This window comes from Streptomyces sp. NPDC058773 (genome assembly GCF_042746015.1).
Classification (GTDB): domain Bacteria; phylum Actinomycetota; class Actinomycetes; order Streptomycetales; family Streptomycetaceae; genus Streptomyces.
Genome location: NZ_JBHYPE010000021.1, coordinates 49,141 through 105,836 on the forward strand (window position 1 = coordinate 49,141; position 56,696 = coordinate 105,836).

The 56,696-nt window shown below is 71.8% G+C and carries 46 protein-coding genes and 1 tRNA gene; 21 read left to right on the plus strand and 26 right to left on the minus strand.

Features of this window, described 5'->3' with window-relative positions:
* Positions 1-283: 283 nt before the first annotated feature.
* The 4 genes from ACFW5B_RS19685 to ACFW5B_RS19700 all read right to left on the minus strand — a co-directional run bounded on the left by ACFW5B_RS19685 (position 284) and on the right by ACFW5B_RS19700 (position 3,080).
* Positions 284-359 (minus strand) — tRNA-His (locus ACFW5B_RS19685).
* Positions 360-521: 162 nt separating this feature from the next.
* Positions 522-1,139 carry an oligoribonuclease gene (gene orn / locus ACFW5B_RS19690; RefSeq protein WP_386440742.1) on the minus strand — a complete coding sequence of 206 codons (618 nt, stop codon included), beginning with the start codon at positions 1,137-1,139 and terminating at the stop codon, positions 522-524.
* Between the two features lie 5 nt (positions 1,140-1,144).
* Positions 1,145-2,425 carry a GlxA family transcriptional regulator gene (locus tag ACFW5B_RS19695; protein ID WP_386440746.1) on the minus strand — a complete coding sequence of 427 codons (1,281 nt, stop codon included), beginning with the start codon at positions 2,423-2,425 and terminating at the stop codon, positions 1,145-1,147.
* Between the two features lie 349 nt (positions 2,426-2,774).
* A complete protein-coding gene (locus ACFW5B_RS19700; RefSeq protein WP_386440749.1) occupies positions 2,775-3,080 on the minus strand; it encodes a hypothetical protein in 306 nt (101 codons plus the stop codon).
* 367 nt (positions 3,081-3,447) lie between these two features.
* On the opposite strand from ACFW5B_RS19700, the gene ACFW5B_RS19705 reads away from it, so the two are divergent.
* The gene (locus tag ACFW5B_RS19705) at positions 3,448-3,969 is read left to right on the plus strand and encodes a universal stress protein (RefSeq protein ID WP_386440752.1); all 522 of its coding nucleotides are present in this window, start codon (positions 3,448-3,450) and stop codon (positions 3,967-3,969) included.
* Between the two features lie 521 nt (positions 3,970-4,490).
* On the opposite strand, the gene glmS is transcribed toward ACFW5B_RS19705, so the two are convergent.
* A complete protein-coding gene (gene glmS / locus ACFW5B_RS19710) occupies positions 4,491-6,320 on the minus strand; it encodes a glutamine--fructose-6-phosphate transaminase (isomerizing) (protein WP_386440755.1) in 1,830 nt (609 codons plus the stop codon).
* Positions 6,321-6,388: 68 nt separating this feature from the next.
* On the minus strand, positions 6,389-6,679 hold the full coding sequence (locus ACFW5B_RS19715; protein ID WP_386440758.1) for a hypothetical protein: 291 nt from the start codon (positions 6,677-6,679) through the stop codon (positions 6,389-6,391).
* 191 nt (positions 6,680-6,870) lie between these two features.
* Between ACFW5B_RS19715 and ACFW5B_RS19720 the strand changes: the two genes are divergently transcribed.
* Positions 6,871-8,472, plus strand: coding sequence for a beta-N-acetylhexosaminidase (locus tag ACFW5B_RS19720; protein ID WP_386440761.1), 1,602 nt, complete (start codon positions 6,871-6,873; stop codon positions 8,470-8,472).
* Positions 8,473-8,594: 122 nt separating this feature from the next.
* On the opposite strand, the gene ACFW5B_RS19725 is transcribed toward ACFW5B_RS19720, so the two are convergent.
* Genes ACFW5B_RS19725 through ACFW5B_RS19740 form a run of 4 tightly spaced genes read right to left on the minus strand, consistent with a single transcriptional unit; the run spans position 8,595 to position 14,354 of the window.
* Positions 8,595-9,749, minus strand: coding sequence for an acyl-CoA dehydrogenase family protein (locus tag ACFW5B_RS19725; protein ID WP_386440764.1), 1,155 nt, complete (start codon positions 9,747-9,749; stop codon positions 8,595-8,597).
* A 5-nt stretch (positions 9,750-9,754) separates the two neighbouring features.
* A complete protein-coding gene (locus ACFW5B_RS19730; protein ID WP_386440767.1) occupies positions 9,755-10,696 on the minus strand; it encodes a hydroxymethylglutaryl-CoA lyase in 942 nt (313 codons plus the stop codon).
* On the minus strand, positions 10,693-12,705 hold the full coding sequence (locus ACFW5B_RS19735; protein ID WP_386440770.1) for an acetyl-CoA carboxylase biotin carboxylase subunit: 2,013 nt from the start codon (positions 12,703-12,705) through the stop codon (positions 10,693-10,695). Before ACFW5B_RS19735 ends, ACFW5B_RS19730 begins: the two co-directional genes overlap by 4 nt.
* A gap of 17 nt (positions 12,706-12,722) precedes the next feature.
* Positions 12,723-14,354, minus strand: a complete 1,632-nt coding sequence (locus tag ACFW5B_RS19740) for a carboxyl transferase domain-containing protein (RefSeq protein WP_386440773.1) — start codon at positions 14,352-14,354, stop codon at positions 12,723-12,725.
* 134 nt (positions 14,355-14,488) lie between these two features.
* On the opposite strand from ACFW5B_RS19740, the gene ACFW5B_RS19745 reads away from it, so the two are divergent.
* The 4 genes from ACFW5B_RS19745 to ACFW5B_RS19760 all read left to right on the plus strand — a co-directional run bounded on the left by ACFW5B_RS19745 (position 14,489) and on the right by ACFW5B_RS19760 (position 18,149).
* Positions 14,489-15,124, plus strand: coding sequence for a TetR/AcrR family transcriptional regulator (locus ACFW5B_RS19745; protein ID WP_386440776.1), 636 nt, complete (start codon positions 14,489-14,491; stop codon positions 15,122-15,124).
* Between the two features lie 109 nt (positions 15,125-15,233).
* Positions 15,234-15,890 carry a class I SAM-dependent DNA methyltransferase gene (locus ACFW5B_RS19750; protein ID WP_386440778.1) on the plus strand — a complete coding sequence of 219 codons (657 nt, stop codon included), beginning with the start codon at positions 15,234-15,236 and terminating at the stop codon, positions 15,888-15,890.
* 187 nt (positions 15,891-16,077) lie between these two features.
* On the plus strand, positions 16,078-17,235 hold the full coding sequence (locus ACFW5B_RS19755; protein ID WP_386440781.1) for an acyl-CoA dehydrogenase family protein: 1,158 nt from the start codon (positions 16,078-16,080) through the stop codon (positions 17,233-17,235).
* Positions 17,236-17,255: 20 nt separating this feature from the next.
* Positions 17,256-18,149, plus strand: a complete 894-nt coding sequence (locus tag ACFW5B_RS19760) for an acyl-CoA thioesterase (RefSeq protein ID WP_386440783.1) — start codon at positions 17,256-17,258, stop codon at positions 18,147-18,149.
* 150 nt (positions 18,150-18,299) lie between these two features.
* On the opposite strand, the gene ACFW5B_RS19765 is transcribed toward ACFW5B_RS19760, so the two are convergent.
* Both ACFW5B_RS19765 and ACFW5B_RS19770 read right to left on the minus strand, forming a co-directional pair.
* Positions 18,300-19,079 (minus strand): GntR family transcriptional regulator, encoded by a 780-nt coding sequence (locus tag ACFW5B_RS19765; protein WP_386440786.1) that lies wholly within the window; start codon positions 19,077-19,079, stop codon positions 18,300-18,302.
* A complete protein-coding gene (locus ACFW5B_RS19770) occupies positions 19,076-19,618 on the minus strand; it encodes a UTRA domain-containing protein (RefSeq protein ID WP_386440789.1) in 543 nt (180 codons plus the stop codon). Before ACFW5B_RS19770 ends, ACFW5B_RS19765 begins: the two co-directional genes overlap by 4 nt.
* Before the next feature lie 400 nt (positions 19,619-20,018).
* On the opposite strand from ACFW5B_RS19770, the gene ACFW5B_RS19775 reads away from it, so the two are divergent.
* The 3 genes from ACFW5B_RS19775 to ACFW5B_RS19785 are packed head-to-tail and all read left to right on the plus strand — an operon-like array spanning position 20,019 to position 21,687.
* A complete protein-coding gene (locus tag ACFW5B_RS19775; RefSeq protein WP_386440792.1) occupies positions 20,019-20,312 on the plus strand; it encodes a hypothetical protein in 294 nt (97 codons plus the stop codon).
* A gap of 44 nt (positions 20,313-20,356) precedes the next feature.
* Positions 20,357-20,506, plus strand: coding sequence for a hypothetical protein (locus tag ACFW5B_RS19780; protein WP_386440795.1), 150 nt, complete (start codon positions 20,357-20,359; stop codon positions 20,504-20,506).
* Complete coding sequence (locus ACFW5B_RS19785; protein WP_386440798.1) at positions 20,503-21,687, plus strand: methyltransferase domain-containing protein; 1,185 nt, start codon at positions 20,503-20,505, stop codon at positions 21,685-21,687. Before ACFW5B_RS19780 ends, ACFW5B_RS19785 begins: the two co-directional genes overlap by 4 nt.
* 97 nt (positions 21,688-21,784) lie before the next feature.
* Here ACFW5B_RS19785 and ACFW5B_RS19790 read toward each other — a convergent pair whose 3' ends face one another.
* Entirely contained in the window at positions 21,785-22,639 is an 855-nt protein-coding gene (locus ACFW5B_RS19790) for a hypothetical protein (RefSeq protein WP_386440801.1), read from the minus strand.
* 248 nt (positions 22,640-22,887) lie between these two features.
* Between ACFW5B_RS19790 and ACFW5B_RS19795 the strand changes: the two genes are divergently transcribed.
* Positions 22,888-23,208 carry a hypothetical protein gene (locus ACFW5B_RS19795; protein WP_386440906.1) on the plus strand — a complete coding sequence of 107 codons (321 nt, stop codon included), beginning with the start codon at positions 22,888-22,890 and terminating at the stop codon, positions 23,206-23,208.
* 28 nt (positions 23,209-23,236) lie between these two features.
* Here the strand turns inward: ACFW5B_RS19795 and ACFW5B_RS19800 are convergent, their stop codons facing one another.
* Entirely contained in the window at positions 23,237-24,034 is a 798-nt protein-coding gene (locus ACFW5B_RS19800; protein WP_386440804.1) for a phosphatase, read from the minus strand.
* A gap of 291 nt (positions 24,035-24,325) precedes the next feature.
* Between ACFW5B_RS19800 and speB the strand changes: the two genes are divergently transcribed.
* Entirely contained in the window at positions 24,326-25,333 is a 1,008-nt protein-coding gene (gene speB / locus ACFW5B_RS19805; RefSeq protein ID WP_386440807.1) for an agmatinase, read from the plus strand.
* A gap of 18 nt (positions 25,334-25,351) precedes the next feature.
* Here the strand turns inward: speB and ACFW5B_RS19810 are convergent, their stop codons facing one another.
* From ACFW5B_RS19810 to ACFW5B_RS19820, 3 genes are read right to left on the minus strand one after another with little or no spacing between them, the layout of a single operon-like run.
* A complete protein-coding gene (locus tag ACFW5B_RS19810) occupies positions 25,352-26,053 on the minus strand; it encodes a TetR/AcrR family transcriptional regulator (RefSeq protein WP_386440810.1) in 702 nt (233 codons plus the stop codon).
* The gene (locus tag ACFW5B_RS19815) at positions 26,050-28,128 is read right to left on the minus strand and encodes a YhgE/Pip family protein (protein ID WP_386440813.1); all 2,079 of its coding nucleotides are present in this window, start codon (positions 28,126-28,128) and stop codon (positions 26,050-26,052) included. The genes ACFW5B_RS19810 and ACFW5B_RS19815 overlap by 4 nt, the downstream gene beginning before the upstream one ends.
* Positions 28,100-28,894: an ATP-binding cassette domain-containing protein gene (locus tag ACFW5B_RS19820; RefSeq protein WP_386440816.1), complete on the minus strand. Its 795-nt coding sequence runs from the start codon at positions 28,892-28,894 to the stop codon at positions 28,100-28,102. The genes ACFW5B_RS19815 and ACFW5B_RS19820 overlap by 29 nt, the downstream gene beginning before the upstream one ends.
* Before the next feature lie 255 nt (positions 28,895-29,149).
* Between ACFW5B_RS19820 and ACFW5B_RS19825 the strand changes: the two genes are divergently transcribed.
* The 3 genes from ACFW5B_RS19825 (at position 29,150) to ACFW5B_RS19835 (ending at position 37,649) form a co-directional block, all read left to right on the plus strand.
* Complete coding sequence (locus ACFW5B_RS19825; protein ID WP_386440819.1) at positions 29,150-32,056, plus strand: discoidin domain-containing protein; 2,907 nt, start codon at positions 29,150-29,152, stop codon at positions 32,054-32,056.
* A 172-nt stretch (positions 32,057-32,228) separates the two neighbouring features.
* Positions 32,229-36,104: an ABC transporter ATP-binding protein gene (locus ACFW5B_RS19830; RefSeq protein ID WP_386440822.1), complete on the plus strand. Its 3,876-nt coding sequence runs from the start codon at positions 32,229-32,231 to the stop codon at positions 36,102-36,104.
* Between the two features lie 126 nt (positions 36,105-36,230).
* Positions 36,231-37,649, plus strand: a complete 1,419-nt coding sequence (locus ACFW5B_RS19835; protein ID WP_386440825.1) for a S28 family serine protease — start codon at positions 36,231-36,233, stop codon at positions 37,647-37,649.
* 113 nt (positions 37,650-37,762) lie between these two features.
* Here the strand turns inward: ACFW5B_RS19835 and ACFW5B_RS19840 are convergent, their stop codons facing one another.
* The 3 genes from ACFW5B_RS19840 to ACFW5B_RS19850 all read right to left on the minus strand — a co-directional run bounded on the left by ACFW5B_RS19840 (position 37,763) and on the right by ACFW5B_RS19850 (position 41,955).
* The gene (locus ACFW5B_RS19840) at positions 37,763-39,619 is read right to left on the minus strand and encodes a glycoside hydrolase family 3 protein (RefSeq protein ID WP_386440828.1); all 1,857 of its coding nucleotides are present in this window, start codon (positions 39,617-39,619) and stop codon (positions 37,763-37,765) included.
* A gap of 362 nt (positions 39,620-39,981) precedes the next feature.
* Complete coding sequence (locus ACFW5B_RS19845) at positions 39,982-40,884, minus strand: sugar phosphate isomerase/epimerase family protein (RefSeq protein ID WP_386440831.1); 903 nt, start codon at positions 40,882-40,884, stop codon at positions 39,982-39,984.
* Positions 40,885-40,959: 75 nt separating this feature from the next.
* Positions 40,960-41,955 carry a GNAT family N-acetyltransferase gene (locus ACFW5B_RS19850; RefSeq protein ID WP_386440909.1) on the minus strand — a complete coding sequence of 332 codons (996 nt, stop codon included), beginning with the start codon at positions 41,953-41,955 and terminating at the stop codon, positions 40,960-40,962.
* A 236-nt stretch (positions 41,956-42,191) separates the two neighbouring features.
* On the opposite strand from ACFW5B_RS19850, the gene ACFW5B_RS19855 reads away from it, so the two are divergent.
* The 5 genes from ACFW5B_RS19855 to ACFW5B_RS19875 all read left to right on the plus strand — a co-directional run bounded on the left by ACFW5B_RS19855 (position 42,192) and on the right by ACFW5B_RS19875 (position 49,341).
* Positions 42,192-43,343, plus strand: coding sequence for a Gfo/Idh/MocA family protein (locus tag ACFW5B_RS19855; protein WP_386440834.1), 1,152 nt, complete (start codon positions 42,192-42,194; stop codon positions 43,341-43,343).
* Complete coding sequence (locus ACFW5B_RS19860) at positions 43,340-44,461, plus strand: dihydrodipicolinate synthase family protein (RefSeq protein ID WP_386440836.1); 1,122 nt, start codon at positions 43,340-43,342, stop codon at positions 44,459-44,461. Before ACFW5B_RS19855 ends, ACFW5B_RS19860 begins: the two co-directional genes overlap by 4 nt.
* Positions 44,458-45,345: a sugar phosphate isomerase/epimerase family protein gene (locus ACFW5B_RS19865; RefSeq protein ID WP_386440839.1), complete on the plus strand. Its 888-nt coding sequence runs from the start codon at positions 44,458-44,460 to the stop codon at positions 45,343-45,345. The genes ACFW5B_RS19860 and ACFW5B_RS19865 overlap by 4 nt, the downstream gene beginning before the upstream one ends.
* Positions 45,346-45,612: 267 nt before the next feature.
* Positions 45,613-47,874 (plus strand): ATP-dependent RecD-like DNA helicase, encoded by a 2,262-nt coding sequence (locus ACFW5B_RS19870; protein WP_386440841.1) that lies wholly within the window; start codon positions 45,613-45,615, stop codon positions 47,872-47,874.
* Between the two features lie 177 nt (positions 47,875-48,051).
* Positions 48,052-49,341, plus strand: coding sequence for a citrate synthase (locus ACFW5B_RS19875; protein WP_042154955.1), 1,290 nt, complete (start codon positions 48,052-48,054; stop codon positions 49,339-49,341).
* A gap of 552 nt (positions 49,342-49,893) precedes the next feature.
* On the opposite strand, the gene ACFW5B_RS19880 is transcribed toward ACFW5B_RS19875, so the two are convergent.
* Positions 49,894-50,181, minus strand: coding sequence for a heavy-metal-associated domain-containing protein (locus tag ACFW5B_RS19880; RefSeq protein WP_386440846.1), 288 nt, complete (start codon positions 50,179-50,181; stop codon positions 49,894-49,896).
* 243 nt (positions 50,182-50,424) lie between these two features.
* On the opposite strand from ACFW5B_RS19880, the gene ACFW5B_RS19885 reads away from it, so the two are divergent.
* Positions 50,425-51,075, plus strand: a complete 651-nt coding sequence (locus tag ACFW5B_RS19885) for a DedA family protein (RefSeq protein WP_386440849.1) — start codon at positions 50,425-50,427, stop codon at positions 51,073-51,075.
* A 140-nt stretch (positions 51,076-51,215) separates the two neighbouring features.
* On the opposite strand, the gene ACFW5B_RS19890 is transcribed toward ACFW5B_RS19885, so the two are convergent.
* Complete coding sequence (locus ACFW5B_RS19890) at positions 51,216-52,247, minus strand: Gfo/Idh/MocA family oxidoreductase (protein ID WP_386440852.1); 1,032 nt, start codon at positions 52,245-52,247, stop codon at positions 51,216-51,218.
* A 203-nt stretch (positions 52,248-52,450) separates the two neighbouring features.
* Here ACFW5B_RS19890 and ACFW5B_RS19895 point away from each other — a divergent pair, with 203 nt between their 5' ends.
* Positions 52,451-53,602: a LacI family DNA-binding transcriptional regulator gene (locus tag ACFW5B_RS19895; RefSeq protein WP_386440855.1), complete on the plus strand. Its 1,152-nt coding sequence runs from the start codon at positions 52,451-52,453 to the stop codon at positions 53,600-53,602.
* 155 nt (positions 53,603-53,757) lie between these two features.
* Here the strand turns inward: ACFW5B_RS19895 and ACFW5B_RS19900 are convergent, their stop codons facing one another.
* The 4 genes from ACFW5B_RS19900 to ACFW5B_RS19915 form a co-directional block, all read right to left on the minus strand.
* Entirely contained in the window at positions 53,758-53,952 is a 195-nt protein-coding gene (locus ACFW5B_RS19900; protein ID WP_362613879.1) for a MerR family transcriptional regulator, read from the minus strand.
* Between the two features lie 647 nt (positions 53,953-54,599).
* A complete protein-coding gene (locus ACFW5B_RS19905; protein ID WP_386440860.1) occupies positions 54,600-54,968 on the minus strand; it encodes a peptidoglycan-binding protein in 369 nt (122 codons plus the stop codon).
* Between the two features lie 100 nt (positions 54,969-55,068).
* The gene (locus tag ACFW5B_RS19910; protein WP_386440863.1) at positions 55,069-56,490 is read right to left on the minus strand and encodes a sugar porter family MFS transporter; all 1,422 of its coding nucleotides are present in this window, start codon (positions 56,488-56,490) and stop codon (positions 55,069-55,071) included.
* 28 nt (positions 56,491-56,518) lie between these two features.
* Positions 56,519-56,677: a hypothetical protein gene (locus ACFW5B_RS19915; RefSeq protein WP_386440866.1), complete on the minus strand. Its 159-nt coding sequence runs from the start codon at positions 56,675-56,677 to the stop codon at positions 56,519-56,521.
* Positions 56,678-56,696 lie beyond the last annotated feature (19 nt).

Below are 56,696 nucleotides of genomic sequence, written 5' to 3' on the forward strand. Positions count from 1 at the left end.
GTTGTACTTCACCACGGCCTTGGGCGCGTACAAGGGCTGACCCCCCGCGGGGGGTCCGGTTCCCCGGCCCCGCACCTTCGGCCCCCTTGGGGGGGCGCTGGGGGCTCCCCCTACCCGCTGCGCCCCGCCCCCTTTCCTTCTCTCTTTGTCCCCACTCGTCCCGACATCGGCGGAGACATTCCTTTCATCACTCCAGCTCGCTCGTCCCTCTGCCTCGTCACTCCGGCAGGAGGCACGTGAGACAAACGCCAAGGCCCCCGACCTGAGGTCGGGGGCCTTGAAGTGGGGTGAGTAACGGGACTTGAACCCGCGACATCCTGGACCACAACCAGGTGCTCTACCAGCTGAGCTATACCCACCATGACCGGTGCTGTGTGGTTCTTTTTCCCCACCGGCTGAGAAAAAGTGTACAGGGTCCGGAGGGGTGCTCGCGCCCAGGTTTTGTGTCCCGGGCCCGAGGGCGTGTCGTACGGGTCACGGTGGCCCCGTGGGCACCCGCACGACACGCGCCCTGCGTCGCACTACGGCGTGGACTGCGGCTCAGCAGGAACGACGTGCTTGGCGGCGATGGCCTTCGCGGTCTCCGAGTCGGGGCCGGGGTGCGACACGAAGACCGCCTCCCGGTAGTAGCGCAGCTCCGCGATGGATTCACGGATGTCCGCCAGCGCCCGGTGGTTGCCGTTCTTGTCCGGACTGTTGAAGTAGGCCCGCGGGTACCAGCGCCGGGCCAGTTCCTTCACGGACGAGACATCGACGATCCGGTAGTGGAGGTAGCTCTCCAGCGCCGGCATGTCACGCAGCAGGAAGCCGCGGTCGGTGCCGACGGAATTGCCGCACAGCGGCGCCTTCCCCGGCTCCGGCACATGCTGCTTGATGTAGGCAAGCACCTGTGCCTCCGCGTCCTCCAGCGTCGTGCCGCTGTCCAGCTCCGCCAGCAGCCCGGAGGCGGTGTGCATCTGCCGCACGACCTCCGGCATGGTGCCGAGCGACTCGGCCGGGGGGCGGATCACCACATCCACCCCGTCGCCCAGCACATTCAGCTCCGAGTCGGTGACCAGGGCGGCCACCTCGATGAGCGCGTCATTCGCCAGCGAGAGTCCGGTCATCTCGCAGTCGATCCACACCATGCGATCGTTCATACATCTCACCCTACGGGGCGCTCCCGCTGTCCGGGCAGCACGGGGCGGCCCGGACCCCGGCCGACCGGGGATTCCGGAAGCCGGGAGGCAAAGGCGTCCGACTGCGGTTTGCCCGCTTCGGCCGCCTCGGCGGTCGCCAGCCCGTGGCCGGCCAGCGCGGCGGCGGAATACCGGTCCCCGGTGCCCGCCCCCAGCATGGCCCGCTCGCGCTCCGGCCGCTCGGCACGCTCCGGCCGGAGTACCGGCCCGTCCCCGCCGTTCTGCGGCCGGCGCGCGCGGTAGGCCGCGCGGTAGGCGGCGGGTGAGGCGCCCAGCTGCCGCCGGAAGTGCCCGCGCAGGGCGACCGGCGAGCGGAAGCCGCAGCGCCCGGCGACCTCGTCCACCGAATAGTCGGAGGTCTCCAGCAGCCGCTGGGCCTGCAGCACCCGCTGGGTGATCAGCCACTGCAGCGGAGCGCTGCCCGTCAGCGAACGGAAGCGCCGGTCGAAGGTGCGCCGGCTCATGTACGCGCGGGCGGCCAGGGTCTCCACGTCGAACTGCTCGTGGAGGTGCTCCAGCGCCCAGGCGACGACCTCGGCGAGCGGGTCGGCGCCGATCTCTTCAGGTAATGACCTGTCCAGGTAGCGCTGGTGTCCCATGTCGGACGCGGTGCGCCGGGGCGGCACGACGAGCCGGCGGGCCAGCGCGTTCGCGGCGTCCGCCCCGTGGTCGGTGCGCACGATGTGCAGACACAGGTCGATACCGGCCGCCGTCCCCGCGGACGTGAGCACATCGCCGTCGTCGACGAAGAGCTCACGGGGGTCCACATGGACGGACGGATAACGCTTGGCCAGCGTCGGTGCGTACATCCAATGGGTCGTGGCCGGGCGGCCGTCGAGCAGTCCGGCCGCGGCGAGGACGAACGCCCCCGTGCACAACCCGACGATTCTGGCGCCCTCTTCATGCGCCCGCCGCAGCGCGTCGAGCGCGGCGGGCGGCGGGGCCTGGGTGATGGATCGCCAGGCCGGCACGACGACCGTCCCGGCACGGGAGATCGCCTCCAGCCCGTAGGGGGCGGACAGTTCCAGCCCCCCGGTCGTGCGCAAAGGTGCATCTTCGCCCGCGCACACAAGCAGCCGGTACCGCGGAACGCCGGCGTCCTGTCGGTCGATGCCGAAGACCGAGAGCGGAATGGAGCTCTCGAAAATGGGGCCGCCGCTGAAGAGGAGCACCGCGACTATTTCGCGGCGTCGTCGGGCGGCGAGCTTGCGTGCGGCATCTGGTACGGCAGCGGAGTCCTGGCTCATGGCACTTAAGCCCCCCTCGGTCGTCTCGCCCTCTCGGTCCTGCACAGTTCCCCCGCCATTGCTACCAAGATCGAATCTACTGTGTTCCGTGAGGATGGAGTGCCAAGTTCACCACCCGCTGGTATGTCGATATGGCAACTTGGCGCGAAGCATTCGATCACGAAGCGTTCCACTCGTCGGGCCTACATGGGAAGTACGCGTCTCGGCTCTGCCCGTTCGCAGTAGGGCACAACCATGCCCAGCGGTCCTTTCCTCCCTGCTCACACCAGGGTTGAGAGGTGCCACGGGCAAGGTGGGGACCTCGGCCGGAAGTTGGCTGAAAACGGTCGCGCGCAGAGTCGCCGGCGCCTCAACCGACCGGCGTACGCCCTCCGGAATGCCGGCCTCCCCCGTGCGCCGTCACCCCTGAACGTCCGCTTCTGTCCCGGTGCCTCCCGACCTCACGCACCCGGACCCGTGCGGCGGTCCGTTCGGAGTGCCGCAACAGGGCGCGGCAGACGCAGGTCACCGCGGTCAGACCGAACGCGGCCCCGGCCGCGCCGGTCCAGGAGGCACCGCTGAAGATCAGGACGAACGGCACCAGGGCACAGCTGAACGCGCCCCAGCGCACCACATCGCTCACTGGGTCGGGTGATCTGTCGGACGGCAACGGCACCGTGGCACTCTCCTCGGACGGGCTGCTACTACAACGCCGCCGACGATCATGGGTCACCGGGAAGGGTACGTACGGGGGCAGGCCGGGGCATTGCCATCCGCGCCACGCTCCGGCATGCTCCTCGGGACGTTCGAGGCCCCGCCTCACCTCGCGCGGGCGCCCCGCGTCCGTGGCGGGCTCTGGGCAGCGGGGGAGTGGCGCCGTACTCTTGGGGTATCGGGTTGGGAAGATGATTCCCAGACGTATCGTTCCTCTTTGAACTATGGCTCCCGCACTTCGGACGAGTCAGCCCAGTCAACTGCCGGATCAAGTCAATCGCCGTCCCCCGTTCGCCCCTCCGCAAGAGGACGCCCTCGCCGAGACACCAATGGCCGGTCACGAAATCCCCGAACCCGCGGACCGCAAGCAGGTCGCCGATCCCATGGCGGACCTCGAAGCGGCGGAAAAGACGCGCCATTCCTGCGACCCCGCGTTCCGGCACGGCGTCGTGGTCGGCTTCGACGGCTCCATGTCGAGCGAGCGCGCGTTGGCGTATGCAATCGGTATGGCCCGGCGCCTCGACTCCGGTTTGATCATCGTCCATGTGGCCAACCGGCTGCCGACGACCGTCTGGGCCGGCTGCGAGCCCCCGGTCTTCGTGGACGTGCCGGATCACCGCACCGAAGTGCTCGGCCTGGAGCTGGCCTGCGCGGACCACCTCACCGAAGTGCCCTGGATCCTCGTCGAGCGCGGTGGCGACATCTGCCACGAGCTGGAGGAGGTCGGTCGGGAGTACGAGGCCGACGCGATCGTGGTCGGCTCCACGCACGGCATCGTCGGCCGGATCTTCGGCTCGGTCGCGGGACGGCTGGCCCGCCGGGCGCAGCGCCCGGTGATCGTGATTCCCTGACGCGCACCCAGGTGCGGTCCCTGACGCCCGGGGTGTGGGGCAACTCCCGTGCCGTGGCGCCGTCTTCCCGTGATCTTTCTCCCCGTCATGCACACAGGTGCGGGGGCGTCATGAGGATTGTGCGCAGCTGCGGTTCCGGGCGCCCCGGCAAGGTGAAAGGCGCCCCTGCGGCGGGTAGAAAACGCCTCACGTGGGCGCGCCGCGACACGGGCCCGGCGGCCGCGCACACGGTAACTGCGTGCTGCCGGCCGGGGCGTGACGGTTCCCGGGACGGCGGCACCCCGCCGGCGGACGGGCGACGCCGGCACAGGGGAGGCGGCGGCTCCGCGCGCACGGTGGCACGCGCGGAGCCCTGCCTTTGCGCCTGAACCGGCGCCGCTTTCGCGGAGGGGGCTGGGCGCCGTGGGGGTTGCTCAAACGTCGCTTCGGTGGGTGAGGCGGGAGGCCTCACCGGGCATTTGAGGGGCGACGCCACGGCGAGCCGGGGTTGCGGCTCGCCGTGTGGATGAGCTCCCCGTGTGCTACTCGACCGTGACGGACTTGGCCAGGTTCCTGGGCTTGTCGATGTCGCGGCCGAGGGCCAGGGCCGTGTGGTAGGCGAGGAGTTGGAGCGGGATGCCCATGAGGATCGGGTCCAGCTCGGGCTCGTTCTTCGGGACGACGATGGTGTGGTCGGCCTTCTCCTGCTCCTGGTGGGCGACGGCCAGGATGCGGCCGCTGCGGGCCTTGATCTCCTCCAGGGCGGCGCGGTTCTTCTCCAGCAGGTCGTCGTCGGGGACGATCGCGACGGTCGGCATGGCGGGCTCGATGAGGGCCAGCGGGCCGTGCTTGAGCTCCGAGGCCGGGTAGGCCTCGGCGTGGATGTAGGAGACCTCCTTGAGCTTCAGGGAGGCCTCGCGCGCCACCGGGTAGCCGCGCACCCGGCCGATGAACATCATCGACTTGGCGTCCGCGTAGGCGGCCGACAGCTTCTTGATGTCCTCCTCGCCCTTGAGGATCTCGTCGATCTGGCCGGGCAGCTTGCGCAGGCCCTCGATGATCCGCTTGCCGTCCGCGACCGACAGGTCACGGATGCGGCCCAGGTGCAGGGCGAGCAGCGCGAAGGAGACCACCATGTTGGTGAAGCACTTGGTGGAGACGACGCAGACCTCGGGGCCGGCGTGGACGTAGATGCCGCCGTCGGTCTCCCGGGCGATCGCCGAGCCGACCACGTTGACCAGGCCCAGCACCCGCGCGCCCTTGCGCTTGAGCTCCTGGACGGCGGCCAGCACGTCGTAGGTCTCACCGGACTGGGAGACCGCGACGTAGAGGGTGTCGGGGTCCACGACCGGGTTGCGGTAGCGGAACTCGGAGGCCGGCTCGGCGTCCGAGGGGATGCGGGCCAGCTCCTCGATCATCTGGGCGCCGATCTGGCCCGCGTGGTACGAGGTGCCGCAGCCCAGGATCTTGACCCGGCGCACCCCGCGCGCCTCACGGGCGTCGAGGTTCAGGCCGCCGAGGTGCACGGTGGAGAAGCGGTCGTCGATCCGGCCGCGCAGCGCGCGGTCCACCGCGTCCGCCTGCTCGGAGATCTCCTTGTGCATGTACGTGTCGTGGCCGCCCATGTCGTACGACTCGGCCGCGTACTCGACGGTCTCCGGCGTCGCGGTCGTACGCGAGCCCTCGGTGGTGTACGTGCGGTAGTCGTCGGCCTTGAGGGTGGCCATCTCGCCGTCGTCGAGGGTGACGACCTGGCGGGTGTGCGAGACCAGCGCGGCGACGTCGGAGGAGACGAACATCTCGTGCTCGCCGATGCCCAGGACGACCGGGGAGCCGTTGCGGGCCACGACGATGCGGTCGGGGAAGTCGGCGTGCAGCACGGCGATGCCGTAGGTGCCCTCGATGTGCCGCAGCGCCTCGCGGACCTTCTCCTCCAGCTTCTCGGCCGGCGAGCGGCCGATGAGATGGGCGAGGACCTCGGTGTCGGTCTCCGAGGCGAAGGTGACGCCGTCGGCGACGAGCTTGGCGCGCAGTTCGGCGGCGTTGTCGATGATGCCGTTGTGGACGACCGCGACCTTGCCCTCGGTGTCGAGGTGCGGGTGGGCGTTCTCGTCGGTGGGCGCGCCGTGGGTGGCCCAGCGGGTGTGCGCGATGCCGGTGGAGCCCGCGAAGCGCTTGGGGAGCCGGGACTCCAGCTCGCGGACCCGGCCCTTGGCCTTGGCGGTCTTCAGGCCGCCGGCGGCCTTGCCGGTGCCCTTGGCGTGGATGGCGATGCCCGCGGAGTCGTAGCCGCGGTACTCCAGCCGCTGCAGGCCCTCGATGAGCAGCGGGGCGACATCACGTTTGCCGATATACCCAACGATTCCGCACATACAGTGACCCTCCCAGAAAACGTGGTAACGATGGTTCGTGCTCCGGCCCGGCGTGGCGGGCGCGGACGTCAGCCGTAGACGAGGCGGCGCAGCTGGCGGGCCGAGAGACCGGGCGGGGCCACGGCGCGGTGCGGCAGCTCGTGGCGGATCCGTTCGAAGATCTCCTCGTTGCGCAGTCCCTGGGACTGCAGCTCCCGGTGGCGCCGGCGGACGAATTCCTCCGTGGTCTCGTCGAAGTACGCCAGCACGTCCAGCACCACCCGGGCGGCCTCACCGCGCTGCAGCGGCGTACTGCGCACCAGGTGGTCCACCAGGTCTTCGTGCGGCGCTTCAGCGCTGCGGTGACGGCGTTCGAGCACCCGTCGATATTGCGGGGCGGCGCGAGGAATGGCAAGAAATCTGCCCGCTATCGGGCACGGTCCCCGGTTTGGGGGCCGGAAAGTGGTCTGAACCTTGACCGGAATCGAGGCTCACGGTACGCATGGTCACCGTTCGGTCGCTCCATGCCATGCACCACGCCATGCACGAGGTTCGCCGAAAGGGACCGTCGATGAGACGACGCAGACTGCTCTTCTCGCTGCTGCTGGTCGCGGCCGGGCTGGGAACCGCCGCCGTGACGCCCCAGGGCGCCGCCGGCGCCGCTCCCCGGGCCGCCACTCCCCTGGACCGGGTGATCCCCGCCCCGGCGTCCGTACGCGGCGGCCAGGACGCCTACACGCTCGGTACGGGCACCCGCATCCGGGTGCCCGGCGGTTCCGGGGAGGCCAAGCGGATCGCCGGCTATCTGGCGGGGCTGCTGCGGCCCGCCACCGGCCTGTCCCTCCCGGTGACGACCAAGGACGGCCGGGACGGCATCGTGCTGCGGCTCGGCGGCAGCGGCACCGGCGGGCTGGGTGCCGAGGGCTACCGGCTCACCTCCGACCGCCGGGCGGTCACCCTCAGCGCCGCCCGCCCCGCCGGGCTCTTCCACGGCGTGCAGACCCTGCGCCAGCTGCTGCCCGCCGACGTGGAGCAGCGGCACGTCCGGCGCGGGCCCTGGCGGATCGCCGGGGGGACCATCGCCGACTCCCCGCGCTACGCCTACCGCGGCGCGATGCTCGACGTCTCCCGGCACTTCTTCACCGTCACGCAGGTCAAGCGCTACATCGACCAGCTCGCGCGCTACAAGATCAACCGGCTGCATCTGCATCTCTCGGACGACCAGGGCTGGCGGATCGCCCTCAAGTCCTGGCCGCGGCTGGCCACTTACGGCGGCTCCACCCAGGTCGGCGGCGGGCCCGGCGGTTACTACACCAAGGACGACTACCGCGAGATCGTCCGCTACGCCGCCGCCCGCTATCTGACCGTCGTCCCCGAGATCGACATGCCGGGCCACACCAACGCCGCGCTGGCCTCCTACGCCGAGCTCAACTGCAACGGCCAGGCGCCGCCCCTCTACACCGGCACCAACGTCGGCTTCAGCTCGCTGTGCGTGCCGAAGAAGGTGACGTACGACTTCATCGACGACGTCATCCGCGAGATCGCGGCGCTCACCCCCGGCCGCTACCTCCACATCGGCGGCGACGAGGCGCACTCCACCAGCCACGCGGACTACGTCGCCTTCATGGACAAGGTGCAGCCGGTGGTCGCCAAATACGGCAAGACCGTGATCGGCTGGCACCAGCTGACCGGGGCGCACCCGGCCGAGGGCGCCGTCGCGCAGTACTGGGGCTACGACAAGACGGGCGCGGCGGAGCGCCGGCAGGTCGCCGACGCGGCCCGCAACGGCACCCGGCTGATCCTCTCGCCCGCGGACCGCGCCTACCTCGACATGAAGTACGACAAGGACACCCCGCTGGGCCTGAACTGGGCCGGCTACGTCGGCGTCAGGCGCTCGTACGACTGGGACCCGGGCAGCTACCTGGAGGGCGCCCCTGAGGGCTCCGTCCTGGGCGTGGAGGCGCCGCTGTGGTCGGAGACGCTGTCCACCTCCGCGCACATCGAGTACATGGCCTTCCCGCGGCTGCCCGGCATCGCGGAGCTGGGCTGGTCCCCGTCCCGCACCCACGACTGGGACGACTACAAGGTGCGGCTGGCCGCCCAGGGGCCCCGGTGGGACGCGCTGGGCCTCAACTACTACCGCTCGCCGGAGGTGCCCTGGCCGGCGCGGTGACGCGCCGGCGCGGCGCGGCGGGCCCGGGGAATACCCTCCCGGCCCCGCCGCGTTGTGGCCCCGCAGGGGGCGCAGCGGACCCCTACGGGATCTGTTCGCCCGCCCCCGACGGGCCCCCGCCCCTAGAAGCCCAGCTCCCGGGCGATCAGCATCCGCTGGACCTCGCTGGTGCCCTCGCCGATCTCCAGGATCTTGGCGTCCCGCCACATCCGGGCGACCGGGTACTCGTTCATGAAGCCGTAGCCGCCGTGGATCTGGGTGGCCTCGCGGGCGTTGTCCACCGCGATCTCGGACGAGTAGAGCTTGGCGAGCGCGGCCTCCTTCTTGAACGGCTCGCCGTGCACCAGCCGGGACGCGGCGTCGCGCCAGGCCAGCCGGGAGGTGTGGGCGCGCATCTCCATGTCGGCGAGCTTGAACTGGACGGCCTGGTTGCTGCCGATCGCCCGGCCGAACGCCTGCCGCTCCCTGGCGTAGCGCACCGACTCGTCCACACAGCCCTGCGCCAGGCCGGTGGCCAGCGCCGCGATGGCGATCCGGCCCTCGTCGAGGATGCGCAGGAACTGGGCGTAGCCGCGGCCCTCCTCGCCCAGGAGGTTGGCGGCCGGAACCCGGACGTCGGAGAAGGACAGCTCGCGGGTGTCCGAGGCGCTCCAGCCGACCTTGGAGTACGGGGCGCCGACCGTGAAGCCCGGAGTGCCGGACGGCACGATGATCGAGGAGATCAGCGGGCTGCCGTCGTCCTTGCGGCCGGTGACGGCGGTGACCGTGACCAGACCGGTGATGTCCGTACCGGAGTTGGTGATGAAGCACTTGCTGCCGTTGATCACCCAGTCCCCGCCGTCCCGTACGGCGGTGGTACGGGTCGCCCCCGCGTCCGAGCCGCCGTCCGGCTCGGTGAGGCCGAAGGCGCCGAGCATCTCACCGCTGCACAGCTTGGGCAGCCACTCCCGCTTCTGCTCCTCCGTGCCGAAGTGGTAGACGGGCATGGCGCCCAGCGAGACGCCCGCCTCCAGGGTGATGGCCACCGAGGAGTCGACCCGGGCCAGCTCCTCCAGGGCGATGCCGAGCGCCAGGTAGTCGCCGCCCATCCCGCCGTACTCCTCGGGGAAGGGCAGCCCGAACAGGCCCATCCGGCCCATTTCCTGCACGATCTCGTACGGGAACGCATGCTGCTCGTAGTACTCGCCGATCTTCGGGGCGACGACGTCGTGTGCGAACGCCTCGACCGTGCGCCGGAGTTCTTCCAGCTCGTCGGGCAGGCGGTGGTCCAGGGACATGGGGGTCACTCCTTGTGGGAGAGGGCACGGAGGGTACGGGAGGGGCTCGGCCGGCCCAGGGCCTCTGCCATCCACACGCTGGTGGCGGTCAGGCGGTCCAGGACGACCCCGGTCTCGATGCCGAGGCCGTGCAGCATCCACACGAGGTCTTCGGTGGCGAGGTTTCCGGTGGCGCTCTTGGCGTACGGGCAGCCGCCGAGGCCGCCCGCCGACGCGTCGAGGGTGGTGATGCCGTGCTGGAGCGCGGCGAAGGTGTTGGCGAGGGCCTGCCCGTAGGTGTCGTGGAAGTGCACGCCGATACGGGGGGTGGCCACCCCGGCCTCGTTGAGGGCCGTCAACAAGGTCTGCACATGGCCGGGGGTGGCCACGCCGATGGTGTCGCCCAGGCTGAGTTCGTCGCAGCCCAGGTCGAGCAGCGCCCGGCAGACCCGGACGGTCTGCGCGACGGGCACCGGGCCCTCCCAGGGGTCGCCGAAGCACATCGACAGATAGCCGCGGACATGCACCCCGGCGTCCTTGGCGCGGGCGACGACCGGCGCGAACATCGCCAGCGCCTCGTCGACCGTGCGGTTGAGGTTGGCCTTGGCGAAGGACTCGGTGGCACTGCCGAAGACCGCGATCCGGCGGGCGCCCAGGGCGAGCGCGCGGTCCAGCCCGCGGTCGTTGGGGACCAGGACCGGGAGCCGGTCCGGGTCGAGGTCGTCCAGCAGCGGGAACAGCCGCTCGGCGTCGGCGAGTTGGGGCACCCACTTGGGGTGCACGAAGCTGGTGGCCTCGACGGTCGGCAGGCCCGCGGCGGCGAGCCGGTGGATGAACTCCGCCTTGATCTCCGTGGGCACCACGGTCCGCTCGTTCTGCAGGCCGTCGCGCGCGCCGACCTCGTAAATCCGTACGCGGGTGGGCAGCCCCTCCGCCCGGATCTCCATCGGCAGTCCGGCCGCGGTCATGAGGCGCTCTCCTGCCCGCCCTCGGGGCCGCCCGCGGACGCGACGGCCTCCTCGGGGCTCTCGTGCGGGGCGACCACGGCCAGGATCTGGTCCATGGCGACGGTCGAGCCCGCGGTGACGTCGAGTTCGGTGACGGTGCCGGCGTGCGGTGCGGAGATGACGTGCTCCATCTTCATCGCCTCCACCACCAGCAGGCCCTGGCCCGCGGCCACGTCGTCGCCGACGGCGACCTTGACGACGGTGACGGTGCCGGGCATCGGGGCGGCGAGGGTGTCCGCGCCGTGCGCCCCGGCGGCCCCGCGCAGCGCCGCCGCCACCGGGTCGTGGCCGGTCACCTGCCAGGAGTCACCGTCCCGGCCGAGCCAGTCGCCGCTGTGGTGGAAGGTGTGCAGCACGCCGTCGACGGTGACCCGGACGCGGCCCGGCTCCACTTCCCCGGCCGGGGCGCCGGGGCGTACGTCGTGGAACACCGGGTCGTGGCCGGGGACCCGCAGCCAGTGGCGTACCGGGGCGGGCTCCCCGCCGAGCCGGAAGCCGTTGGGCGCGGAGAACGGGTCGCGCCAGCCGCCGTCGGCCACCGCGGGCTCCAGGGCGGCCTGTCGCACCGCCGCGGCCGCCGCGTACACCTCGTCCGGCACCGCGGCGTCGACCAGACCGGCCGCCTCCCGCTCCACCAGGCCGGTGTCCAGCTCGCCGGAGACCACGTCCGGGTGGGCCAGCAGCCGCCGCAGGAAACCGGCGTTGGTGGTGACGCCGAGGGTGACGGTCTCGGCCAGCGCGGCCCGGAGGCGGCGCAGCGCGCTCGCCCGGTCCGGGCCGTGCGCGATCACCTTGGACAGCATCGGGTCGTAGCGGCTGCCGACCTCCCCGCCCTCGGAGAGCCCGGAGTCCGTGCGGGTGCCGCCGCCCTGCGGCTCGTGGAGCGCGAGCACCGTGCCGCCGGTCGGCAGGAAGTCGCGGGCCGGGTCCTCGGCGCAGATCCGCGCCTCGATGGCGTGCCCGGTGAGGGTGATGTCCTCCTGGGCGAACGGGAGCCGCTCACCGGCCGCGACCCGCAGCTGCCACTCCACCAGGTCGAGCCCGGTGACGAGTTCGGTGACCGGGTGCTCCACCTGGAGGCGGGTGTTCATCTCCATGAAGTAGTAGGAGGACGGGTCCTTGCCGGGCACGATGAACTCGACGGTGCCGGCGCCGCGGTAGCCGCAGGAGCGGGCCGCCTGCACGGCCGCCTCGCCCATCGCGGTGCGGGTGGCCTCGTCCAGCAGGACCGAGGGGGCCTCCTCGATGACCTTCTGGTGGCGGCGCTGGAGGGAGCACTCGCGCTCGCCGAGGTGGATGACGTGGCCGTGGCCGTCCGCCAGCACCTGGATCTCGATGTGCCGGGGCCGGTCGATCCAGCGCTCGACGAGCAGGGTGTCGTCGCCGAAGGAGGAGCGGGCCTCCCGGCGGGCGGAAGCGATCTCGTCGGCCAGCAGCGCCTCGTCGCGGACCAGCCGCATGCCCTTGCCGCCGCCGCCCGCGGACGGCTTGAGCAGCACCGGAACCCCGATCTCCCGGGCCGCGGCGGCCAGTTGACCGTTGTCCAGCCCGCTGCCGGAGGAGCCCGGGACGACCGGGACGCCGGCCTCCCGCACCGTCTCCTTGGCGCGGATCTTGTCGCCCATCAGCTCGATGGCGTCGGCGGACGGGCCGATGAAGACCAGCCCGGCGTCCGCGACGGCGCGGGCGAAAGCGGCGTTCTCGGCGAGGAAGCCGTAGCCGGGGTGGACCGCCTGGGCGCCCGTACGGGCCGCCGCCTCCAGCAGCCGTTCCACGGACAGATAGCTCTCGGCGGCCGGGGCCGGACCGATGCGTACCGCGGTGTCGGCCTCGCGGACATGGCGGGCGCCGGCGTCCGCGTCGCTGTACACGGCGACCGAACGGATGCCGAGGGCGCGCAGCGTACGGATGACACGGACCGCGATCTCGCCGCGGTTGGCGATGAGCACGGTGTCGAAGTTGGTGGCCATACCTGTGGACATCCCTCTCACATCCGGAAGACGCCGTAGCCGGGCGCGGTGCTGTCCTTCTCGGGCAGCGGCGCGTTGGCGCAGGCGGTCAGCGCCAGCCCCAGCACCTGCCGGGTCTCCAGCGGGTCGATCACACCGTCGTCCCACAGCCGCGCCGTGGCGTAGTAGGCGTTGCCCTGGGTCTCGTACTGCTCGCGGACCGGCGCCTTGAAGGCGGCCTCCTCCTCGGCGCTCCACTCCTCGCCGTGCGCCTCCAGCTGGTCGCGCTTGACGGTGGCGAGGACGGAGGCGGCCTGCTCGCCGCCCATCACCGAGATCTTGGCGTTCGGCCACATCCACAGGAAGCGCGGCGAATAGGCCCGGCCGCACATGGAGTAGTTGCCCGCCCCGTAGGAGCCGCCGATGACGACCGTCAGCTTGGGCACGCGGGTGCAGGCCACCGCCGTCACCATCTTCGCGCCGTGCTTGGCGATGCCGCCGGCCTCGTAGGAACGCCCCACCATGAAGCCGGAGATGTTCTGCAGGAACAGCAGCGGGATGCCGCGCTGGTCGCACAGCTCGATGAAGTGCGCGCCCTTCTGGGCGGATTCGGAGAACAGGATGCCGTTGTTGGCGACGATGCCGACCGGGTGGCCGTGGATATGGGCGAAGCCGGTGACCAGCGTCGTGCCGTACTCCGCCTTGAACTCCGCGAAGCGTGAACCGTCCACGAGGCGGGCGATCACCTCGCGCACGTCATAGGGCGTACGGGAGTCCGCGGGTACCGCCCCGTACAGACCGGCCGGGTCGGCCTTGGGCTCCTCGACGGTCCGCACCGGCCACGGCAGCGGCGCGCGCTCGCCGAGGGTGGAGACGATGGTGCGCACCAGGCGCAGCGCATGGGCGTCGTCCTCGGCGAGATGGTCGGTGACACCGGAGGTCTTGGCGTGCACCTCGCCGCCGCCCAGCTCCTCGGCGGTGACGACCTCACCCGTGGCGGCCTTCACCAGCGGCGGCCCGCCCAGGAAGATCGTGCCCTGATTGCGGACGATCACGGCCTCGTCGCTCATCGCCGGGACGTACGCACCGCCCGCCGTGCAGGAGCCGAGCACCGCGGCGATCTGCGGAATCCCCGCACCCGACATCCGTGCCTGGTTGTAGAAGATCCGCCCGAAGTGCTCCCGGTCGGGGAAGACCTCGTCCTGCATCGGCAGGAAGGCACCGCCGGAGTCGACGAGGTAAAGACAGGGGAGACGGTTCTCCAGGGCGATCTCCTGCGCCCGGAGGTGCTTCTTGACCGTCATCGGGTAATACGTGCCGCCCTTGACCGTGGCGTCATTGGCGACGATCACCGTCTCCCGGCCGGAGACCCGGCCGATCCCGGCGATCACGCCCGCGGCCGGCGCGGCCCCGCCGTACATCCCGTCCGCGGCCAGCGGCGCCAGCTCCAGGAACGGCGAGCCGGGGTCCAGCAGGGCGTCCACCCGGTCGCGGGGCAGCAGCTTGCCGCGGGCGGTGTGCCGCGCCCTGGCCTTCTCGCCGCCGCCCAGCCGGGCCGCCGCGAGCTTCTCGCGCAGCTGGGCGGCCAGCTCGCGGTGCGCGGCCTCATTGGCCCGCCAGGAGTCGGACGCCGGATCGGCGGTACTCCCCAGCACCGGTGCCTGCTCCATCAGTTCGAGCCCCCTTGCTCGGTCTGCTGCCCCGGTGCCGCGGTCCGCGGCCTCCGGGCCATCCGGGTTAATGGGCGTTAACCTCATTGTCTTCAGGTTAACGAGCACTAACCCGGCTGTCTACAATCGACGGCATGAGTAATGCGCAGGCCTCCGCCCGGACCAGCCGCCGTGAGCAGATCCTCAAGGAGGCCGCCCGGCTCTTCGCGGAGCGCGGTTTCCACGGCGTCGGCGTCGACGAGATAGGGGCGGCCGTGGGCATCTCCGGTCCCGGCCTCTACCGGCACTTCGCGGGCAAGGACGCGATGCTCGCCGAGCTGCTGGTGGGGATCAGCGAGCGGCTGCTCGCGGGCGGCCGGATGCGGGTCGCGGAGGGCGGCGGGAGCCCCGAAGCGGTGCTCGACGCGCTGATCGACGGCCATATCGACTTCGCGCTGGACGACCGGCCGCTGATCACCCTGCACGACCGGGAGCTGGACCGGCTGCGGGAGGCCGACCGCAAGCGGGTGCGCCAGCTCCAGCGGCAGTACGTGGAGCTGTGGGTGGAGGTCGTCCGCCGGGTCCACCCGGGCCCCTCCGAGGACCGGGCCCGCGCCGCGGTGCACGCCGTCTTCGGCCTGCTCAACTCCACCCCGCACCTCGGCCGGCCGGGCTCCCTCCCGGGCCGCACGGAGATGGCCGAGCTGCTGCACCGGCTCGCCCTGGGAGCGTTCGGCGCGGTGGCCGGGGAGCAGGCGGGGGAGCCAATGGCGGCGGTGCCGGGGGCCTAGAGGGGCCGGCCGGGCGTGCCACTGCGCCGGGACGCCGCGGTGGACTCCGCCGGCGTGCGCGCGCACCAGCGGTGCAGCGCAGGCATCCGCCACCCACTACGGTCTCCCGGTGACCGAACTCGAGACCTGTGAGACCTTGCGTGCCACCCGTGAGTCCTACGACGCCATCGCACCCACCTACGCGCAGATGTTCCACGACTCCCTGCGTGACCGTCCCCTGGAGCGCGCCCTCCTGGGCGCCTTCGCGGAGCTGGTGCGGGCGAACGATGACGCCGAGGTCGCAGACCTCGGCTGTGGGCCGGGGTACGTCACGGCTCACCTGCACGGGCTGGGGCTGAAGGCCTTCGGCGTCGATGCCTCCCCCGTGATGGTCGGGCTCGCTCGCGAGGCGCACCCCGGACTTCGCTTCGAGGTCGGCTCGATGGCCGCGCTGGACCTCGCGGACGGCGCGCTGGGCGGGGTGCTCGCGCGGTGGTCCGTCATCCACACCCCGCCGCAGGACCTGCCCGCCGTCCTGGCCGAGATCGCCCGGGTCCTGGCTCCCGGCGGGCACCTGCTGATCGGCTTCCCCGCCACCGACGGCCCCCACCACGAGACGCAGGCCTACGACCATGCGGTGGCAACGGCCTACCGCTGGTCCCCCGACCGTCTCGCCGCGCTCCTGCGCGACCACGGACTGGCCGAGGCGGCCCGCACGGTGATCGAGCCGAAGCCCACCGACCGGCGGCAGTTCCAAGAGGTCCAGCTCCTGGCCTGCAAGGTGTAGGCGTCGGTGTCTCGCGGAGGAGCGGCCTCGCGGGCGGGTGAGCGCCCGGCCGGCTCCTGGGCGCGGCCGTCGGCTCGTACGGATTTTCGTTGACCTCTGGACAGCTTGGGTAACTGGCCGGTAGCTTTCGCTGAGCAAGCGCTTAGCCATGCGCTTGGACCGGCGACCTGGAGGAGGCGACGTAGGAATGCGCCGTACGGTGTTCAACGAGGATCACGAGGCGTTCCGCGCGACCATACGCGCCTTCATCGAGGCCGAGGTCGTCCCGGTCCACGACGAGTGGTTCGCCGCCGGCCAGGCCCCCCGCGACTTCTACTACAAGCTCGCGGAGCTGGGCGTCTTCGGCATTCGCGTCCCCGAGGAGTTCGGCGGCGCCGGGATCGACTCGCACAAGTTCGAGGCCGTGATCTACGAGGAGACCGCCCGCGCGGGCGTCACCTTCGGCGGCTCCGGCGTGCATGTGCTGCTGGGCCTGCCGTACCTCCAGATGCTCGCCACCGACGAGCAGAAGAAGCGCTTCCTGCCGAAGTTCGTCAGCGGCGAGGAGATGTGGGCGCTCGCCATGACCGAGCCGGGCACCGGCTCCGACCTCGCGGGCATGAAGTCCACCGCGAAGCTGTCCGAGGACGGCACGCACTACGTCCTCAACGGCGCCAAGACCTTCATCACCGGCGGTGTGCACGCCGACCGCGTCATCGTCTGCGCCCGTACCGCCGCGCCCCGTGAGGACGACCGCCGCTTCGGCATCTCGCTCTTCGCCGTGGACGCCAAGTCCGCCGGCTACTCCGTCGGCCGCAAGCTGGACAAGCTCGGCCTGAAGATCTCCGACACCGCCGAGCTGGCCTTCGTCGACGTCAAGGTCCCGGTCGAGGACCTCCTCGGCGAGGAGAACAAGGGCTTCGCCTACCTGGGCCTGAACCTCGCCTCCGAGCGCTGGGGCATCGCCTTCGGCGCCTACGCGCAGGCCAAGGCCGCCGTCCGGTTCGCCAAGGAGTACGTGCAGGAGCGCACGATCTTCGGCAAGACGGTCGCCTCCTTCCAGAACACCAAGTTCGAACTGGCCGCCTGCCAGGCCGAGGTGGACGCCGCCGAGGCCGTCGCCGACCGCGCGCTGGAGGCCCTGGACGCCGGCGAGCTGACCCCGGCCGAGGCCGCCTCCGCCAAGCTCTTCTGCACCGAGGTCGCGCACCGCGTCATCGACCGCTGCCTCCAGCTGCACGGCGGCTACGGCTTCATGAACGAGTACCCCATCGCCCGCCTCTACGCCGACAACCGCGTCAACCGCATCTACGGCGGCACCAGCGAGGTCATGAAGTCCATCATCGCCAAGTCCATGGGCCTCTAGGCCGTAAGGGCACCGCGCACGTGAACGACGCACTCCGGTCCCTGCTCGGTCAGCTCTCCCTGGAGCGGATCGAGCAGGACATCTTCCGGGGCGAGAGCCGCGCCTCGGTCGTGCCCCGGGTCTTCGGCGGCCAGGTCGCCGCCCAGGCCCTGGTCGCGGCCGGGCGCACGGTCCCCGCCGACCGGCCGCCGCACTCTCTCCATGCGTACTTCCTGCGCCCCGGGGACCCCGGCGCACCCATCGTCTACACCGTCGACCGCATCCGCGACGGCCGGTCCTTCACCACCCGCCGGGTCGTCGCCGTCCAGCACGGCCAGCCGATCTTCCACCTCTCGGCCTCCTTCCAGGCGGCCGAGGAGGGACTGGAGCACCAGGAGCCGATGCCGCCGGCACCGGACCCGCTGGAACTCCCCACCGCCGCCGAGATGCTGCCCCGGCACGCCGCCGAACGGTTCCTCGCCCCCGAGGTCGCCGAACGGCTGCTGGAGGCCCGCGCCGCGATCGACCTGCGCTACGTCGACGAGCCCCCGTACGCCACCGTCGGCGAGCCCCGCGAGCCCAGGTCCCAGGTCTGGTTCCGCACCCAGGGCAAGCTCGACGACGACAGCGGGATACCCCGTCCCCTGCTGGACATCTGCCTGGTCACCTACGTCTCCGACATGACCCTGCTGGACTCGGTCCTGCTCGCCCACGGCCGCGGCGGCTGGGCGGTCGGCGACGTGGTCGGCGCCAGCCTGGACCACGCGATGTGGTTCCACCGTCCCCTGCGTGCCGACGAATGGCTCCTGTACGACCAGGAGTCCCCCACCGCCCAAGGCGGCCGCGGCCTGGGCAAGGGCCGCATCTTCACGGCGGACGGGCAGTTGGCGGTGTCGGTGATCCAGGAGGGGGTTGTCCGGGTGCCTCGGGGTTAAGGCGCACCGGGATTGCGGCACGGAGCACTGACGCGCCCCGAGAGCGGCCGGCGGGCCGGGCTCCTCGAATTCCGTGACTCGGGGATATCGGCCCACCGGCTTTTGCCGTATGCGGTGGGGAAAGACCTCAGGTCGCGGCGACCTGCTTCCTCACTCCGGTGTGAACTCATATTGGAGTTCATGGAGATGGCCCGCCTTGACCATGATGGTGACCTCGATGGGCCGTTCGTCGTCGCTGAAGACCACTCGCAGGGTCCGGAGGACAGGCAGGTCGCTGGGAAGGCGGAGAGCCTCGTACTGCTCCTGAGTGGGGACGCGGGCGGAGACCCGGTCGACGCTGAGGCGGGGCGGGTAACCCAGCTCGGCCAGGAGGGTCGGCGTACCGCCCTTGATCCTGCGGTGTTCCATCATCGCGGTACCGCGGGCGAGGTCCAACGGGTAGTAGGACTTGACGAGTTCGACCGGTTCGTCGTCGATGAAGAGGATCTGGCGGCGGAGCAGCGCGGTGCCGCCGTCCGGGAGGTTCAGGGCCGCTGCGGCATCGCTGGGCGGAGCGGCCTCGGTGACCTCCAGCAGGTCGCTGTGCGCTCGACCTCCGCGGTTGGTCGCCTCGGTGAGCCAGCGGTACCGCTCGCCCGGGCCCGCCGGTGCCATGAAGGAGGCGGGTCGCATGGTCTGCTGTCGGTGTTCCCGTACGGTCACCGCCGCTCCGGCGCGCCCCACGACCAGGCGTTCTTCCTTGAGCAGTTGGAGCGCCTTCTGCACGGTGGCGCTGGAGGCGTCGAACCGTTCCTTGAGATGCATCGTGGATGGCAGCTTCGCGCCCGGTGCCAGGTCACCGCTCATGATCTCGTCGCGTAGGTCGGCGGCGATCCGTTCGTGCAGGGAACGGCGGTCGTACGCGTCGTCTTCGGTTCTCGGCACATTCATCCGATCTTGATCTCGTAGCGCAGCCGCTGAAGGTGTCCGGGCATCGCCATCCTGTCGACCTGGATCGGCTGGCCGTGTGCGTCCAGCGTGACCCGTGTCAGCTGGAGCACCGGTTCGTCGGCGCCGGTCTGCAGCCCATCGCTTTCCTCATGGCTGGGCATCCGGGCGATGACGTCCTCCTGGACCCTGGCGCCGACGTGCCCGAGATCGGCGAGGAGCGAGACCGCGCCGCCGGGAATCTTGGTGGTCCCGGCCAGGCGGGTTCCCCGGGCGATATGGACGGGGTAGTAGGTGTCGGTCAGTTCGCAGGGCGCGTCGTCGACATACATCACGCGACGGCGTACGACGACGCTCTCGCCCTCCCCGATTCCCAGGAGTTCCGCGATCTCGGCCGATGCCGCGATCTCTCCGGCGTGGACGATGCGTTGGCTGCCGCGACGGCCACGGGCGGCGGTTTCCGCGCCCCAAGCATCGGACTGCCCCTTCTGACGGGGCTTCAGATACGGCATCGAGGTGCTGACCCACTCGCTGGTACCCACGCGTCCTCCTGGCGATAGGTGATCCCAACCCTTCGCCTACACGGTAAGCGACCCCTGTCGACGGCCACCTCTCCAGGCTACCTTGTTGCTTTTCGTGAATAGCGATAAGCTCTCGGTGATCGTGCAACCAAGGAGCAAGGCGGTGGTTCCCCGTGTCTGTGTGCCTTTCGCGACAACGTCCAATCCCTCAGACCCGTCCTCCTGTCGGTGCCTCGCCTCACCTTGTCGCCACCGCCCTCGCTGGCCCTTTCGGGCTGGTGCCGCGGCTGCCCATGCCTGCGTCCGCACGCCGTCGGCCGGAGGATGCGGAGGTGCCGGCGCCGCCGCGCACGCGACGGCAGGACCAGGCCCGCGCCTCCGTTCGGCCCGCTCTCGCCCTGGGGGCAGAGGTGACCGCGCGATGAGTGAGTCACCGACCACGCGTCTGTTGCCGTGGGTGAGCCCCGATGGCAAGACCTGCATCCTGCTGAGCGACGGCAGGGGTGAGGGCGCCTTGTCCCGGGCCGCGGACCGGATGGAAGACGTGCAGCTGGAGATGGCGGACGGGCTGCTCGATCACGCCGCCGACATGCTCGGGGACGACACTGCGACGGATCGGCAACTCCGTTATCTCGGCGAGCAGTTGAGTGCGACGCTGCGGGATGTGCGTCGTGTCGCGGAGAGCAGGAGGGCGCGGCTGAGCGCCGGCGGCTAGCAAGTACACGGCACCACGCACTGAATGAAGGAGAGGTACACGGGATGCGCATGCAGACCACCGCTGCGGATGGCGGGCAGCAAGGCGGGGGAGAAGACGGCGGGGACGGGCACCCTGGCCAGCCCTGGACGCCGCCCCCGCCGCCGCCCCCGGACGGCGACATGCCGCCCGGCGACGGGACGCACCGCAAGTGACTCTCAACTCTGAGCCGGAGCACCGCGCCAGCGCCAAGCTGGTGCGGTCCCTCACCGAAGCGGGAGCCCTGACGCCCGATTGGGCGGAGACGTTCCGAGCCGTACCCCGATCGTTGTTCCTGCCGGATCTGGTCTGGGCGCACGACATGGTGACCGGCCGAAGCGCGCCCGTCTCCCGGAGCGGCGACCCCGCAGCGTGGGAGCTGGCGGCGTACGCGAACGTCCCGCTCGTCACCCAGTGGGACGACGGACAGCACACGGGCAGCGAGCCCGGAACCGTGCCGACCAGTTCGGCCAGCATGCCGTCAGTCGTGGCTGCGATGTTGCGTGACCTGGACGTGAGCGAGGGGATGCGGGTGCTCGAAGTCGGCACCGGCACGGGGTGGAACGCCGGGCTCCTCGCTCACCGGCTGGGCAGCGGGAACGTGGTCAGCGTCGAGATCGACGAGGCGGTCGCCGATCAGGCCCGAGGGGCGTTGCTGCGCGCCGGACTCCGCCCCGAGACAGTCCACGGGGACGGGGCGGACGGCTGGCCGGGCCGGGCGCCGTATGACCGGGTGATCGTCACGGCAGGGGTGCGAGCCGTTCCGCCGCGCTGGTTGGAGCAGTCACGGACGGGCGGGGTGATCCTCGCCCCCTGGGGCACCCATTACAGCGACCAGGACGCACTCGTCCGGTTGACCGTGCGGGAGGACGGCTCCGCGTCGGGGCCGTTCCTGCGCATGGTCGAGTTCATGAAGCTCCGGGATCAGCGCTTGGACTGGAACCGGTTCAGGGAGCACGTTCCGGATTTCCCCGGCGACGCCGACGTTTCCAGTACGACGGTCGCTCTGGCGGACCTGGGGGGCCGCTACGAGCCCGCACGGTTCGTCATGGGGCTGCGTGTGCCCGACTGTGCCCATGTCATCAACAGGTCGGACGGGGACGGGGGCGGCGGGACTGCGACGGCGTGGTTCTTCGACCTGACGAGCCGGTCATGGGCCGCCGCCGTGTTCCGTAGCGGCGAACCGGACGCCACGGTCTATCAGTCGGGGCCGCGTCGGCTGTGGGAAGAAGTAGAGGCGGCCCACCGATGGTGGGTCGGCCGGGGCGAGCCGGACCACACCCGGTTCGGACTCACCGTCACCGCGGAGGGGCAGCGGGCGTGGCTGGATGACCCGGCCGACTCCTGGGCCGTGTGAGGAACGGAGTCGGCCCCGCCCGCGCGCTGCGGCGCGGTGGACGGGGCTTACCGCCGGAGCGCGGGAGCCGCGTCCACGGGGAGGTCCCGCGGCTCGATCATCTGGCCACCTTCGCCAGGGCGTCGGCGAGTTCGGCGGCTGTCGGCCGGTCACTCGCTCTGCCGAGGAGGACCGGTCGCAAGATGTCCTGGAACGCCAGCCAGGGGGTCGCGGTGTCGAGGGGGACGCAACGGCTTGCGATGCGCACGCGGATTGCTGCCGGGGTGAGCCGGCCGGGCTCGATCCCGGCCGCGGCGTAGTCCAGTGGCCAGCGGCCGGTGAGGCAGGTCCATAACGTTCCGGCGAGGGCGTACACGTCGGCGGAAACGCTTGGGGTGACGGGCTGGAGGCCGGCTTCTATGGACGCGGCCAGTTCCGGTGCCACCAGGTGGTTGATGCCACCGCGGAAACCGGCGGCCGGTTCCGTACCTGGGCGCCAGGACCAGGAGCAGTCGATCAGCCGTACGCCGTGGTCGGTGTGGATGCCGTGGGACGGCTGGAGGTCGGCGTGGATCCAGCCGGAGGAGTGGAGTGCGGCCACGGCCCGGCACAGGTCCACGGAGGCCACCAGGGCGCCGTCCTTCCCGTCCGCCGCACCCCGCACAGGGGCGAAGGCGTGCCAGGTCGACGGCCCCGCGAACCATGGGGTCACCAGCCAGGCAACACCCTCGTCCCCGCCGGAGGCCAGCAGGTAGCCGGGCCAACCGATCGCCTCAAGGACCGCTGCCTCCCGCTGAGTGACGGCCACCCCGTCGCCGTCGCTGGCCTTGACCGCCACCGCCCCCTCCGGGCCGGCCGCCTTCCACACCGCCGCGCCACGCCGGTAGGAGATCTCCTTCAGTTCGACCGGAGTGCCGCAGGCCGCTTCGGTGGCGGGAACGGCGGCTGTGGGGAAATCAGGGAACTCGCCCATTTCTTCACTGCCTTCCACTCGTACGGGAGCCCCGGAAACACCTCGCGTCCGTCATCCACAGCTGTGGAGCGCGGCAGCGCGAGGTCCGGGGTGTCGGCACAGCAGCCGGACGGTCGGCCATGTCAAGGGTGCAGCGCCCCAGTTGGCTGGGCCCGCCGCACCAATATCGCGTTGTCGGCCCACGGGCACGGCCATAAAGTCACCGCATGTCTTTGCGACTTCGTATGCGTCAGGCGTTGCCGGAAGCGATGCGTGCCCGGGACAAGGTCGCGGTGAGTGTGCTGCGGGCGACGCTGGCCGCGCTGGACAACGCCGAGGCGGTTCCGGTGGGGGAGGCCGGGCTCCGGGGGGTGGCCATTGAGCAGGCGCCGGTGGGTGTGGGTGTCACCGAGGTGGCGCGGTGTGAGCTGAGTGAGCGGCGGGTGGTGGAGGTCGTACGTGCCGAGGTGGACGAACGGCTGGAGGCCGCCGCGCAGTTGAGTGCGCCGGCGCATGCCGACCGGGCCGCGCGGCTCCGTGCGGAGGCCGAGGTGTTGATGCGCTTCCTCGACGGGCCCGGCGGCGCGTAGGACAGGCGCCGCCCCAGGGGGCGCCTCCTCAGCGCAGTCCCGCCGCGTCCAGCAGGTAGGCGGTCAGTGGGTCGTAGTGGCGGGGGCTCAGGACGTGGTCGTCCAGGGGGATCGTCACCTGGAGGGTGCCCTCGGATTCGGCGAGGAAGAGGGCGGGGTCGTTGCAGTCGGCGAAGCCCACCGCGTCGATGCCGCGCTGGGCCGCGCAGCCCGCCCAGCCGTGGTCGGCCATCACCAGGTCCGGCAGCGGACGCCCCTCGCGCTCCAGGCCGTCGAGGACGGCGGCCATCGGCTCGGGGGAGTGGGTGTGCCAGAGCGTCGCACCGCGCTCCAGCATCGCCACGTCACCGAACTGGAAGACCATGCCGTCATCCGCCCGCAGCGCGTCGGGGATGACGACGATCTCGCAGCCGGCCGCCCGCAGCGCCTCGGCCGTCGCCCGGTGCACATCGAGCAGTCCGCCCGGGTGGCCGGTCGCGAACAGCACCCGGTGCTTCCCGGCGGCCGCCTTGCGCAGCACCGCGGCCGTCCGGTCCAGCGCGTCGACCGTCAGCTCCGGGTCGATGGTGTCCTGCCCCTGCCGGTGATGCGGATCGTCGACGACCCCGCAGCGCTCCGCCATCACGGCCAGCACGTCCTGCTCGTCCGTCCACCGGTCGCCGAACTCCAGGCCGAACCAGTAGTGGCGGTCGCCGTTGGCGAGTCTGCGGTAGTGGGAGAGGTTGTTCTCGCGGGGGGTGGCGACCTCACCGGCGATCCGGGTCCGGACGAGATGATCGACGAGTTCGGCGCGCGTGGGGGCGGGGGCTGCGGAGGCTATCGGCATAGCGCCCATTGTGCCCGTACATGTGTTCCGGGGCGGGGGAGTTCCGCAGCCCGGACACCGGGGTGCGGATGCCGGGGCGGCGGCACCGCGCTGCGGACGGCCCGGCGGTGTGGGGTGGACGGGGGCGGACCGGGTGGCGTTCCGCCGGGCCGCCGTGCGGCAGCGGGCCATGGGCACCCGAACGTGCCCGGGCAGGGCCGTCCAGCTCTTGGACAAAACGTCGAACAGGGTTGCCCCAGGCTACGCAAATGTCCATGGGCCCGGCGCCCGGCGCTCCCTAATCTCACCCTCATGACCACCGCAGCCAGCGCTTCCCACGGGCCCGTCGGCCCCGTCGACTCCTCCCGCGTCCCGCGTTACGCCGGGCCCGCGACCTTCGCCCGTCTTCCCCGCCTCGACGAGGTCGGCGGCCGGGCCGATGTGGCGGTCGTCGGTGTCCCCTTCGACACCGGCGTCTCCTACCGTCCCGGCGCGCGCTTCGGCGGCAACGCCATCCGGGAGGCGTCCCGGCTGCTGCGTCCGTACAACCCGGCCCAGGACGCGTCCCCCTTCGCGCTCGCGCAGGTCGCCGACGCCGGTGACATCGCCGCGAACCCGTTCAACATCAACGAGGCGGTGGAGACGGTCGAGGCCGCGGCCGACGACCTGCTCGCCTCCGGCGCCCGCATGATGACGCTCGGCGGCGACCACACCATCGCGCTGCCCCTCCTGCGCTCCGTCGCCAAGAAGCACGGCCCGGTGGCGCTGCTCCACTTCGACGCCCACCTGGACACCTGGGACACCTACTTCGGTGCCGAGTACACCCACGGCACCCCGTTCCGCCGCGCCGTCGAGGAAGGCATCCTCGACACCTCCGCGCTCTCCCACGTCGGCACCCGCGGTCCCCTCTACGGCAAGAAGGACCTCGACGACGACGAGAAGATGGGCTTCGGCATCGTCACCTCGGCCGATGTCATGCGCCGCGGCGTCGACGAGGTCGCCGACCAGCTCCGCCAGCGCATCGGTGACCGCCCGCTGTACATCTCCATCGACATCGACGTCCTCGACCCGGCCCACGCCCCCGGCACCGGCACCCCCGAGGCCGGCGGCCTCACCTCCCGCGAACTGCTGGAGATCGTGCGCGGGCTGTCGTCCTGCAACCTGGTCTCGGCGGACGTCGTCGAGGTCGCCCCGGCGTACGACCATGCGGAGATCACCTGCGTGGCCGCGTCGCACACCGCGTACGAGCTGACGACGATCATGTCGCGGCAGATCGCGGCGGGGCGGCAGGAGAGCCCCACGCAGCACCTCAACTCCTGAGAGCTCAGCGCTCAAGGCTCAGCCCTGAGACGTCTCCGCGCCCTCCGCCCGGCCCTGCCCGCCGCCCGCTCCCACGCGTCCCTGAAGGAGGCGGGACAGGGCGGCGTGGACGTCCTCGACCGAGCGGTCCGGCTGGAAGGACTGCCAGTCCAGGGCGGCCACCAGGACCATGCCGAGGAGGGCGGAGGCGGTGAGCGGGATGTCGAGTTCGCCGGAGAGTTCGCCGGTCCGTACGGCGTCCCGGAGGACGTCCTCGACGACGGACTGGGCCCGGCCGCGCACCGAGGTGAGGGTGTCGCGCCAGGTGCGGTTGGTGCGCCAGAGTTCGGCGACGTAGAGCTGGATGAGGGCGGGGGAGCAGGCGATGAAGTCCAGGCCGGACCGGATCATCGCGTCCAGGGCGTCGACCCGGGTGCCGCCGCGGGCGGCGGTGGCGTCGGCGGCCCGGCGCAGGGAGTCGGCGAGCAGATCGATGCCGTCCCGCAGCAGCTCCTCGTAGAGGACGTTCTTGCTCGCGAAGTTGTAGTAGACGGTGCCCTTGGCGACGCCGGCGCGGTCGGCGATCTCGTCGACGGTGGTGGCGGAGAAGCCCTGTTCCGCGATGAGGGTGACGGCGGCGTCGAAGAGGCGGCGGCGCGTCGTGGTGCGCCGCGGGGCGGGGACGGCCCCGGGGGCGGTGCCGTCGCCGGCACCGCCCCTTCGGCCCGTGGGGACGTTCACAGGCTGAGTTCCGGATGCAGGTCCTTCATCCGGACGACCTGCCGGCTGCGCGCCGCGAGGGCGGTCAGGGCCAGCGCGCCGACGGTGAAGACCGCCAGGACCGCACAGCCCTGCTGCACGATGGCGAGGTCACCGCCGGTGATCAGCCGGCGCAGGCCGTCGACCACGTAACTCATCGGCAGGAACGGGTGGATGGCGGCGAAGAAACCGGGGCTGGTCTGCACCGGGTAGGTGCCGCCCGCCGAGGTCAGCTGGAGCATCAGGACGACCAGGGTCAGCACCCGGCCGGCCGGTCCGAAGAACGCGCCCAGCAGCTGGATGATGGCGGTGAAGCAGGCCGTGGCCAGCAGCAGGAAGCCGACGGTGCCGGCCGTACGGGCCATCTCCAGGCCGAGGCCCCAGTGGAGCACGGCCATCAGCGCCAGCACCTGGACGACGCCGATCGCGTAGGCCGGCAGATAGGAGCCGAGGGCGATCCGCCAGCCCGGGGCGCCCGCGGCCAGGGCGCGCTTGCCCAGCGGCTGGAGCAGCATGAAGGCGACCATCGCGCCGACCCAGAGGGAGAGCGGGATGAAGTACGGCGCCAGGCCGGTGCCGTAGTTGGGCGCCTTGTGCATCGACTTGGAGGCCAGCTCGACCGGGTCGGCCATCACCTCGGTGCGGGTGTCCCGGTCCTTCTTGTTGTAGTCGGGGATCTTGGAGACACCGCTGTGCAGCCCGTCGGCCAGCTGGTTGCTGCCGTCCTTGAGCTTGAAGAGGCCGCCGGTGAGCTTGTCGGCGCCGTCCTTGGCGACGGTCAGCCCGCTGTGCAGCTTGCCGGCGCCGTCGGCGAGGGTGCCGATGCCGTCGGCGAACAGCCCGGCGCCCTGGGAGACCTTGTGGGCCCCGGCGTTGAGCTGGTTGATCTGGCCGATCGCCTTGTCCGCCCGGTTCGCGATGCCCGGTGCCTGCTCGGCGACCATCGCGGCACCGTGGTGCAGCTCCCGCACCTTGCTGCGCAGCTGCCCGAAGTCGGTGTGCGCGACGGTGTCGTTGACCTTCTCCGCGGCGTCGGCGGCGAGGGCGGTGCCGTCGGCGAGCGCCTTCAGCTCGGGGCAGTCGGGGTCGGTGTCGACGAGGCCCTTGCAGCGGCTCTGGTAAAGCTCCGCGGCGTTGTCGGCGTTCTCCCGTGCCTGGCGGGCGGCCTTGGCGGAGTCGCCCGGCAGCCTGCCGAGGTCCTCGTCGAGCTGCTCGGTGAGGTCGGCGACGATCTGTGCCTTGCGGCCGATGTCCTTGCCGTGCTCGCGGAGGTAGGGCAGGTCCCTCCTGGCGATGCCGTGGACCTTGTCGGCGAGCTGCTGGGTGCCGTCGGAGACCTGGCGCGCGCCCAGGCTCAGCTGCCGGGCCTTCGTGGCGGCCTCCGCCGCGCCCTTGCTGATCTTGTCGGCGCCCTTGTCCAGCTTGCCGAGCCCGTTGGCCAGTTCGCCGGTCTTGTCCTTGGCGGTGCCGAGGCCGTCGTCGAGCTTCCCGGCGCCGTCCGCCGCCTGTGCCGTCTTGTCGTGCAGATCGGAGAAGGAGATGAAGATCTTGTCGAGCATGGCCCGCGACGAGGTGGCCGAGGTCTTGGCGCGGACCTCGGAGAACACCGTCTTGGAGATCGAGCCGACGACGTAGTTGTTGGCGTCGTTCGTCCGGACCTGGAGCGCGCCGGTCTGCGGGGTCTTCCCGGAGCTGGAGGCGATCCGCTCGCTGAAGTCCCTGGGGACGGTCAGCGAGAGGTAGTACGTGCCGTTCTCGACGCCCTTGGCGGCGTCGGCGGAGCTGACGTCCTCCCAGTGGAACTTCTTGCTGTCCTTGAGGTTCTCGGCCAGGTCGTCACCCGCGTGGATCTCCTTGCCACCGGTGGTGGCACCCCGGTCGTCGTTGACGAGGGCCACCGGGATCTTGTCCAGGCGGCTGTACGGGTCCCAGAACGAGCAGAGGTACAGGGCTCCGTAGAGCAGGGGGATCAGCGTCAGGGCCACCAGGCCCAGCCGGGGCAGCTTGCCCCTGCTGAAGCGCCTGAGCTCAAGCGCGGCCAGCTTCGGCGAACGCATGCGCTGCCTCCTCCTCGGTGGTGTCGGTGCCGTCCTCGGCGGGGGCCGGGGCGGGAGTGGGGGCGGCGGCCGCGGTGTCCGTCCGTGCGGTGCTGACGGTCAGCGCGTCCGCCGGTGCGCCGTCGCCGGCGGCCACGACGGTGAGGCCTTCCCGGGTGAGGTCCCGCAACAGCCCCCAGGCCTCGGTGCGTTCGGCGTCGGAGAGCTTGAGGTCCACGTCGTCGACGGCCAGCAGCTGCGGGCCGTGCATCAGCCCGAGTGCCACCGAGAGTCGCAGCGCCTCGATCCGCTCCAGATCGCGCACGGTCGTCCGCAGGCCCTTGGCGAGGGTGCCGGGGTCGAGCCGGGCGGCCGCGAGGGCGGCGTCGACCCGGGCCCGGGTGGCCTCCTTGTGGCGCCTGCCCCAGGGGAGCGAGCCCTTCAGGCGGTGGCCCAACAGGGCCTGTTCCCTGAGGTGTTCGCCGACGGTGAGGGCGGGTTCGAGGTCCGCGACGCCGGGTACGTGCGCCAGGGCGGTACGGCCGCGGACCGTCCCCATCCGCTTGGGCAGCGGGAGTCCGGCGACCGTCGCCTCGCCCTCGGTGATCCGCATCCGGCCGGTGAGGGCCAGCAGCAGACAGGTCCGGCCGGAGCCGGAGGGGCCCTGGACCGCGATCAGCGAGCCCGGTTCCGCAGTGATGCCGACGCCCCGGAAGGCCCATCCCCGTGGGCCCTCCACTCCGATTCCCCTGGCGTCGACCGCCGCCCCCTGGCGGGTGGTGTTCACCGACACCCCTCCCCTTTTGATCTGACTGGTCAGTCTAAAAGTGTGCCGTACGGAGGGTGCTCTTGGCCAATCGGGGTCCCGGCGCCGGGCAGGGTGGGCGCCCAGGCGGAAACGGTCCGTAGTTCGGCGCCGTCGATCCCGTGACCCGAACGGGGGAGCCGCCCTAGGGTGCAGGGCAGGCGGGGGCCTGATGATGTTCATGGTGAGTCCGTGCCGCGGAGAGCGGTGCGGACCGCGCACAGATGACGGAGAACCATGCAATCTTCGGCTCAGCACCCCGTGGACCGGCCGCCGCAGCGCTCGCCCCGCCCCGTGGCGCCGCGCTCCCGCAAGCTGGTCGCCCCGCTGCTCACCACCGCCCTGATCGCGGTCCTCGCCCCCGTGTCGGCCTCCGCCTCGGCGCCCACCGGCGGCGACGGACCGGTCAACTCCGCACCGGGGCCCTGCCCGCAGGGCAACGGCGACGACGGCTGGACCGCCACCGCCACCGGAATCGACCCCAAGGACAGCCATCACGCCTTCGTCGGCAACGGCTACCTCGGACAGCGGGTGCCGCCCAACGGCACCGGCTACGCGGCCCCCGGCGGCACGACCGGCTGGCCGCTGAAGACCCCCGAGTACGACGGCTCGTTCGTCTCCGGGCTCTACGCCAAGGGGCCGCGGAACCTCAAGGGCCGGCAGGCCATCGCCGCGATCCCCACCTGGACCACCTTCGACGTCGCCACCGGCGGCGCCCACCCCGACACCTTCTCCTCCGCCACCGCGCCCGGCCGGATCTCGCACTACCGCCAGACGCTCTCCCTGCGCTGCGGCTTCGTCCGTACGTCGCTGACCTGGACCGCCGCCGACGGCCGCCGCACCGATCTGGTCTACGACGTGCTCGCCGACCGCACCGACGCCCACACCGGCGCCGTACGCCTGCGGATGACGCCCCACTGGAGCGGCACGGCCACGGTCACCGACGGCCTCGACGGCCGCGGCGCCCGCCGGGTGACACCGTCCACGGACGGGGCCGCCACCAAGGGCGACGAAACGGGCGGCGCCGAAACGGGCGGCAAGGAGCCCGGCGGCAAGGAAGCCCGCGGCAAGGAGAGCGGCGGGGAGACCGGCCGCACCATGGACGTCGGGTTCCGCACGGACGGGACGAAGACCGACGGCGCGGTGGCCTCCACTCTGCGCACCGGACCCGGCGTACGCACCAACGGGCCCCGCCCGGCGGCGGGAACGGACAAGCTGAGCAACCGGCAGCAGGTGTCCTTCCCGGTCCGCGACGGCCGCTCGTACGAGCTGACCAAGTACGTCGGCGTGGACACCGCACTCACCTCCCGCACCCCGCGCGCCGCCGCCGGCGCCGCCTCGCGCCGGGCCGCCGGCCGCGGCTGGGACGCCCTGTTCGCCCGGCACACCGCCGCCTGGCAGCGGCTGTGGCGCAGCGACATCGAGGTCAAGGGCCGCCGCGACCTCCAGACCTGGGTCCGCTCGGCGCAGTACGGACTGCTGGCCAACACTCGCGCCGGCAACCGCAACAGCATCGGCCCCACCGGCCTGACCAGCGACAACTACGCGGGCGAGATCTTCTGGGACGCCGAGACCTGGATGTACCCGGGCCTGCTGGCCACCCACCCCGCACTGGCCAGGTCGATCGTCGACTACCGCTACAAGACCCGGGCCGGGGCCGCCGCCAACGCCCGCAAGCTCGGCTACCAGGGGCTTTTCTACTCCTGGACCAGCGGCAGCAAGGGCGATCTGTGGACCGAGTGCCACAGCTGGGACCCGCCGCACTGCAAGACCCAGAACCACCTGATGGGCGACGTCTCCCTGGCCGCCTGGCAGTACTACCTCGCCACCAAGGACACCGCCTGGCTCCGGTCCCGCGGCTGGCCGGTCCTCAAGGGCATCGCCGAATTCTGGGCCTCCAAGGCGACCCGTAACGCGGACGGCAGTTACTCGGTCAAGAACGTCGCCGGACCGGACGAGTACAGCAACGGCGTCAACGACGCGGTGTTCACCAACGCCGGGGCCGCCACCGCGCTGCGGCACGCCGGCCGCGTCGCCGCGATTCTCGGCGAGAAGGCCCCGGCCTCCTGGAAGACCATCGCCGACAAGCTGCGCATCCCCTACGACAGCAAGAAGAAGATCTTCGAGCAGTACGCCGGCTACCAGGGCACGACCATCAAGCAGGCCGACACCGTGCTGCTGATGTACCCGCTGGAATGGCCGATGTCGCAGGAACAGGCCGCCCGCACGCTGGACTTCTACGCCGGGCACACCGACCCGGACGGCCCGGCCATGACGGACTCGGTGCACGCCATCGACGCCGCCGGCATCGGCGAGCCCGGCTGCTCCACGTACACCTACCTGCTGCGGTCCATCAAGCCGTTCGTCCGCGGGCCGTTCGCCCAGTTCTCCGAGGCGCGCGGCGAGAAGGCCGGCGCGAGCGACCCGCACGCCGGCAAGCCCGCGCAGGACTTCCTCACCGGTAAGGGCGGCTTCCTGCAGACCTTCACCCACGGGCTGACCGGCCTGCGGCTGCGCGAGGACCGGGTCCGGCTCGCCCCGATGCTGCCGCCGCAGCTCTCCGACGGCGTCACCCTGCGCGGTCTGCACTGGCAGGGGCGGACCTACGACGTCGCGATCGGCGCGCACCAGACCACGGTGCGGCTGACCGCGGGGGCGCCGATGCGGATCGAGTCACCCGAGGGCGAGAAGATCGTCAGCCGGGGCGTGCCCGCCGTCCTCAAGACCCGGCGCCCGGACCTGGCGGCCACGTCGAACGCGGCCCGGTGCACCACGGCCACCGCGACCTCGGAGGAGCCCGGTCTCTACGCGGGCGCCGCGGTGGACGGCAACGCCACCACGGCCTGGGTGCCCGACGCGGCCACCGGCACCCTCACCGTCGACCTCGGCCGGACCACCCGCGTCGGCCAGATCACCCCGCACTGGAACGGGACCCGCCCCACGTCCTACAACGTCCAGGTCTCCCTGGACGGCAGGCACTGGACGGGCACCGGCTACGCGGGCCGCACCCCGGCCCGGTACGTACGGGTCACGGTGACCGGCGACACGGCCCGGTCGGCCGACGGCAAGCCCGAGCCGCATCCGGGCATCGCGGAGCTGACCGTGGAGCGGGCGGAGGACGTGTCCGCGGGGCGGGGGAAGTAGTTCGGCGCGCCCCCTGAGGGACGGCCCCTGAAGGACGCCCTCTGAGCGACGGCCCCGTACCGGACCATCCGGAACGGGGCCGTCCGCCGTACCGGGGCCGGATGCGCACAGAAGTTCGTGACAGCGGGATGAAATCCGCCCCGCGCGGTGTTGCCGCCCTCGAACAGTGTCGATGGGCGGGAGGCACCGGGTGGCGGGCACGGACAGGGAACGAGTGGGCTGGGCGCGGCGGCTGACCCGCGACTGCTGGCAGTACCGCAAGGACGTGCTGCTGGCCCTCGGCTCCTCGCTCGCCGGGATGGCCGTGCTGGCCCTGGTCCCGCTGGTCCCGAAGCTGATCATCGACGACGTCATCATCCGGCACGAGCGCGCCCTCGCCCCGTGGGCCGCCCTGCTGGTCGTGGCCGCGCTGGCGGTCTACGTCCTCACCTACGTCCGCCGCTTCTACGGCGGCCGGCTCGCCCTCGACCTCCAGCACGACCTCCGCACCCGGATGTTCGCCTCCATCGCCCGGCTCGACGGCCGGCGGCAGGACGAGCTGAGCACCGGCCAGGTCGTCGGCCGCGCCACCAGCGACCTCCAGCTGATCCAGAGCCTGCTGTTCATGCTCCCGATGATGATCGGGAACGTCCTGCTCTTCGCGATCTCGCTGGCCGTGATGGCGGTGCTGTCGCCGCTGCTCACGGTCATCGCGCTGGCCGTCGCCCCCGCCCTGTGGTTCATCGCCCAGCGCAGCCGCGCCCGCCTCTTCCCCGCCACCTGGTACGCCCAGGGACAGGCGGCCGCGGTGGCCGGTGTCGTGGACGGCGCGGTCGCCGGCGTCCGGGTCGTCAAGGGCTTCGGGCAGGAGGAGCAGGAGACCGGGAAGCTGCGCGAGGTCAGCCGCCGGCTGTTCGCCGGGCGGCTGCGCACGGTCCGGCTCAACGCCCGCTACACCCCCGCCCTCCAGGCCGTCCCCGCGCTCGGCCAGGTCGCGATGCTGGCCCTCGGCGGCTGGATGGCCACCCGGGGACAGGTCACCCTCGGCACCTTCGTCGCCTTCTCCACCTACCTGGCGCAGCTGGTCGGACCGGTCCGGATGCTGGCGATGATGCTGACCGTCGGCCAGCAGGCACGGGCCGGCGTGGAGCGGGTCTACGAGCTGATCGACACCGAGCCCTCGATCGCCGAGCGGCCGGACGCCCACGAGCTGCCCGCCGACGCCCCGGCCACCGTCGAGTTCGACGACGTGACCTTCGGGTACGCACCGCTGTCCGAGGGCGCGGACCCCGACCGGGACGCCCCGCCCGCCGCCCGCCCGGTCCGCCCCGTCCTGGACGGCTTCTCCCTGCGCATCGAGGCCGGTGAGACCGTCGCCGTGGTCGGCACGTCCGGCAGCGGCAAGTCCACGGTCTCGCTGCTGCTGCCGCGCTTCTACGACGTCACCGCCGGCCGGGTCCTGGTCGGCGGCCACGACGTACGCGATCTGACCCTGGAGTCGCTGCGGGCCGCCATCGGCCTGGTCCCCGAGAGCAGCTTCCTGTTCTCCGACTCCGTCCGCGACAACATCGCCTACGGCCATCCGGACGCCACCGACGCCCAGGTGCACGCCGCGGCCCGCGCCGCCCAGGCCGACGGCTTCATATCCGAGCTTCCCGAGGGCTATGACACCAAGGTCGGCGAGCAGGGACTGACCCTGTCCGGCGGCCAGCGCCAGCGCGTCGCCCTGGCCCGCGCCATCCTCACCGACCCCCGGCTGCTGGTCCTGGACGACGCGACCTCGGCGGTCGACGCCCGGGTCGAGCACGAGATCCACGAGGCGCTGCGCGGCGTGATGGCGGGCCGTACGACCCTGCTGATCGCGCACCGCGCCTCCACCCTCGCGCTCGCCGACCGGGTCGCCGTCCTCGACGGCGGGCGGCTGGTCGACCTCGGCACCCAGGAGGAGCTGGAGGAACGCTGCCCGCTCTACCGCCGGCTGCTGACCGACCCGGAGGAGCTGGGCGGCGTCGAGCGCGACCCGGCCGGTGCGCTGAGCTACGACGGCGAGTTCACGGCCGACGGGGACCCGGCAGCGGACGCCGACGCGCCCGACGGGGCGCGGGACGGCGCCGACGGCACCATCACCCCCGAACTCTGGGTCCGCAGGGAGCAGGAGGCCGAGGCGGGCGGCGCCGGGATGGCGGCCCGCGCGGCCGTCGCGGCCGGACCCGGCATCGGCGCCGCGATGGCCGGACTCCCGGCCACCCCCGAACTCCTCGAGCGGGTCGCCGCCCTGCCGCCCGCCACCGACACCCCGGACGTCGACGAGGAGCAGGCGGTCCGCCCCGAGCGCTCCTACGGCCTGCGCCGGCTGCTGCACGGCTTCGGAGGGCCGCTGGCCTTCGCGCTGGCCCTGGTCGCCGTGGACGCGCTGGCCGGACTGATGCTGCCGGTGATGATCCGGCAGGGCATCGACGAGGGTGTCCGCCGCGGCGCGCTGATCGGCGTCTGGACGGCCACCGCCCTCGCCCTGGTCGTGGTCCTGGCCCAGTGGGCCGCGCAGGTCGGCGGCAACCGCATGACCGGACGCATCGGCGAGCGGATTCTCTACTCCCTCCGCCTCAAGATCTTCGCGCAGCTCCAGCGCCTCGGGCTCGACTACTACGAGCGGGAGCTGACCGGCAAGATCATGACCAGGATGACCACCGACGTGGACGCCCTGTCCACGTTCCTGCAGACCGGCCTGGTCACCGCCCTGGTCTCGATGCTGACCTTCTTCGGCATCCTCGTCGCGCTGCTGGCCATCGACGTCCAGCTGGCCCTGGTCGTCTTCGCCACCCTCCCGCCGCTGATCATCGGCACGTACTTCTTCCGCAAGCAGAGCGTCAAGGCCTACGAGCTGGCCCGCGAGCGGATCAGCGTGGTCAACGGCGACCTCCAGGAGAGCGTGGCCGGACTGCGGATCGTCCAGGCGTTCCGGCGCGAGCGGCGGGGCGCGGAGCGGTTCGCCGCCCGCAGCGACGCCTACCGCCAGGCCCGGGTCCGCGGCCAGTTCCTGATATCCGTCTACTTCCCCTTCGTGCAGCTGCTGTCGTCGGTGGCGGCCGCGCTGGTGCTGATCGTCGGCGCCGGCCGGGTCGGCTCCGGGACCCTCACCGCCGGTGCGCTGGTCGCCTACCTGCTCTACATCGACCTGTTCTTCGCGCCCGTCCAGCAGCTCTCCCAGGTCTTCGACGGCTACCAGCAGGCGTCCGTCTCGCTCGGCCGGATACAGGAGCTGCTGCGCGAGCCGACCACCACCCCGGCCGTCGAGCGGCCCCGCGCGGTGCCCGCGCTGCGCGGCACCATCACCTTCGACGATGTGCACTTCCACTACGGCGGGGGCGACGAGCCGGCGCTGGCCGGTGTCGCGCTGACCATCCCGGCCGGCCAGACCGTGGCGTTCGTCGGCGAGACCGGCGCCGGCAAGTCCACCCTGGTCAAGCTGGTCGCGCGGTACTACGACCCGTCCTCGGGCGCCGTCCGGGTCGACGGCACCGACCTGCGTGAACTGGACCTGACCGGCTACCGCCGCCGCCTCGGCGTGGTCCCCCAGGAGTCCTACCTCTTCGCCGGTACGGTCCGCGACGCCATCGCCTACGGCCGCCCGGACGCCACCGACGCCGAGGTGGAGGCCGCCGCGCGGGCCGTCGGCGCGCACGCGATGATCGCCACCCTCGACGGCGGCTACCTCCACGAGGTCGCCGAGCGCGGCCGCAACCTCTCGGCCGGCCAGCGCCAGCTGCTGGCCCTGGCCCGCGCCGAACTCGTCGACCCGGACGTGCTGTTGCTCGACGAGGCCACCGCGTCCCTGGACCTGGCCACCGAAGCGGTCGTCAACCAGGCCACCGACCGCCTCGTCGGACGCCGTACCACCCTCGTCGTCGCGCACCGGCTCACCACCGCGGCCCGCGCGGACCGGGTGGTCGTCCTCGACCAGGGCCGCATAGTCGAGGACGGCAGCCACGCCCAGCTCCTGACCCACGGCGGCCGCTACGCGGAACTGTGGCGCACCTTCACGGGCGAGGAAGAGGAACTGGCGGCCTGAGGGGGACGACGGGGGCCGGGGCAGGCCGGGGGACGGCCCGATCCGCCGAACGGCGCCAAGGGCTGGTGGGACCCCCGTCGCGCCGATAGGTTCAGCCCGACCTTTGCTATCCCAAGGGGAGGGTGCATGCGCAAGGCCACCAGATGGCTGCTGTCGCTCGCGGTGCTCATAGGCACGGCGGGAGCCGGCAGTGCGTCGGCAGGAGCGGCGACCGCCGCCGAGCCGAAGACCGAGGACATCAAGGACCGGATCCTCGCGATCCCGGGAATGAGCCTCATCGAGGAGAAGCCGGTAGACGGCTACCGCTACTTCGTTCTGAACTACACCCAGCCGATTGACCACCGGCACCCCTCGAAGGGGACCTTCCAGCAGCGACTGACCCTGCTGCACAAGTCGGTGGACCGGCCGACCGTGTTCTTCACCTCCGGGTACAACGTGAACACCACGCCGTCCCGGAGCGAACCCACCAAGATCATCGACGGCAATCAAGTGTCGATGGAATACCGGTACTTCACCCCGTCGCGGCCCACGCCCACCGACTGGAAGAAGCTGGACATCCGGCAGGCCGCCAATGACCAGCACCGCATCTTCCGGGCGCTGCACCGCATCTACGGCAAGAACTGGATCGACACCGGCGGCAGCAAGGGCGGCATGACCGCCACCTACTACCGCCGTTTCTTCCCGAACGACATGGACGGCACCGTCGCCTACGTCGCGCCCAACGACGTACGCAACGACGAGGACTCGGCGTACGACCGCTTCTTCCGCACCGTCGGCACCGCGAAGTGCCGCACCGCCCTCACCGCCATCGAGCGCGAGGCCCTGATCCGCCGCGGCGAGATGGTCAAGCGCTTCCAGAAGTGGGCCGACAAGGAGAAGCAGACCTTCACCAAGGTCGGCAACGCGGACCGGGCCTACGAAGTCATGGTGACGGACCTGGTGTTCGGCTTCTGGCAGTACCAGCCGGCCGAGACCGCCTGCGACGAGGTCCCCGAGCCGACCGTCTCCACCGACGAGCTGTGGAAGTGGATGGACAAGGTCGGCGGCTTCGACAGCTACACCGACCAGGGCATGGAGCCGTACACGCCGTACTACTACCAGGCGGGCACCCAGCTGGGTGAGCCCGGCTACGGCTACCCGCAGCTGTCCGGTCTGCTGAAGTACCCCGGCATCAACAACTCCCGGTCGTTCGTGCCGAAGGACATCCCGATGCGCTTCGACCGGCGTGCGATGCCCGACGTCGACCGCTGGGTGCGCCACCACGCACAGCGGATGATGTTCGTCAACGGCGAGTACGACCCGTGGAGTTCGGAACACTTCGAGCTCGGCAAGGGCGCCCGGGACTCCTATGTCTTCACCGTGCCCGGCGGCAACCACGGCTCGAACATCGCGAAGCTGAAGGACGCCGACCGCACCAAGGCCACCGCCGAGCTCCTCGACTGGGCCGGAGTCCGCGCCCCGGACGGCAAGGCCACCCCGCTGGCCCCGGACAACAAGAAGCTGGACAAGCAGGAGGTCCGGCGGATGCCGCTGCTGCGTCCCTGACCTCACAGGGCGGCTGGGGGCGCGGTAGTGCCCCGCGGCTGTGGCTGTGCGGTGACGGACCGGAGGGCGCGCTCCCCGAGGACAAGGGGGAGCGCGCCGTGGCCGTCCGCCGCTCAGTACGTCAGCCCGTGGCCGATCCGGTAGAGCGCGCGGGTCGGGGCGTCGGCGCGCATTATCGGGACGGGCAGTCTGCCCGCCGGGTCCTGCCGGCCGGCGATCACCCGGGCCGCCGCCCGCAGCTCCACATCCGTCCACGAGTAGCTCGCCAGCGCCGCCCGGACACCGTCCAGCTGGGCGATGTCATACGGATTGCGCACCGCCAGCTGCACCACCGGCTTGCCCGTGGCGAGCAGCGCAGCGACCAGCTTCCGCTGGGCCGAGCCCGCGGTCACGTTATAGGTCGCCACCACCACCGCGTCCCGCTCGCCGAGCGCCGCCACCGCCTCGTCGATCCGCTGCTGGGTCGGCGTCAGGCCCGTGGACAGGGCGGTGGCCGTGAAGCCCAGCTCGGTGAGGGCCCGCGCCAGCACCGTGGTGGGCGGACCCCCGGTCCCGGACGGTGCCGCCGCGTCCACACCCACCACCAGCACCCGCCGCTCCCGGCGCCGGGACAGCGGCAGGACGCCGGTGTCGTTGCGCAGCAGCGTGGTGGTGCGGTCCGCGATCCGGTCGGCCGCGGCGAGGTGCGCGGGGGTGCCGACCGTCCGGTTCACGGCCTGCCGGGTGGTGTACGGGTTCCTGAAGAGCCCGCGCCGTTCCTTGAGCAGCAGGATGCGCAGCAGCTTCGCATCGAGGTCCCGCTCGGTCAGCTCGCCGTCCTTGAGCGCGGTGAGCACCGCGCCGTACGCGACGGCGAGATCCGGCGGGTTCAGCAGCTGGTCGACCCCGGCCTTGAGGGCGAGCACCGGCACCCGGGCGTCGCCGTACTTCACCCGGACGCCCTCCATCCCGAGGGAGTCCGTCACCACCACACCGTCGTAGCCGAGGCGTTCGCGCAGGATGCCGGTGAGGATCGGGCGGGAGAGGGTGGCCGGGTCCTCGCTCGGGTCGAAGGCGGGCACGACGATGTGCGCCGTCATGATCGAATCGATCCCGGCGGCGATCGCGGCCCGGAAGGGCGGCGCGTCCAGCCGCTCCCACTCCTCCGCGCTGTGGTGGATGTACGGCAGCCCGACGTGGCTGTCGGTGTCGGTGTCGCCGTGCCCGGGGAAGTGCTTGGCGCAGGAGGCGATCCCGGCGCCCTGATAGCCCTTCACCTCGGCGGCGACCATACGGGCCACGGCCTGCGGATCCGCGCCGAAGGAACGCACGCCGATGACCGGGTTGGCGGGGTTGACATTGACATCGGCGTCCGGCGCGTAGTCCTGCCGGATGCCCATGGCGAACAGCTCCTCGCCGGCGATCCGGGCCGCCGTACGGGCATCGTCGCGGGAGCCGCCCGCACCGAGCGCCATCGCCCCGGGGAAGAGCGTCGCGGGTGCGCCGACGCGGGCCACTATGCCGTGTTCCTGGTCCGTGGAGATCAGCACCGGGACGGGGAGGCGCTGCGCGGCGGCCGCCTTCTGGATGCCGTTGGAGAGATCGGCGATCTGATGCGGGTCACGGGTGTTGTGTGCCCAGCCGAAGTAGATGATGCCGCCGACGTGGTACCTGGCGATCAGCTCGGCGGCGTTGGCGACCCCGATCTCCTTCTGGTTCGCGGCCGCATCGGCCGGATCGGGGTCGGTGGCGGAGTGCCCGTAGACCCGCATGACGAAGAGCTGGCCGACCTTTTCCTCCGGAGTCATACGGGAGATGAGGCGGCGCAGCCGGGCCCGGGTGGCCTCGGACGGGGCGGAGTCGGACGGGGCGGAGTCGACGGGCTGGTGTCCGATGGCGGGGACCGTGCCGTGCGCGGGACCGGCACCCGCACCCGCAGCAGCGGCAACCGCGGCGGCCGCGGTGGTCAGGACGGTACGTCTGGAGTGCATCTGCGCTCCTTCCGGAGGGCTTCCTCGGCTCATTGAAGGAAACTTCCAAGGAAACACGGATAGCCGGAAAACTATTGTCGGTCAATGACTCCGCCCACGGTGGCGCTCCCCTATTGCGGGGCGGGCGGGGATGTGTGATGGGGGAGCCGGATGACGGAGCGGCGGGGGGCGAGGGTGCGGGGCGATGGCGGTTCTCGGGGTGGGCCGGTGGAGGCACGCGGGGTGGCGGGGCGACTGCCGTGTGCGGGATGGGGCGGCGGAGGTGCGCGGGGCCGTGGGTGCCGGCATGTGGGGCGGCCGGCGGAGGCATGCGGGCAGTGGGAGACGGCACGCGGGGCGGGGGCTGTGTGGCGGGCCCCGCCTCAAGGAGCGGCAGGCCCCTCAAGGAGCTGCTGGAGATGGGCACGGCCCGGGGCCAGCAGGGTGGGGAGGTCGGGTGCCTTGGGGTGCCAGCGTTTCTCGTATTCCCAGCAGAGCCAGCCGCCCGTGCCCTGGTCGTAGGTGCCCTCGGGGGCGGGCACGGGGCCGTGGGCGCCTGCCGGGTCCTGGGTCAGGGTGCGCAGGGCCGCCGCCAGGGGGACGGCGCCGTCGCCGAGCGGGAGAGGGGTGCGCTCCTCGGGCGAGGCGACGTCCTTGACCTGGACATAGCCCAGGTGCGGGGCGAGCGCGGCATGGGTGTCGGCCGGCTCCTCACCGCCGAGCCAGCTGTGCAGCACATCCCAGAGCGCCCCGATCTGACGGTGGCCCACGGGGCCCAGCACGCGGGCGGCATCCGCGCCCGTGCGGTGCGAGTCATGGGTCTCCAGCAGGACCCGGACGCCCCGTTCGGCCGCGAGCGGCGCCACCGCGGCGAGCCGGCGGGCGGCATCCGCGTCCGCCTCGGCCGCCGGGCGCTCCCCGCCGCCGGGGAAGACCCGCACATACGGCGCCCCCAGATCACCCGCCAGCCACACCAGCTCACTCAGCTCCTGCGCCAGCTCGTCCTCACCCGCCGCGTCCCGAGCCGCGGCGACCTGGGCGTATCCGGCGACGGCCAGGATCTCGACCCCGGCGTCCGCGAACTGCCGGCGCACCGTGGCCCGTTCCCGCATCCCGATCAGCGGATGCACCGGCTCCTCCGGATGGGCCCGCAGCTCCACCCCCTGGTACCCGGTGTCGGTGGCCAGCCGGAGGACGTCGGCCACCGGCATACCGGGCACACCGAGGGTGGAGAATGCGAACCGCATCGCGGGGGTGGTGCGGTGCGTGTTACCCGTGCTGACCATGCCTGGCCTCCTCCTCGTCGTTCGCTCACGCCGTCGTGGTCGGTCCCCCCATCCCTGCCCGCGATGTCCGCGTCCTCACAGGGCCAGCCGCCAGTCCTGGCCGAGCAGGTCCTGCCCGAAGCTGTGGTGGGCCGACTCGGCGACCAGCTCGAACCCGGCCCGCTGGTAGATGCTGCGGGCCGCGCCGAGGACGGAGTTGGTCCACAGCACCATCTCCCCGTACCCGGCCTCCCGGGCGAACTCCACACAGGCATCGACGAGTTGACGGCCCACGCCATGGCCACGGGCATCCGGCTCCACCAGCAGCAGCCGCAGCCGGGCGACCCCGGGCCTGCCGTCCCGTACGCACATCACCGCGCCCGCTCTGCGCCCGTCCAGCTCCGCTATCCATGTGCGGTCCCGGCGCGGGTCGAAGGACTCGGCGTACTCCGCGACGATCCGGGCGACCAGTGCCTCATAGCTCAGATCGAAGCCGTACTCGGCGGCGTAGAGCGCAGCATTGCGCTCCACCATCCAGCCCAGGTCCCCGGGCCGGGGCATACGCAGATTCACCTCGGGCGCCCGCTCCCCGGCCGGCTGCTCCGCTTCGCGCGCCGGGCGCTCGCCGAGCAGGGCGCGGATGGTCCGCATCGAGTCCACCAGTCGCGCCCGGTCGTCGGCCGGGAGTTGTTCCAGCAGCGACCCGGCGGCGTTCTGCGACCGCTCCTCCAGCAGGCCGGCCGCCTCCCGGCCGCCCTCGGTGAGCGTGATGCGCTGCCGGCGGGGGTCCTGCTCGGACTTGCCGCGGGTGATCAGCTCGCGCTCCTCGAACTTGCCGAGCAGCCTGCTCAGATAGCCGGCGTCCAGCGACAGCGAGGTCCGCAGGTCCGCGGCGTCCACCCGCTCGTGATGGGCGACCTCGTAGAGCACCCGGGCCTCGGTGAGGGTGAACGGGGTGTAGAGATGCCGCCCGTAGTCGAGGGCGCCGATCAGGTTCGTGTAGAAGCGGTTGAATCTGCGCAGTTCGCGGACGTCGGGCGCGGCGTCGGGTGCCGCGCCGGACGCCGTGTCGGATGCCGTCCCCGTTGTCATCGTCATCTCGACCCCTCATCGTTGACTGAGTCAAGAGTATCGCCCGCCGCCGGCCCACGCACCGAAAATTTCGCGCCTGTGGAAAACGCCCGCCCCACGCACCCCGCCGCGGCCCCTCCACACGCCCCGGCGCCGTCCGCCCGCGCCCTACCCCTCCCGCCGCGGCATCCGTACCGTCGTCGGGACGGGCGCCGCCTGACGATCCCTCACCTGCCGCGAGCGAGAGAGGCCGGGCCGTGACAGACACGACCGTACGTATCGCCATGAACGGTGTGACCGGGCGCATGGGACACCGCCAGCACCTGGTCCGCTCCGTCCTCGCCCTGCGTGACCAGGGCGGTCTGGAGCTCGCCGACGGGACACGGATCCGGCCCGAGCCGGTGCTCGTCGGCCGTTCCGCGCACAAGCTGCGGGCGCTGGCCGAACGCCACGACGTACGGCACTGGAGCTGCGACCTCGACGCCGTACTGGGCGACGACACCATCGGCATCTACTTCGACGCCCAGATCACCGCGGCCCGCGAGGACGCGGTGCGGCGAGCGATCGCCGCCGGAAAGCACCTGTACGTCGAGAAGCCCACCGCGAGCGGCCTCACCGGTGCCCTGGAGCTGGCGAGGCTGGCTCAGGAAGCGGGCGTCAAGAACGGTGTCGTCCAGGACAAGCTCTTCCTGCCCGGCCTCCGCAAGCTCCGCCGCCTCGTCGAGTCCGGCTTCTTCGGCCGCATCCTGTCCGTACGGGGAGAGTTCGGCTACTGGGTCTTCGAAGGGAACACCCAGGCGGCGCAGCGCCCCTCCTGGAACTACCGCGCCGAGGACGGCGGCGGCATCGCGGCGGACATGTTCCCGCACTGGGAGTACGTCCTGCACGAGCTGTTCGGGCCGGTCCGCAGCGTCCAGGCGCACCTGGCCACCCACATCCCGCGCCGTTGGGACGAATCGGGGACCCCGTACGCCGCCACCGCCGACGACGCCGCCTACGGCATCTTCGAACTGGCCGGCGGCGTCGTCGCGCAGATCAACTCCTCCTGGGCGGTCCGGGTGCACCGCGACGAACTCGTGGAGTTCCAGGTGGACGGCACCGAAGGGTCGGCCGTCGCCGGGCTGCGCCACTGCCGTATCCAGCACCGCGCCGCCACCCCCAAGCCGGTCTGGAACCCCGATCTCCCGGCGTCCGAGCCGTTCCGCGAGCAGTGGCAGGAGGTCCCCGGCAACGCCGCGTTCGACAACGGGTTCAAGGTGCAGTGGGAGCTGTTCCTGCGGCATGTCGTACGCGACGAGCCCTGGCGCTGGGACCTGGCGGCCGGCGCCCGCGGCGTCCAGCTCGCCGAACTGGCGCGGCGCTCCTCGGCGGAGGGACGCCGCCTGGACGTACCGGAGCCGACCCGGTGAACGCCCCGACGCCCCCGCCCCCGCCCGCTCCCGCGCCGCCCCCCTTGCGCTCCCGTACGGTCCTCGCCGCCGCCCATGTGGTCGCCGATCCGTACGCCGACACCGGCCCGGACGGCCCGGCCGCCGTCGACTGGGACGCCACCCTCGCCTTCCGGCACCATCTGTGGTCGCACGGGCTGGGCGTGGCCGAGGCGATGGACACCGCGCAGCGCGGCGCGGGCCTGGACTGGGGCGCCGCCGCCGAACTGATCCGTCGCTCCGCCGCCGAGGCACGGACGGTCGGCGGGCTGCTCGTCTGCGGTGCCGGCACCGACCAACTCCCCGCCCGGGGCGCCTCCTTGGCCGACGTCCGGGACGCGTACGAGGAGCAGCTCGGCGCCGTCGAGGCGGCCGGCGCGCGCCCCGTCCTGATGGCGTCCCGTCAGCTCGCCGCGGCGGCCACCGGCCCGGAGGACTACCGGAATCTCTACGGCCACCTACTGCGCCAGAGCACCAGGCCGGTGATCCTGCACTGGCTCGGCCCGATGTTCGACCCGGCGCTCGCGGGCTACTGGGGCAGCACGGATCCCGACACCGCCACCCGGACACTCCTGGAGATCATCGCCGACCACCCGGCCACCGTGGACGGCGTCAAGATCTCCCTGCTGGACGCCGGCCGCGAGGTGGTGCTGCGCCGCGCGCTGCCACCGGCCGTACGGTGCTACACCGGCGACGACTTCCACTACCCGGAGCTGATCGCCGGTGACGGCCACGGTTTCAGCCACGCCCTGCTGGGCGTGTTCGACCCCCTCGCGCCCCTGGCAGCGGCCGCCGTGCGCCGCCTCGACACCGGTGACACCGCGGGCTTCCGGGCCGCCCTTGACCCGACCGTCGCGCTCGCCCGGCACCTCTTCGCGGCACCCACCCGCCACTACAGGACCGGTGTGGTCCTGCTGGCCTGGCTGGCGGGCCACCAGCGGCACTTCACCATGGTCGGCGGTCTCCAGTCGGCCCGTTCCCTGCCGCATCTGCGGCGCGCCCATGAACTGGCCGACGCGCTCGGCCTGTTCCCGGACCCGGAGCTCGCCGCCCACCGGATGCGCACCCTGCTCGCGGTGTACGGGGCGGACGGCTCATGAGCCCCGGCACCCCCTCGCTCCTCGACCGCCTCAGCCTCAACCAGCAGACCGTCCGCCAGTGGTCGCTGCCCGAACTGGCCGACGGCTGCGCACGGGCCGGCGTACGGGGCGTGGGCCTGTGGCGCGCGCCCGTGCAGCAGTACGGCGTGGCCGCGGCCGCCCGGCTCGTACGGGACGCCGGGCTGCGCGTCACCAGCCTGTGCCGGGGCGGGTTCTTCACCGCCGTGGACCCCATGGAGCGGGCCGCGGCCCTGGACGACAACCGGGCGGCCCTCGACGAGGCGGCCGCCCTCGGGACGGACACCCTGGTCCTGGTCTCCGGCGGACTGCCGCCCGGCAGCCGGGACTTGCGCGGCGCCCGGGAACGGATCGCGGACGCGCTGGCCGAGTTGGCGCCGTACGCCGCGGAGCGGGACGTACGGCTGGCGCTCGAACCGCTGCACCCCATGTACGCGGCGGACCGGTGCGTGGTCTCGACGCTGGCGCAGGCCCTGGACCTCGCCGAGCGGTTCCCCGCCGGCCGGGTGGGCGTGGTCGTGGACACCTACCACCTGTGGTGGGACGACACCGTCGGCGCGCAGATCGGGCGCGCGGGCGGCAGCGGCGGCGCGCGCGGCACCGACGGCCCCGGTGGCGCGGCCGGTTCACGGATCGCCGCCTTCCAGCTCGCCGACTGGGTCACCCCGCTGCCCGAAGGCGTCCTTCTGGGGCGCGGGCAGCTCGGGGACGGCTCGGTGGATCTGCGGTGGTTCCGGGAACGGGTCGAGGCGGCCGGCTACCGGGGGCCGGTCGAGGTGGAGATCTTCAACCCGGCGCTGTGGGCACGGGACGGCACCGAGGTGCTGGCCGAGACCGTGCGGCGCTTCCTGGCACACGTCGGATGACGCCGGACAACCACAGGGCCGCAGGCCGGTGGCCGGGGAAAGAACTCCGCGGACGAGTGCAACCGTTGACCGCCCACAAAGGTCATAGCTGACGCTGGTCCCGATAAGGGGAGGGGATCCGGGGGGATCCGGGACCGGCGTGGAGGGGGAATCGAGGGGCCCGACCATCGGACGGGCCCCTCGATGGGAACACGTCCCGGCCGTGTCCCGGCCGCGGCGCCGCGGCGGACTCCGCCCGGTGTCAGACCCTGGCGGTACGGTCGGTGCATGGTCAACGCAGCCGTGGTCGAAGGGGTCCTGGAGCGGATCACGTACGCCAATGAGGAGAACGGCTACACCGTCGCCCGGGTCGACACGGGCCGCGGCTCCGGCGATCTGCTGACCGTCGTCGGCGCGCTGCTCGGGGCGCAGCCGGGGGAGTCGCTGCGCATGGAGGGCCGCTGGGGTTCCCACCCCCAGTACGGCAAGCAGTTCACGGTCGAGAACTACACCACCGTCCTGCCCGCCACGATCCAGGGCATCCGCCGCTATCTCGGCTCCGGACTCATCAAGGGCATCGGCCCGCGGATCGCGGACCGTATCGTCGAGCACTTCGGCACGGACACCCTCGACATCATCGAGCGCGAGCCCGGCCGCCTCGTCGAGGTACCGGGCCTGGGCCCCAAGCGGACGAAGCTGATCGGCGCCGCATGGGAGGAGCAGAAGGCCATCAAGGAGGTCATGGTCTTCCTCCAGGGCGTCGGGGTGTCCACCTCCATCGCGGTGCGGATCTACAAGAAGTACGGCGACGCCGCCATCTCCGTCACCCGCAACGAGCCCTACCGCCTGGCCGCCGACGTCTGGGGCATCGGCTTCCTGACCGCCGACCGCATCGCCCAGTCGGTGGGCATTCCGCACGACAGCCCGGACCGGGTCAAGGCGGGCCTGCAGTACGCCCTCTCGCAGTCCACCGACCAGGGCCACTGCTTCCTGCCCGAGGAGCAACTGATCGCCGGCGCGGTGAAGTTGCTCCAGGTGGACACCGGCCTGGTCATCGACTGCCTGGGCGAGCTGGCCGCCGACCCGGAGGGCGTGGTCCGCGAGCAGGTGCCGGGCGGCGCGGACGGCGAGCCCCCGGTCACCGCCGTCTATCTCGTGCCGTTCCACCGCGCCGAGATCTCCCTGGCCGGCCGGCTGGCCCGGCTGCTGCGGACCGGTGAGGACCGGATGCCGGTGTTCCGGGACGTCGACTGGGACAAGGCGCTGGCGTGGCTGGCGCGCCGTACGGGCGCCGAGCTGGCCCCCGAGCAGCAGGAGGCGGTGCGGCTGGCGCTGACGCAGAAGGTCGCGGTGCTCACCGGCGGGCCGGGCTGCGGCAAGTCCTTCACGGTCCGCTCCGTCGTCGAGCTGGCCCGCGCCAAGAAGGCCACGGTGGTGCTCGCGGCGCCCACGGGCCGGGCCGCCAAGCGGCTCTCCGAGCTGACCGGGGTGGAGGCCTCCACGGTCCACCGCCTCCTGGAGCTGAAGCCCGGCGGGGACGCCGCCTATGACGCGGACCGGCCGCTCGACGCCGACCTGGTGGTCGTCGACGAGGCCTCGATGCTGGATCTGCTGCTTGCCAACAAGCTGGTCAAGGCGGTGCCGCCGGGCGCCCATCTGCTGCTGGTCGGGGATGTCGACCAGCTGCCGTCGGTGGGCGCGGGCGAGGTGCTGCGCGATCTGCTGGCCGGGGGAGGGGGCGTGCGTTGCACGTCGGACGGGGGCGGCGGTCGGGTGACGGGCGGGACGGTGCCGGCCGTGCGGCTGACCAGGATCTTCCGCCAGGCCCAGCAGTCCGGGGTGGTCACCAACGCCCACCGCATCAATTCCGGCGTCCCGCCCCTGACCTCCGGAATGACGGACTTCTTCCTGTTCGCCGAGGAGGACGCCGAGGAGGCCGGGCGGCTCACGGTGGATGTCGTGGCCCGCCGTATCCCCGCGAAGTTCGGCCTCGACCCCCGCCGGGACGTCCAGGTGCTCACCCCGATGCACCGCGGCCCGGCCGGCGCGGGCGCCCTGAACGGCCTCCTCCAGCAGGCCGTCACCCCCGCCCGCCCCGACCTGCCCGAGCGCCGTTTCGGCGGCCGGGTCTTCCGTGTCGGCGACAAGGTGACCCAGATCAGGAACAATTATGAAAAGGGCCGCAACGGCGTCTTCAACGGCACGGTCGGCGTGGTCACCGCCCTGGACGGTGACGAGCAGCGGCTGACCGTGCGCACGGACGAGGACGAGGAGGTTCCCTACGACTTCGACGAACTCGATGAACTCGCCCACGCCTATGCCGTGACGATCCACCGTTCGCAGGGTAGTGAGTATCCAGCGGTGGTGATTCCGGTCACCACCAGTGCCTGGATGATGCTGCAGCGCAATCTGCTGTATACCGCAGTGACCCGGGCAAAGCGCTTGGTGGTGCTGGTCGGCTCCCGGAAAGCCCTGGGACAGGCCGTCCGCACGGTATCCGCCGGTCGGCGGTGTACGGCGCTCGATCACCGGCTCGCCGGTGCGATGTGATGTCACCCCTCTTTCCCATTCGGGGCGAAGAGGGGCAGGATGGGGCGCTCAGGCGGCACTGAGTGCCGCAGACAGGCCCTATGGCCGACCCCGAGTGCACATCCAAGGCCCAAATGGGGGAAGGTATAGGCAGTCAGGGCACCTCGAAGAAGAGGCACAACGTCGGTGAGGGATGACGTGAGCGACAACTCTGTAGTACTGCGTTACGGGGACGGCGAATACAGCTACCCGGTCGTCGACAGCACTGTTGGCGACAAGGGCTTCGATATTTCGAAGCTGCGCGCCCAGACCGGTCTGGTGACCCTGGACTCCGGTTACGGCAACACCGCGGCGTATAAATCCGCGATCACCTATCTCGACGGTGAGAACGGGATTCTTCGTTACCGCGGGTACCCGATCGAGCAGCTCGCAGAGCGCAGCACGTTCGTCGAGACCGCGTACCTCCTCATCAACGGCGAGTTGCCCACCGTCGATGAGCTGGCGAACTTCAAGCAGGACATCACCTACCACACCCTGCTGCACGAGGACGTCAAGCGCTTCTACGACGGCTTCCCCCGGGACGCCCACCCGATGGCGATGCTGTCCTCGGTGGTCAGCGCGCTGTCGACGTTCTACCAGGACAGCCACAACCCGTTCGACGAGCAGCAGCGCCACATCTCCACGATCCGGCTGCTGGCCAAGCTCCCGACGATCGCGGCCTACGCGTTCAAGAAGTCGGTCGGCCACCCGGTCGTCTACCCGAGCAACGACCTCGGGTACGTCGAGAACTTCCTCCGGATGACCTTCTCGGTGCCGGCCGCGGACTACGAACTCGACCCCGTCGTGGTCAGCGCCCTCGACAAGCTGCTGATCCTGCACGCGGACCACGAGCAGAACTGCTCCACCTCCACGGTCCGCCTGGTCGGCTCCTCGCAGGCGAACCTCTTCGCCTCGATCTCCGCCGGCATCAACGCCCTGTGGGGCCCCCTGCACGGCGGCGCCAACCAGTCCGTGCTGGAGATGCTGGAAGGCATCCAGCGCGACGGCGGCGACGTCGACTCCTTCATCCGCAAGGTGAAGAACAAGGAAGACGGCGTGAAGCTCATGGGCTTCGGGCACCGCGTCTACAAGAACTTCGACCCCCGGGCGAAGATCATCAAGGCCGCGGCGCACGACGTCCTCTCCGCGCTCGGCAAGTCCGACGAGCTGCTGGACATCGCCCTCAAGCTGGAGGAGCACGCGCTCTCCGACGACTACTTCGTCGAGCGCAAGCTCTACCCGAACGTCGACTTCTACACCGGCCTGATCTACCGGGCCATGGGCTTCCCGACCGAGATGTTCACCGTGCTCTTCGCGCTCGGCCGGCTGCCCGGCTGGATCGCCCAGTGGCACGAGATGATCAAGGAGCCCGGCTCCCGCATCGGCCGCCCGCGGCAGATCTACACCGGTGTTGTCGAGCGCGACTTCGTGCCGGTCGAGGAGCGCTGACGGCCGCCCGGCCAGGGTGCCCGCGCGTTCCGTAAGCAGAAAGCGCCCCGCCTCCGGATCCCCCCACGGGTCCAGAGCGCGGGGCGCTTCCCTTGTCCCGGTTGGATTCCCCCCACGGGATCCGTCCGGGCGTTCCGGGTTGCACCGCGACCTGCCGGGACGCGCACATTCGGGAGGGCCGCTCAAAGCTCCCCGGGCACGTCGCCCCGGCCACGCGTAGCCGGGCAGATCCCCCAAGACCAGCACGGCTTTTGCTGTGCAAGCCCCGCCGGGGTGCCTGCACTGCCCGGTTAGACTCACGACCCCCCTCAATGGTTACGTTCCCATGAGTGTGATCTGGGTCTCTTGCCACATGGGGGCGAATGCGGTCAAGGGCCTCGATTTGGAGATCGGGGCCCTCTGGTATGGGTGTTGTGCCGGTTGTAAGGGCCGTGTGAAATTCCGCGAGCGGGCGCGGGGGTGGGTGCGCGGGCGTCCGCCGTCACCCGCCGAGCGCCCCGTATCGGCGCGGGGCCGGTCGCCGCGCCGATACGGCTCAGCCGGCTGCCCGGATCAGGTGGACTGCCCCACGAGCTCGTAGCCGGCCTCGTCGACGGCCGCGCGGACGGCCTCCTCGTCCAGCGGGGCCTGCGAGGTGACGGTCACCAGGCCGGTGGCCGCGACCGCCTGCACCGCGCTGACCCCCGCGAGCCCGCCGATCTCGGCCGACACCGCACCCTCGCAGTGGCCGCAGGTCATGCCGGTGACCTGGTAGGTGGTGGTCACCGCGCCGGCCTGGACGTCGGTGGCGCCGGAGTGGCAGGAGCCTTCCGGGGTGCAGCAGGAGCTGTTGTCAGCCATGGGGGATCTCCTTGTGGTGCCGATGTGTTCCGGGTGGTGCAAGTGGTGCGAAGGGTGCCGGTGCCGGAGTGCCGAAGCGTGTCACGCGAGGCTCAGGCGACTACCCGTGCTCCCGACCTTAAGCACCCTATACCCCTAGGGGGTATCAATCCAAGCCGTCCGCGCGCCCATCGCGTTGCCGTGCGCCCCACCACGCGTCAGCCTTGGGATACGGGCTCGGGGCGGATCCGAGGAGGCGGCCGTATGGACGTACTCGCCCTCTACGGCCTGCTGGTGCTCACCACCCTGCCGCCGCTCGTCCCCAACTCCGCCCTGCTCGTCTCCACCGGAGTCCTCGCCTCCCGGGGAGAGCTCTTCCTCCCGCTGATCCTCCTGGTCGTCGCCGGCAGCGCGCTGCTCGGGGACCTGCTGATGTATCTGGCCGCCCGACGGTTCGGCGGCCCCGTACGCGCCTGGATGCGGCGCAAACCCCGCCGCCGGGCGCTGCTGGAATGGACCTCGGGACACATCCAGCGCTACGGACTGCCGTTCGTGATCGCCGTACGGTTCCTGCCCAGCGGCCGGATCGCCGGCGCGCTGGCCTCCGGAGTGCTGCGCTACCCGCTGCCCAAATACGCCCTCGGCGCCGGCATCGCCGAAGCCACCTGGGCGACCTACTCCGTCGGCCTCGGCTACCTCGGCAGCGCCACCACCGGCCGCCCGCTGCACGCCGCCGCCATCGGCTTCGGCGTCTCCTGCGCGGTCGCCGCGGTGGGCGCCACGATCCAGTGGGCCGCCCGCCGCCGCGCCCTGCGCCGGCCGTCGGAGAGCGGCAGTGAGGGCGAGAGCGGCGGCCCCCGCAAGGGAGGCGGCGAGGAGCCCGGCGGGCAGGCTTCCTCGGTGGCTGCGACCTGAGGGGGCGGCCGGTGGCGGCGTCCTGCTCGGCTGGGGCTCTGCGCGAGACCGTTCCCGAGGGCCGGGCATCGGGGGCTTCGGCGGGACGCCGTGGTGGCGGGGTGGAACGCGCCGCCGCTGAGGCCGCCCCCGGAGCGCCCTCAGGCCCCCGGAGCCCGGCCCGCGGCCGAGAACCGGACGTCCGCGACGGCCACCGGTGCGCCGGTGCGGCGTGAGCGCTCGCACGCCTCGGCGACATAGAGCGCCTCCAGCGCCTCCGCCGGCGGACAGGGGCTCGGCCTGCGGCCCGCCGCGACCTCCGCGAAGACGCCCAGCTCGGTGACGTACGCGTCATGGAAACGCTCCATGAACGTGGCGTACGGATCGGCCGCCCGGCGCCACGACAGCTTCGCCTCGGCCGACGGCAGCGGCGCCCGGTCGTCCAGCCCGACGAAGCGGGCGCCCTCCGAGCCGCACACCTCCAGCCGCACATCGTGGCCCGCGCCGTTGTAGCGGGTCGCCGTGACGGTGGCCAGGGTGTCGTCGTCGAACCGCAGCAGCGCCGCACAGGTGTCGACGTCGTCGCCGTCCGCGAAGAACGACGCACCGCGGTTGGCGCCCTGCGCAAAGACGGAGACCACCTCGCGGCCGGTCAGCCAGCGCAGGATGTCGAAGTCATGGATGCTGCAGTCCCGGAACAGCCCGCCGGAGGTGGGGAGGTAACCCGCGGGCGGCGGCGTCCGGTCGCTGGTGCAGGCGCGCAGGGTGTGCAGCCAGCCCAGTGCGCCGGAGCGCAGCGCCTCGCGGGCGGCGCGGTAGCCCGCGTCGAAGCGCCGCTGGAACCCGATCTGTACGGGCACCGTGCCGGCCCGCACCCGCTCCACCACCCCGACCGTGCCGGGCACGTCGAGGGCGACCGGCTTCTCGCAGAACACCGGCACCCCGGCGTCCAGCGCCTGGTGGATCAGCGTGGCGTGGGCGCTGGTCGCGGCAGTGATCACGACGCCGTCCAGGCCGTCCGCGTACATCTCCTCGATGCCCGCGGCGGCGCGTACGCCCAGGGAATCCGCCAGCGCGGCGGCCCGCGCGGGGGCCAGGTCCGCGACGACGAGCTCGGTGACGCCCGGGACGCTCCGGAGGGTGGCGGCGTGGAACGCGCCGATGCGCCCGGTACCGATGAGGCCGATCTTCATGCGTCGGTTCCCTTCGGGGAGGGGGAGGGGGAGCTGCAGGTGAGGGAGGAGGGGGAGGGTGGGTGCGGGAAAGGTGGTTGGAACGGTCCAACGAGGCGCTGCATCCGCACCCTGCATGTCCTGATGTCCGGATGTCAATCACCTTGCACAGAAGTCCAGTTACGCGTTGACGCCTGCCTGGTCCGCTGGAAGGATCTCCGTCCATGGAACGGTCCAACGAGCCGGTCGACGGGCGGGCGGACGACGGGCCGACGACCAGACGGCCCGGGAGACGGACCGACGGCCGGACCGGCGCGTGGGAGGGGACTGCGGCCCGGCCGCCGACCATCCGTGGTGTCGCCGAGCGCGCCGGCGTCTCCAAATCGCTGGTCTCACTGGTGCTCCAGGGCTCACCACGGGTCAGCGACACCAAACGGCGGGCCGTATTGGCCGCCATCGAGGAGCTCGGCTACCGGCCCAACGCCGCGGCCCGCAGCCTGGTCGCCCGCCGTACACACACCGTGGGGGTGCTGCTGGACGATCTGCGCAACCCCTGGTTCGTCGAGGTGCTCGACGGGCTCAACTCGCTGCTGCAGGCGCACGGTCTGCGGATGCTGATGGCCGACGGGCGGCTGGACCGGCGGGCCGGCCACGACTTCGCCCGTACCTTCCAGGAACTACGGGTCGACGGCCTCGTCGTCCTCGGCACCCTCCCGGACACCGACGGCCTCGCCGAGGTCGCCGCGCGACTGCCCACCGTCATCGCGGGCAACCACGAACCCCGGCTGCCGCACACCGACCTCGTCGCCAACGACGACGAACGCGGCGCGCGGCTCGCCACCGAGCACCTCATCGGCCTCGGCCATCGGCGGATCGCCCACATCGCCGGGCAGGGACCGGTCGGTGAGCTGCGGCGACGCGGCTTCGAGGCCACCATGCACGCCCACGGTCCGGCGGTGCACGCCGTAGTGGCGGGCGGAGACGGAACCGAGGACGGCGGCTACCGCGCAGCCGTACGGCTCCTCACCCCTCCGTCCTCCGGCGCACGCCCCGGCGCCCGGCAGACGGCCGCCCAACGCCCCACCGCCGTCTTCGCGTTCAATGACATCTCGGGTGTCGGAGCACTGTCCGCGGCCCGGGAACTCGGCCTGCGCACACCCGCCGACCTCTCCCTCGTCGGCTACGACAACACCTACCTCGCCCGCATCCGCCACCTCTGGCTGAACTCGGTGAACAATGCCGGCCACGAGGTCGGCCGACGTGCGGCGCGCTGCCTCCTGGACCGCATGGAACGCCCGGACGCGCCGGCCGGACGGCAACTCGTGGCCCCGGAACTGGAGATCAGGGGATCGACGGCTCCACCACGGCCCGACTGAGCCGGGCCGTCCCCTCGCGGGCGCGCCGCGCCGGAAGCGTCCGGCGGGTGAGGCGTCCGGGCCCCTCCGCCGGAGCCCGGGGCGAGGCCGGGGCAGGAGCCCTGGGCAGCGGGGTCAGGGGCGGAAACCGGAGCCCGGGTTCGGTCCGGTGGCTCTCAGCGCCGGCCGCGTTGGCCCGGCCGCTGCGCCACCCACCTTCTGACCGTGTCGGCGAACCAGAACGGTTTTCCGCCCTCCACCAGATCCGGTTCGGGCAGCAACCCGTGCTTGCGGTAGGAGCGCACGGTGTCCGGCTGCACCTGGATGTGCGCGGCGATCTCCTTGTACGACCAGAGCTTGCGGTCGGTCATCTCTGCCACCTCCTGAGCGCCGTACGCAGGGTCGGCCCGGAGAGCCGGCAGGGGGCTGTGTACGGCCTGGTGATCACTCACCCTGTGCCTGGACAACGACACCGAGTAACCATGGGGGAGGGGCTGTTGAACGGCTGTGACGTAAGGCGCGCGTAACGGTGACAGCGGTGACGCGGGCCGGACGGCTGTGACGGGCGCGGGACGCATCCGGTGGGGCTCAAGGCGAGGGGATCAGGGGCGGGGGTCAGGGGGCTGCCAGGGGTGGGGCGAGCCGGAAGGGGCGGGCACTCCGGCGCGAGGCCCGGCCGCGCGGGTTGGGACGGTCCGTGCGCGGTGGGACGGGCCGTACGGAGTGGGACGGTCCGAACGGAGTGGGACGGTCCGTACGGAGTGGGGCCGGGCTCGCGGCGCCGCCGGCGCGCGAGGGTGTGACGGCCGGCCGGAGGCGCCACGGCGCCGCGGGCGCACAGGCGTGTGGCGGGCCAGGTCCCCGGCTGGGGAACCGGCCCGCCACTAGGTGCCGTTGGCGCCACGGGATGCCGTCGACGATCAGCCACGGATCAGGGCTGCTCAGGGCTGCTCAGGACTGCTCACAGCAGCTCAGGGCTGTCCATCGACTCGGGGCGGCCCGGGCGGAAGAGGGCGGATCAGGCGTGGTACAGCGCGTACCACGTCTTCTTGCCGACCTTGCCGTCCGCGGTCAGATGATGCCGGGACTGGAACTTCTTCACCGCGGCCCGGGTCTTCGGGCCGAAGTACCCGGTCACATCTCCCCAGGGGAGATAACGGCGGTTCGCCAGCAGGCACTGCGCCTGCGAGACGCGGTCGCCGCGCTGACCGTAGACGGTGAGGGCATTGCCGTTGTAGTAGGCGCAGGCGGCCATCGTGTCGGTCCGTCCGGCGGACGGACCGGCGGCCGACGCCGGGCCGGTGAGCAGCCCCGCGGTCAACAGCCCCGCGGTGGCGGTCAGGACGGCCGTGCGCATGACGACGTGGTTGAGAGCGTTGGTCTTCACGAATTCCACCGTTTCCCCCGTTGGAGTGTGATTCCACCCGCTGTGACGCCGGGACTGCGGTCCGTGGTTCCCGCGTTCTCGGTAATGTGCCGACGAGTCGTCAGGTCTCGGCCGGCGCGGCGCCCGCCGCCCTCCGCAGCTCGTCCTCCAGATCCTCCAGCGCCAGCCCCTTCGTCTCCGGCGCGTACCGCCGGCAGAACTCCAGCGACAGCACACACGCCCCGCCGAAGAGCCAGAACGTGGGACCGGCGCCGACCGCGTCGAGCAGCAGTGGAAAGACCAGCGCGACCGCGAAGTTGACCAGCCACATCATGAACACCGCGGTGCCCATGGCCAGTCCGCGGACCCTGAGCGGGAACATCTCGGCCAGCAGCAGCCAGACCCCCGTATTGAGAGTGCCCTGCATGAAGGCCATGTACAGGACCATCAGGCCCAGGACGAGGACGCTGACGGCGGGGGAGTGCGGGAGCTGGAAGGCGGCGCCGAGCAGGGCGAGCGAGCCGGTCATTCCGGCCAGGCCGGTGATCAGCAGGGGGCGTCGGCCGACCCGGTCGATCAGGGACATCCCGATCGCGGTGGCGAGCACCGAGATCACGCCGACCGCGATGGTGGCGGTGATCGAGGCGCCGGTGCCCAGCCCCGTCGACGCCAGGATCTTCGGCGCGAAGTACACCACGGCGTTGACACCGGTGATCTGCTGCACGGCCGCCAGTCCGGTACCGACCAGCAACAGCCGCCGCACCCAGGGCGTACGCAACTCCTGCCAGGCGCCCCGCCGGACATCGGCCTCCATGCTGCGGGCCTGATCGATCCGGGCCAGCTCGGCGGGCACGTCCCCGGCGGGCAGCGTACGGCGCAGCACCCCGGCCGCCTCGTCCCGCCGCCCCTGGCTGATGTACCAGCGCGGGGTGTCGGGCAGGAAGAACAGCCCGACGAACAGCGCCACGGCCGGCAGCGCCGCCAGACCCAGCATCCAGCGCCAGGCGGCCCACTGCGCCAGGAAGGCGTTGAGGAGATACGCGAGCAACTGGCCGCTGACGATCATCAGCGAATTGAAGGAGACCAGCCGGCCACGGATGTGCGGGGGCGCGATCTCGGAGAGATAGAGCGGAGTGATCACCGAGGCGCTGCCGACGGCGAGACCGAGCACGAAGCGCGCCACGGTCATGACGGCGACGGTGGGGGAGAGCGCGACGGCCAGCGCACCACCGATGAATACCGCGCCCGCCCACAGCAGCGAGTTGCGCCGCCCCAGCGCATCGGACATCCGGCCGCCGAGCAACGACCCGAAGGCCGCACCGATCAGCAGCGCACTGGTGATGACCCCCTCGCCCAAGGACGTGAGCCCGAAGTGCCCCTCCATGAACGGGAGCGCGCCGGATATCACTCCGGTGTCGTAGCCGAAGAGGGCACCGCCGAGTGCGGCAACCGCCGCGATCCCGACGATGAATCGCCTGGCACGGCCATCCCGCGCCCCTTCACCCGGGCGCGGGCCCGCCAATTGTTCGGTCGAAGCTGCCATTGTCAGCTCCGGTGCGTCGGGTTGCTGCTCAACCAGGCGTTGGGGGTGGGTAGGTGCTGGTGCTGGTGCTGGTGCTGGTGCTGGTGGTGGTGGAGGCGGGGATGCGGGCGGAGACGGGGTTGAAGTTGAGGTTGGAGGCGTGGTTGGAGGCGTGGTTGCGACTGGGGGTGATGGGACGGGACGGCATACATGAGGCGTGCGGGACC

Excerpts from the sequence above, each read along its gene's own strand:
- orn (WP_386440742.1), bottom strand. The coding sequence starts at position 1,139 with ATGAACGATCGCATGGTGTGGATCGACTGCGAGATGACCGGACTCTCG.
- ACFW5B_RS19695 (WP_386440746.1), bottom strand. The coding sequence starts at position 2,425 with ATGAGCCAGGACTCCGCTGCCGTACCAGATGCCGCACGCAAGCTCGCC.
- ACFW5B_RS19705 (WP_386440752.1), top strand. The coding sequence starts at position 3,448 with ATGGCCGGTCACGAAATCCCCGAACCCGCGGACCGCAAGCAGGTCGCC.
- glmS (WP_386440755.1), bottom strand. The coding sequence starts at position 6,320 with ATGTGCGGAATCGTTGGGTATATCGGCAAACGTGATGTCGCCCCGCTG.
- ACFW5B_RS19720 (WP_386440761.1), top strand. The coding sequence starts at position 6,871 with ATGAGACGACGCAGACTGCTCTTCTCGCTGCTGCTGGTCGCGGCCGGG.
- ACFW5B_RS19725 (WP_386440764.1), bottom strand. The coding sequence starts at position 9,749 with ATGTCCCTGGACCACCGCCTGCCCGACGAGCTGGAAGAACTCCGGCGC.
- ACFW5B_RS19730 (WP_386440767.1), bottom strand. The coding sequence starts at position 10,696 with ATGACCGCGGCCGGACTGCCGATGGAGATCCGGGCGGAGGGGCTGCCC.
- ACFW5B_RS19735 (WP_386440770.1), bottom strand. The coding sequence starts at position 12,705 with ATGGCCACCAACTTCGACACCGTGCTCATCGCCAACCGCGGCGAGATC.
- ACFW5B_RS19740 (WP_386440773.1), bottom strand. The coding sequence starts at position 14,354 with ATGGAGCAGGCACCGGTGCTGGGGAGTACCGCCGATCCGGCGTCCGAC.
- ACFW5B_RS19745 (WP_386440776.1), top strand. The coding sequence starts at position 14,489 with ATGAGTAATGCGCAGGCCTCCGCCCGGACCAGCCGCCGTGAGCAGATC.
- ACFW5B_RS19755 (WP_386440781.1), top strand. The coding sequence starts at position 16,078 with ATGCGCCGTACGGTGTTCAACGAGGATCACGAGGCGTTCCGCGCGACC.
- ACFW5B_RS19765 (WP_386440786.1), bottom strand. The coding sequence starts at position 19,079 with ATGAATGTGCCGAGAACCGAAGACGACGCGTACGACCGCCGTTCCCTG.
- ACFW5B_RS19775 (WP_386440792.1), top strand. The coding sequence starts at position 20,019 with ATGAGTGAGTCACCGACCACGCGTCTGTTGCCGTGGGTGAGCCCCGAT.
- ACFW5B_RS19780 (WP_386440795.1), top strand. The coding sequence starts at position 20,357 with ATGCGCATGCAGACCACCGCTGCGGATGGCGGGCAGCAAGGCGGGGGA.
- ACFW5B_RS19790 (WP_386440801.1), bottom strand. The coding sequence starts at position 22,639 with ATGGGCGAGTTCCCTGATTTCCCCACAGCCGCCGTTCCCGCCACCGAA.
- ACFW5B_RS19795 (WP_386440906.1), top strand. The coding sequence starts at position 22,888 with ATGCGTGCCCGGGACAAGGTCGCGGTGAGTGTGCTGCGGGCGACGCTG.
- ACFW5B_RS19800 (WP_386440804.1), bottom strand. The coding sequence starts at position 24,034 with ATGCCGATAGCCTCCGCAGCCCCCGCCCCCACGCGCGCCGAACTCGTC.
- speB (WP_386440807.1), top strand. The coding sequence starts at position 24,326 with ATGACCACCGCAGCCAGCGCTTCCCACGGGCCCGTCGGCCCCGTCGAC.
- ACFW5B_RS19815 (WP_386440813.1), bottom strand. The coding sequence starts at position 28,128 with ATGCGTTCGCCGAAGCTGGCCGCGCTTGAGCTCAGGCGCTTCAGCAGG.
- ACFW5B_RS19825 (WP_386440819.1), top strand. The coding sequence starts at position 29,150 with ATGCAATCTTCGGCTCAGCACCCCGTGGACCGGCCGCCGCAGCGCTCG.
- ACFW5B_RS19830 (WP_386440822.1), top strand. The coding sequence starts at position 32,229 with ATGGGCGGGAGGCACCGGGTGGCGGGCACGGACAGGGAACGAGTGGGC.
- ACFW5B_RS19835 (WP_386440825.1), top strand. The coding sequence starts at position 36,231 with ATGCGCAAGGCCACCAGATGGCTGCTGTCGCTCGCGGTGCTCATAGGC.
- ACFW5B_RS19840 (WP_386440828.1), bottom strand. The coding sequence starts at position 39,619 with ATGCACTCCAGACGTACCGTCCTGACCACCGCGGCCGCCGCGGTTGCC.
- ACFW5B_RS19845 (WP_386440831.1), bottom strand. The coding sequence starts at position 40,884 with ATGGTCAGCACGGGTAACACGCACCGCACCACCCCCGCGATGCGGTTC.
- ACFW5B_RS19850 (WP_386440909.1), bottom strand. The coding sequence starts at position 41,955 with ATGACAACGGGGACGGCATCCGACACGGCGTCCGGCGCGGCACCCGAC.
- ACFW5B_RS19865 (WP_386440839.1), top strand. The coding sequence starts at position 44,458 with ATGAGCCCCGGCACCCCCTCGCTCCTCGACCGCCTCAGCCTCAACCAG.
- ACFW5B_RS19870 (WP_386440841.1), top strand. The coding sequence starts at position 45,613 with ATGGTCAACGCAGCCGTGGTCGAAGGGGTCCTGGAGCGGATCACGTAC.
- ACFW5B_RS19880 (WP_386440846.1), bottom strand. The coding sequence starts at position 50,181 with ATGGCTGACAACAGCTCCTGCTGCACCCCGGAAGGCTCCTGCCACTCC.
- ACFW5B_RS19885 (WP_386440849.1), top strand. The coding sequence starts at position 50,425 with ATGGACGTACTCGCCCTCTACGGCCTGCTGGTGCTCACCACCCTGCCG.
- ACFW5B_RS19890 (WP_386440852.1), bottom strand. The coding sequence starts at position 52,247 with ATGAAGATCGGCCTCATCGGTACCGGGCGCATCGGCGCGTTCCACGCC.
- ACFW5B_RS19895 (WP_386440855.1), top strand. The coding sequence starts at position 52,451 with ATGGAACGGTCCAACGAGCCGGTCGACGGGCGGGCGGACGACGGGCCG.
- ACFW5B_RS19900 (WP_362613879.1), bottom strand. The coding sequence starts at position 53,952 with ATGACCGACCGCAAGCTCTGGTCGTACAAGGAGATCGCCGCGCACATC.
- ACFW5B_RS19910 (WP_386440863.1), bottom strand. The coding sequence starts at position 56,490 with ATGGCAGCTTCGACCGAACAATTGGCGGGCCCGCGCCCGGGTGAAGGG.
- ACFW5B_RS19915 (WP_386440866.1), bottom strand. The coding sequence starts at position 56,677 with ATGCCGTCCCGTCCCATCACCCCCAGTCGCAACCACGCCTCCAACCAC.